Consider the following 56,946-nt stretch of genomic DNA (forward strand, 5'->3'; position numbering starts at 1 on the left):
GTAGGACATCGCCAGGCAGACTTCATTCCGCAGTAGCTCAGTGGTAGAGCTATCGGCTGTTAACCGATCGGTCGTAGGTTCGAATCCTACCTGCGGAGCCATTATTGGAGAGCTGTCCGAGTGGTCGAAGGAGCACGATTGGAAATCGTGTAGGCGGTCAACTCCGTCTCAAGGGTTCGAATCCCTTGCTCTCCGCCACTGATATTTATACATAATCACAATTGAAAGTCTGGGCCCGTTGGTCAAGCGGTTAAGACACCGCCCTTTCACGGCGGTAACACGGGTTCGAATCCCGTACGGGTCATTATATGATGGAGGATTAGCTCAGCTGGGAGAGCATCTGCCTTACAAGCAGAGGGTCGGCGGTTCGAGCCCGTCATCCTCCACCATTATCATCGCGGGGTGGAGCAGTTCGGTAGCTCGTCGGGCTCATAACCCGAAGGTCGCAGGTTCAAATCCTGCCCCCGCAACCAAAAAATATATCCTTTTAAATAAGGAGCGCCCAAAGGGTGCAACCAATTAAAATCAAAATGGTCCGGTAGTTCAGTTGGTTAGAATGCCTGCCTGTCACGCAGGAGGTCGCGGGTTCGAGTCCCGTCCGGACCGCCATTTAAATAATAAGGCTCGGTAGCTCAGTTGGTAGAGCAACGGACTGAAAATCCGTGTGTCGGCGGTTCGATTCCGTCCCGAGCCACCACCTATGCCGGTGTAGCTCAATTGGTAGAGCAACTGACTTGTAATCAGTAGGTTGGGGGTTCAAGTCCTCTTGCCGGCACTGTTTTTTCAAAACTTAATGTGGAGGGGTAGCGAAGTGGCTAAACGCGGCGGACTGTAAATCCGCTCCCTCAGGGTTCGGCAGTTCGAATCTGCCCCCCTCCACCATTTATAGGGGCATAGTTTAACGGTAGAACAGAGGTCTCCAAAACCTCCGGTGTGGGTTCGATTCCTACTGCCCCTGCCAAATTTATGACATCTTGAGATTATGGCGGTTGTGGCGAAGTGGTTAACGCACCAGATTGTGGCTCTGGCACTCGTGGGTTCGATTCCCATCAATCGCCCCATATTATCATTGGGCTATAGCCAAGCGGTAAGGCAACGGACTTTGACTCCGTCATGCGTTGGTTCGAATCCAGCTAGCCCAGTCTCACTTTTATATCAATTGCATATAATGTATTAAGTCCCTTAAGATGCGGAAGTAGTTCAGTGGTAGAACACCACCTTGCCAAGGTGGGGGTCGCGGGTTCGAATCCCGTCTTCCGCTCCAATTACGGCGGCATAGCCAAGTGGTAAGGCAGAGGTCTGCAAAACCTTTATCCCCGGTTCGAATCCGGGTGTCGCCTTTCTTTTGCCGGGGTGGTGGAATTGGCAGACACACAGGACTTAAAATCCTGCGGTAGGTGACTACCGTGCCGGTTCAAGTCCGGCCCTCGGCACCAATTTTACTTACTTGATAAGTTAAATTGGTGTTTGTGCTTGAAAATATAATGAAGCTAATCATATCAATGATCTACTTATGTAGATCATTTTTTTATTGTATGAATAGTCGATGTAAGCATTGGGCTGCATTTCATAGAAAATTGCTTTAGCTACTTATTATTATATTTCCAAAAAAACTTTTTTAAAATCCATTGACACTTTATCATATCCATGATATATTTATATTCGTCGGTTAGATACGACGTAAAACTTGCCGGTGTGGCGGAATTGGCAGACGCGCACGACTCAAAATCGTGTTCCTTCTGGAGTGTCGGTTCGACCCCGACCACCGGTATCTTTTTTTTCAGCAATACCAAGAGACTTCTACAATTGTAGAGGTCTTTTTTTGTTTTACTTCACACGATTTTTCCTCTAATAATCGTATTCCTCAAGTCGTACGCTCCACAGGTAAGAAGGGGTGATTAAATGGGGAGGCGAAACAACTTCCTTTCTACAAATGAGCTGACAAAGATACGCAAGAACTCCAAAACGTATGACTTTGAAGCTTCTCTTGAACTATTTATCGAGGATTGCAAATTAAGAAATTTGCGACCTCACTCCATTAGTTACTATCTCAATGAATTGAAGGTTTTTGAAAGGTATTTACTTGAGCAAGAAATTTCAACCGCTCCAGACAGCATTACTCAAGAGGTCATTCAGAGGAATGTTGTCCTCTATATGAAGGAACAAGGCTTGAAAACGTCTCTATTAATACCCAACTCAGAGCTATTCGTTCGTACTTTAATTTCCTGTATAAACAAAAGCATATTCGTAAAAACCCAGTTAAAGACATTAAGCTCCTTAAAGACAGGAAGGAAATTGTCCAGACGTTCTCAAATGAACAGCTCGAAAGGTTACTTAAACAGCCAGACTTGATGACGTTTACTGGGTTAAGGGATTACATTTTAATGTTGCTCTTGCTTGAAACTGGAATAAGAGTAAATGAATTAATTGGTATTGAGCTTGGAGATATTCGACTAAAAGAGGGAGCTATCCATATAAGGAACTCTAAGACGTACCGAGAAAGGATTGTTCTAATTCAAAAGACCATGAGGGAGCAAATTGAGAAGTATATTGCTATTCGGGCGATTGTTGAAAGTACAAGCTTGTTTGTAACGATAGACGGAACAACTTTAACAAAAAGACAGGTACAGAACAGAATTTCTTTTTATGGGAAGAAGGCAAAGCTTGAGGGAGTACGTTGTTCCCCTCATACGTTTAGACATACTTTTGCTAATCTTTCAGTCAAAGGAGGAGCTGGTATTTTTGAGCTTCAACAAATTCTCGGGCATACGTCAATGGAGATGGTTAAAACGTATGTAAATTTGTTTAGTGAGGACGTAAAAGACAAGCATAAAAGCTTAAGCCCTTTCAAGGGTATTAAAACAAGACTTTAAAAAGGAAAAGGAGCTTCCCTCTCCAGTTTGGCGACCCGAGGGGAAACTCCTTCATACTACTGGAGGACTCTGCACGAGACCTCTCTTTTGTCATTTTATCAAAGAGCAGGACTCAAGAGCAACCCTCCATTACTTGGAGGAAGAGCATGAATTGTATAAGAGAAGAAGAAACGTTTGACAGCGTCTTTGAAATGGACAGCTTTATTAGTGAAGCCCTGTCTTATTTTGAGTTGACTGAAATAGAAAGAAGGCTTTTAAGGTTGCTTGCTGGTCATTCAGTTAAGTTTATTGGAGTGAGCTTCCTCAACTTCCTCAAGGTTGCTTCCATGGCTGACGCTCTGGAGGTCAGCTCTAAGACAATTCAAAGAGCCTTAAAGCGGCTGAAAGAGTTTGGAATAATAAAGCGAGTAAGGACTCTCAGACCGAAAAGAGGGGGCTTTGGGGCTTCCTCGAATATCATTTTTCCTGTCGAGCTGACCTATCGTTCGACCTCTGATGAGGGGACTCCGTAGCAAGAGCCGCAAGCGGTTAAACAAGCAAGTGAACCGAAAGAAACATTCTTTCTCAAAGCATTTCCAAAAGATTCAAAAGAATTACGACTCCTGACCAAAGCTGAGCTGGATTATACATATTTAAGCGAATTTGTTCCAGAAGCGTTCTCTCAAGCGGTTAAGCCATTCATAAGAGCTGAGGAAGCCTTCTCTCTTTGGGCAGAGCCAGCAATAAGAGCGTTCAAAGCTTCTGTCTTTGCTCAACAAGCGAGGAGGATAAAGGGAGGAAACATTGGAGCTTACTTCTGGGGAGCTTTGACAGGAATTTTCTCAAGAGAGCAGAGGAAGCTGGCGGCAACAAGAAACCCTCCCTTATATAACTGGCTCGAAGAATAACAAATTTACTGTTTTTTTTGCGTTCTCTTATGTTGGTTTTATAAAGAAAATTCAAAAATGTACTGGAGAACTAAAATGGCGAATGAATTATTTATTATGACTGGAGTATGGATTACTGAAATGACAGAAGAAATGTCTCGACCTTATCATGGAATAGACAGCCATTATGAGGTGCTGATTAAGGACAAGTCTTTCGAGCTGATAAATTTTTTATTAGTCGGTAACTATGGCTCGTTAATCATAAAAGCCAAAAACCTAAAGACAGCTATGAAAGTATTCGATTCAGTTAAATTACTTTTTGCTTTTTGCGACCATATTTATGACGAGGATATGGCTCTGTTTAGAATGGAAAATAACTTGGAAAGCGGTAAAGACCTAAAAATTTATGACCTTAATCATAATAGAAATTCTCATGTACGAGATTACCTTGAGGACGGAGCGATTATTGGTACTTTACGTTTTAAGAAACTGGAGGAACTCCTCAAGCTTATCGTTCGAGACAGCCGACTCAGAACAGCTCTGGCTTGCTTTTACCAAGCTCAAGAAACCTATTACACTCATTTAGTCGGCTCGTATATTACTATGCACTCTCGTTTGGACTTGCATTATTACGAAACAGACGAGTACAGCTTTTAAATGCTATTAATTACGAAAAGTTTTGTTCCTCGCTTACGACTGCTTACAGGGGAATTGAAGCTATTATGGACTACAATTTCCGAGAGAGAATATTTGAGAACGACCATTATAAGAAGATCATTGACAATAGAATTGATGGAGTCAAATGGAATACGAAATATTTAAACGCCTTTGATAAAGTCAGATATGGAGACGTAAGTAAGAAGAGTTATGCAAAAGTATCAACAATGATAAAGAAATTCCTTTTTGCCAGAAACCGAGCTGGGCATGGAAAGGTTTATGCTGACCAAAAGAAAAACAATCCAATAACTATGGAGCTGACTCATGAGAGCAAGAGGTTTCTTGAGTTTTTAATTATTGAGTATATTGTCAGCAAGATTGAAATTAAAGAGATTTAATAAAAACAAAAGCGCCACACACGGTAATTCTTTAGAATTAGTTGCTTCAATTGAGAAGGCAAACTGGCAATTTGGACTCTTTGCGGCTCTTGGGAAGTACGAGCGAGGGAGCTGTTCCCGAATAAGCTGGAAGGGTAGCAATCGAACATGAAGCCTTTGGGAAGCATTACTGGAAGGTGAGCTGGAACGCTGTCCTCTTGAGGTTCGTTCTGGAGCTGGCATTTAATCGGGAAACTAATTTGGCTTGAACAAAAGGCCAGAAACCAAGAGAAAAGAGGAGCTGTCAAAAGGAGCTTGTTTAATCAGATAATTAATAAAAATATGAGAAGGGCTGTCTATTTTTTTAAAGCTCTGGAGCTTTGCTCTTTAGTATCTTATGAGCTGGAGCTTTTAAGTCATTCCTTTGAGCTGGAACTCTTTAATGGGTAGAAGTTGAGTTGTTCCTCTTGGTTCTTCCTCTTGGGTTTGCTGAGGGTTTAGCTCTTGGGTTTACCTTCTGAGGAAGCAAAACAGTCTCTTACATTCCGCTCCATGAGGTCACTTCTCCAGCTAGATACGAACAGAACTATTTCTCTATTGTCCGAATGTTCGTTTTTTAGGTTCGCTCCAAAAAACAGCCCTTGAGCCAGCTTCCTTTGTTCACTTTATCGAACAGCCAAAGACAGCCGCTAGGGAAAGCCATGTTTAGAATGTTGGAGAGATATTCTTGTTGAACGTACCAAGGCTGGGCTTGAGAGTGCAAGAGCAAGAGGGCGCAAGGGAGGAAGACCCAAGAAGAACTCCAGCAAGGTAACGCAAGCCCTCAAGCTGTATGACTCTAAGGCTTACTCAATTGCTGAGATAACTGAAATGACTGGAGTTAGTAAGCCAACGCTTTATAGGAAACTCAGAGAGCGAGACAGTAATCCAAAGCTTTATGAGGAAGCCAGCTCAAAGGAAAACAATAATAAAAAAGGCGAACAATGAAAGAAAAAAATAAATATTTATTCGAGTCAGAGTCCTTAAGGTTCTGGCTCTTGTTATTATTCACGAACATTCCTCGAAAGTAAGCTCGAAAAATTTTAAGGGGTAGGGAATAACTTAGAAGTGGTATGAGCCATTTTTACAAACTATAAAAATAGAATAAATTTTTTCCAGAAGTTACCTTACTCAGCAACCTCAAAAAATTCTTGAGCGAGTCTCCAAGCTATAACGATTTTGAGGTTAAAATGATTCGATTTGCTGAAAGCCTTGGACTTAACCGCAAATTCCAATTGTCAAAGGAGAACCGAGACAACAAAGAAGTTATTGGAATTGCTGGTTTGTTCATTGACGACAACGAATAAACGCAAGACAACGAAAGCCAGCTTGAGAAGGCTGGGGCAATAAACGCTGTAAGAGCCGTCCTCTGAGGTTGCTCTGGAGTTTACCGCGCTCATTCTTCTTACTCTGGCTTTCTTTTATCGGTTTAACTAAAAAAAACCAAGGGAGCTGATTAAATGATAAAGAGCCATTATTCAATAGGTCATAAATTAGTGATTTTCGTGAAGGGAAACGAGCTGGAGTCTCCTCAAGTAAAAAACTCTGTTGAAGACCTCGCTCTCGGGCAATACAAAGGAGCTTACCCAGAAATTATAGTTATTGGAGAGACAACAGCTCAATGGCTTTTGTTGGACGATAAAACAATACAGAAAAACCAGGTTTATATTTTGACAATGAGCTGACTCTTTAATGAGTGGGCTTTTTTGTTATTCGAGATGGAACGTAATGGATATTTTATCTATAATAAGGAGGGAAATGTATTTTAATATAATAGAAAATTAAAAGAGGGAGAATTCATGCTAACATATTCGATTGAACAAAATGCAGAGAGAATTTATCACCCAAAAACGAAAGAGTATTTTCAAGAGGTATTGCAATCATACATAAATGGAAGTTACCGCTCGGCTGTCGTAATGCTTTACTCAGTTGTTGTTTGCGATTTGATTTACAAATTAAAGGACTTGAAGGAATTATATGATGATGAAACAGCAAAATCCATATTGGCTAAAATAGAAGAGGAACAAGAGAAAGCACCCAATAGCGGCGGCTGGGAAGGAGTTCTAATTGAAGAGATTAAGACAAGAACCTTCTTATTAGAGCCAGCGGATAAAATAAGCATAGACGCTTTAAGACTTCACCGTCATTTATCCGCTCACCCTGTTTTGACTCAGCAAGACTTGCTTTCATCCCCTAATAAAGAAACCGTAAGAGCATTGATTAGAAATATGTTGGAAGGGTTGCTCGTGAAAAATCCTGTTATGTCCAAAAAGGTATTCACTACAATTCTAGAAGATTTAGACCGTCATAAAAGCTTCTTTACAGAGGACTCAGCTCTTGAAAATTATATTGAGTCGAGGTATCTGAAAAATACAAATGAATTAATGATAAATACCATATTTAAAGACCTATGGGTAATTACATTCAGTTGTACAAGTGAACCTTGTAAGGTAAACCGAGATATAAATTTCCGTACTCTTTCAATACTTTACAGTCGTTACAGAGCAAACTTACAGAAATATGTTCAAGAAAACCCAGTACAATTCAACAGGTTTTCTGAGGATGATGAGATAATTTTGCTTATATTAATAGAGTTTTTTGGTGAAAATCCTGAATTTTATGGCTTTATGGAAAGTCATAGCCGAGCCAGACTTGAAGCGAAAATCAAAGAGGACTGGAAATATGTTGTACGTTCTCCATTCTTGAGAGAGAGTATGGAAAAACATTTTGATTATTTAATTGAAGAATTACATTGGACAGACTACACTTTCGAGGAACTATTTAAAAAAAGATATTTACTAACTAAGTCAGATAGAACATTGTTGTTAAACGGGGCAGTTGATAATGAGTGTGAAGAAAAATATTATGACCTCCTTGTAAAACAATTTGTTCATAGCGGTAATTTCGACGCAGCAGACCGTAACTTTGACAATCTCATTAAACCGAATTTATCTCACTTTAACCGAGAACAAATTCTTGAAATATTACAGGGAATTAATGATAATCGTCAATGTCACGCTCATAGATATGCTGATTATAATAACTCAATTCTTAAGGAATATTCCGATAAAATTCTTGGTGCCGACTTTGATTACGAAGGAAAATTTCCAAAAGTAGGATTCAAAGGAAAAGAAGCTTAAGGAAAGAGGGAGAACAATGGCACAACCGAGACCATGGCTAGATGAAATTATAGATGCACTCAAGGAGCTTGGTGGGCATGGAACGCTTCTTGATATAACTGAAAAGATTATCGAACGAAATGTAATGGACTTTAATGCTAATCCTCTTTTCAGAGAGCGGATAAGGGGAACGATATACAACCATACCAGCGACGGAACTTACTACAAAGGGGAAGTCGGAGGAGAAAAGGATATTTTTTATTCCTTTGCTGGACTTGGGAAAGGTCATTGGGGATTAAGAGACTACGAACCTACTGAGGAAACAGTTGATATTACTGAGGACGATATGGGTTTTGAGGAAGGCAAAAAGAAGCTAAAACAGCATATTGTCCGAGAGAGAAACCCTCAAGTAATTAAACTCGCAAAGGAACGTTTCAAACAAGCTCATGGAAGGCTGTTCTGTGAGGTCTGCAACTTTGACTTTTATGAAACGTATGACGAGCTGGGAGAAGACTTTATAGAAGGTCACCATACGATTCCTGTTTCAGAACTTGAGGAAGGTCAGAAAACAAGAGTCGAGGATATAGCCTTGGTCTGTTCTAACTGTCATAAAATGCTTCATAGAAGGAGACCTTGGTTGAAAAAAGAAGAACTAATGAAATTAATAAATGTTTATAGAGAGAAAGAAACAATATTTCCATAAAGGAGCAAGAAATGATTTGTTATGTTTGCCAGAAAGAACTTTCTAAAGAAAATGAGACTGAGGAACATATAATTCTAAATGCTCTCGGAGGTAAACTTAAATCCAAAAAGCTGATTTGCATAAGCTGTAATTCCAAATTTGGAAGCGGAATTGATAACAAATTATCAAGCCAATTACAATCAATAGCAACCTTGATAAATGTTAAACGAGATAGAGGGAAGCCGCAAAATGTTAAGGCTAAGCATGGCTCTAAAGAGATACTAATTGAGCCAGGAGGAAAAATGAAACTCAGCCGAGCTTATCATAAAATAGACGGTAATGTTTATCATATAGAAGCTCCTTCTATTGGTGAAGCAAGGAAAGTTCTTCTCGGTTTAAAGCGAAAACATCCTCAATTAGATATAGACAAAGCTTTAGAAAACGTTGAGCCAATAAAAGATAAAAATGTTAATGCAAAAATCGAGCTGAATTTTGGAGGGTATGAGATTTCAAGAGCCTTTTGTAAAATGGCTGTTAATTTTTTTATTTTTCATGGAGGTAATCCAAAAGATATTCAGCATTTGCTCCCTTTTATCGAAGGTAAAGTAAAAGAAGCTGACGTTCATTATTTTTATCCAAGGAGCGAGGTTATTACCAAGGGAAAAGAAGAAATTCTTCATTCCATAATACTCAAAGGAGACAAACTGAGAAAACAATTATATGTGTACATTGAGCTTTTTAATGAGTTTAAAATGATTGTCTTCTTGAGTAGGGATTATCAAGGTGAAGACTTGTATGAAAGTTATCATTACAACTTAGTCACCAATGAAATTTTAGAGTATGAGACTGACTTTATGATTACTGCCAAGGAGTTTAAGAAGTCGATTTCAAAGGAAATTGATGAAGCAAAGTTTCTGGAAAGATTGAACTATTTGTTCCAGCAAATCCGTGACGTTAATGTAAATAGAAAAATCCATGAAATTACAACCTCTTCAATGGAAGAGCTAATTCAAAAGTTTCCTCAAGAAGAAAATCCTGAATTTACGGAAGAAATGATAAACATATTTACTAAAACCGTAATCGGAAAGTATTTATCCGTTTTTCAAAAATAAATAAATGAGCTGGGTTTCTTCCTATTATAATACTTCACAGGTTCTCTCTGGGGAATTTAAACTGGGGCTTGGCAACTCAAAAAAATTCGTGTAATGTTATCTTATAAATAAGTCGTACGATACGAGCCGAAGAGGGGTCCTCTTGGTTGTTGAAATATAAAGGCTGGTGAGGATAAGAACGGCAAGCACGACTCAAAATCGTGTTCCTTCTGGAGTGTCGGTTCGACCCCGACCACCGGTATCCAATAGAACCCTGTTTCTTACATAAGTAAGAAACAGGGTTTTGTTTTTATTAAAAAAAGGAGCCTATGTTTATTATAGGCTCCTTTTTGTTATTTACTCAGCATATTGGTCGATGATCTCTTCTAATACCTCTTCAAGTTGTTCGATATCATCAAGCTCTGATTGTCTGAAACGGACACGTACGAGCTGCTCTCCGTCATTATACATCTCTTCCAGCCATCCTCGCAGGCCTCTTGCCCGGCGATCGACTTCGAAAATAATTTCTAAACCGTCTTCCTCTAAAAGAAAAATAAGCTCTAATTCATCAAGCATCTGACGGTAATAGCCTGATGTTGGAACAAACTCAAATTCTTGAACGAAAGGTAGGCGGCGCTGGAAATAAGATGCCTGTTCACAGTCTGCTTCGTTAAGACGGAAGCCAAGGTTTTCAATTGCTTCTAACACATTTTCAACCCAGGGATGTGCTTCTACGAAGATACGATCGTGATCTGATTTATCAATACCGCCTTGAATGTCAAGGTCTGTCACTACTGCGACTTCTACCTTTCCTACAGTAATCGGTGTATCAAGAGGCAGGATGAAGGAGAACGGAAATTGATGTTCTTCTCCAGGCTGAATGGTGAATGAACCAGTTACCCGAACAGAATGAATAGTTGCGTATTTCCGGTGCTCTTCATCGTCTTTTACAATGACATATTTTGTATTGAGCTGTAAGTCAATGTAGCGGATATCCTGGGCGATTTTTCCGCCTTTTACATGTACAGTTCCGCGGACTTCTTCTCCTGGACAATACGCATCTTTCTCCAGAATGGTATCGACTTTTGCTGCGCCGATGCCGGCACTTGCTGCAAGTTTCTTGAAAAATGACATGTTGATCTTCCCCTTTTTCTTTTTCTCAACAGTTATACGTGGGAAGAAGGAAAAAAGGTTCATTTTTTTTGAAATAAATGAACCTTTTTTCCTATAATCGTTCATCTGAGGGACAGACTAAAATTGATGCTTGAGTAAAGGAGGAGACATGAATGAATAAAGAAACGATGGTCGCTGATGAATTACATAGAATGTTTTTAGCTGGTGAACTGCAAATTACAGTCGAGGAGGATATTAACAATCTTTCAGAAAGACTGAGAAGCGGCGAACTCAGATTAGACAGTTTGACGGGGGAAGATGCGTTTATAAAAGAAACAGTAAACGAAGCATTAAGAAGAGTGGAGCAATAAAATAAAAAGGCGGTTTCTCAAAATGAGAGACCGCCTTTTTTTATGGTTTCAGAAGCACTTTGATAGCTCCGTCTGTTTTCGTATCAAACACCTCATATCCGTGCTTTGCTTGATCTAACGGCAGAATATGTGTGATGATGTCGCCCGGATCTACTTTACCTGTAGCAATCAAATCATACAGGTACGGCATATAATGAATGACAGGGGCTTGCCCGGTTCTGATATTTACATTCCTTTGGAAGATGTCTCCGAATGGAAATGCGTTGTATCTCATTCCATACACACCTGTCACTTGAATTGTGCCGCATTTTCTGACAGCCTGTGCCGCCGTTACTAATGCACCCATGGCTCCGCCGTGCATTTTAACACCGGTGGCGAGAAATTCAAGCGGGGACATTTTGCCGTCCATTCCCACGCAGTCGATGACGACATCTGCACCGCCCTGTGTGATTTCTTTCAAATATAATCCGGCGTTTTCTAAGTGTTCGAAATTAACGGTCTCTACATTGTTTGTTTTTTTGGCGTGCTGAAGGCGGTAGTCTACATAATCCACTGCAATGACTCTTTTGGCGCCTTTCATCCATGCGAATTTTTGCGCGAGCAGCCCGACTGGACCGCAGCCGAGAATAATGACGGTATCTCCCTCTTTTACTCCTGCGTTGTCAACGCTCCAATAGGCAGTCGACATAGCGTCTGAAAGCAATACTAATTTCTCATCTTCTATTTCACAGTCATCAGGCAGTTTAAAGGGAGTGAAGTTAGCATAGGGGACACGCATGTATTCAGCCTGGCCTCCGGGATAGCCGCCTGCTGATTCTGAATAGCCAAAATAAGCGCCGATTTCGCCGTTTGCGTTTGAATTGTCACATTGGCTTTCAAGCTGGTTTTTGCAAAAGAAACATTCGCCGCAGCTGACGTTAAACGGTATGATGACACGATCTCCTTTTTTGACCTTGTGAACGTCGGGGCCTGTTTCTTCCACAATGCCCATTGGTTCATGGCCGATGATATAATCTTCAGGGAAATTGGGAACCATGCCATGAATTAGGTGTAAGTCAGAGCCGCAGATTGCTGTGGTTGTCAGTTTGACGATGATATCATCAGGTTTTTTGATTTCTGGCGCTTTTACCTCTTTGACGCGGACGTCTTTAATGCCTTGATACGTAACAGCTTTCATGCATGATGTCTCCTTATTATTTAGTGATCGGGTGTTGCGAATGTTCCGAGACGATTCGTGTTATCAGGGAAAAGTTTTAGCCCGGCGATATCAATGGCTGTTTGTGCTGATTTCATATCGATTTGAAATTGTTTGTCCAAGTCAGAAGGGAAAAGCCAGCCTTTTTCCATCATGAGCTGTGATAGTTCGCCGTGCAGGTAAATGGCGGCGTCCAATTGATTGCGCAATGCTGTTCTGAGTTCTGGGCTTGCGGTTTCCGTGATGGCGACAGCATAATTTTTGATACCGGTTTTTACGGAAATTAAGAAATCAAGGGCGAGTGCCGAATCAGCAAGGTCAGGCATGCCTTTTGCGTTTTTCGGGTCTAAGAAATCGTTCAATGATCGTCACCTCCTGTTATTGTCGGAGCCTTTTGATAGTTGCTCTGAAGTTCAGTTACGTCCCGTACAGACTGCTGTACATCCTTCTCCATAAGGGCTCTCAGTTCCTGATCGAACACCAGCCCCTGCATCATTTTTGATTTAAGTAAACATACGGTTTTGAAGTTGAGGATTTCGTGTAAATCAACTGTTTCGTGGTTTGCCAAACGGTCTTGTTCCATTTTTTCGGTCACCTCCTGGTTCAAAGGTATTTTTGCCTTGTCTCATGCTTTTATGCGAAAGTGCTATAATGGATAAAATATTTTCTTGGGAGAGTCGGATGATGAAACAAATTATTGCGATGGGCGGCGGTGGTTTTTCAATGGAACCAGATCATCTGGTTCTTGATCAATTTATCATTAATCAGTCAAAGCAGCCCTCACCTCGCATTTGTTTTCTGCCAACGGCAAGCGGGGATGCAGAGAATTATGTCCAGCGGTTTTATCATGCTTTTCAACAGCTTGATTGTGACCCGTCTCATTTGTCTTTGTTTAAGCCGCCGACAACAGATTTAGCCTCCTTTATCTTGGAGAAAGATGTGATTTATGTCGGCGGAGGTAATACAAGAAATTTACTGGTGCTGTGGAAGGAGTGGGGACTGGATCATATATTAAGAGAAGCTTGGGAGAACGGCACTATTTTGGCGGGACTAAGTGCCGGTGCGATCTGCTGGTTTGAAGAAGGAGTGACGGATTCTGCCGGACAGCTGACCGGCTTGAAAAGCTTAGGTTTTTTGCAAGGCAGTTTTTGTCCTCATTATGATGGGGAGAAGGATCGGAGACCTTCATATCATCGCCTGATATTAGAGAAAGCGTTGAGCAACGGTTATGCGGCGGATGATGGAGCAGCTCTTCACTTTATTGATGATCAGTTTTTTCAGGCTGTAAGTTCAAGATTTCATGCAAATGCGTATGAGGTGTTGCTTCATGAAAATGGTGTCTCTGAAACAGCATTGCCAATTACATATTTGTCTTGAATATGCTGAATATTTTATACATTCCTCTTTTTTTCAGTTTGTTTTTATGATAAGATGAGTGGGAAATTAATAGTTACTAGGGGTGCCCGCTGGCGGGCTGAGAGAGAAGATATGCTTCTTAACCCTTTGGACCTGATCTGGTTCGTACCAGCGTGGGGAAGTAGAGGAATTGTTTTTATTGTTGCCGTATACTGCAATAATATGTTTCTTTCTGACTGTAACCGGGTTCATTCAACTGAATCCGGTTTTTTGTGCTGGTTATGGGCTTGATTTTGTCCTTTCAAACAAAGAGAGGGGAAGGATAAGTAATGCAAAATCATTCAGTGCAGCAAGCCAACATTTCCATTATGTCGAGTTTTTCGGGGAGTAAAAAAGTATATGTAGAGGGTGCATCGCCGGATATTCAAGTGCCGATGAGAGAAATTGAACTTAGTCCGACGACAGGATCATTTGGCGAAGAGGAAAACGCACCGGTTCGTGTCTATGATACAAGCGGACCGTATACGGACCCCGATGTGAAGATTAATATTCAAGAAGGTTTAAAACCGCTCCGCCACAGGTGGATCACTGGGCGCGGCGATGTTGAGGAATACGATGGACGTGCTGTGAAGCCAGAAGACAACGGCTATAAAAAGGCTAACCCTAATGTAAGCTATCCCGGGTTAAAGCGGAAACCGCTGCGGGCGAAAGCGGGCCAAAATGTCACTCAAATGCATTATGCCAAAAAAGGAATCATTACACCTGAGATGGAGTTTATCGCAATTCGTGAGCATGTGTCTCCCGAATTTGTGAGAGATGAGGTAGCCAGCGGCAGGGCGATTATTCCAGCAAATATTAATCATCCAGAAAGTGAACCAATGATTATCGGCCGGAATTTTCATGTGAAAATTAACGCGAATATCGGAAATTCAGCGGTTACGTCTTCGATTGAAGAAGAAGTGGAAAAAATGACGTGGGCGATTCGCTGGGGAGCAGATACGATGATGGATCTTTCCACGGGGAAAGACATTCATACGACGCGTGAATGGATTATCAGAAATTGCCCGGTTCCGGTTGGCACCGTGCCGATCTATCAGGCGCTTGAAAAAGTAAACGGTGTAGCGGAGGATTTAACGTGGGAAATCTACCGTGACACGCTGATTGAGCAGGCTGAACAGGGTGTGGATTATTTCACGATTCATGCGGGTGTTTTGCTGCGATATGTACCGCTAACCGCCAAACGGACAACGGGAATTGTGTCACGCGGAGGAGCGATTATGGCACAGTGGTGTCTGGCTCATCATCAGGAAAGCTTTCTATATACTCATTTTGAAGAAATCTGTGAAATTATGAAAACGTATGATATTGCCTTTTCTCTTGGAGACGGGCTTCGCCCAGGGTCAATTGCCGATGCAAATGACGAAGCGCAGTTTGCTGAATTAGAGACGCTCGGAGAACTCACGCAAATTGCCTGGAAGCATGATGTTCAGGTGATGATTGAGGGGCCTGGTCATGTGCCGATGCATAAAATTAAGGAGAACGTCGATAAACAAATGGAAATCTGTAAAGAAGCGCCTTTTTACACGCTAGGGCCGCTGACGACGGATATTGCACCGGGCTATGACCACATTACATCAGCGATCGGAGCGGCGATGATCGGCTGGTATGGAACGGCCATGCTTTGTTATGTGACGCCGAAGGAGCATCTAGGGCTGCCAAACCGTGAAGATGTGCGGGAAGGGGTTATTACATACAAAATTGCGGCGCATGCGGCTGATCTTGCAAAAGGGCATCCGGGAGCGCAAATACGAGATGACGCTTTATCAAAAGCCCGCTTTGAATTCCGCTGGCGCGACCAATTTAACCTGTCGCTTGATCCGGAAAGAGCACTTGAATATCATGATGAGACACTGCCTGCCGAAGGGGCGAAAACGGCTCATTTCTGTTCGATGTGCGGGCCGAAATTTTGCAGCATGAGAATTTCTCAGGATATCCGTGATTATGCCAAAGACAAAGAGCTCAATGAGTGGGATGCCATTCAAGAGGGTATGAAAGAAAAAGCTGAGGAATTTGTAAAACAAGGCAGCAAACTTTATAAGTAACAGTATACAAAAGCGATTGACAGGCCAAATTGAATACGTTTTAATATAGCTAATATACATTTCCACCATTTGCTGATCGGATCACCGAAGGCTCTTATCTTTTGAGATAAGGGCCTTTTTATTTTTAAAGGAGGGAGAAATGATGGGAACCAAAAAAGAGAAAGGGAGAAGACACTTCAGAAAACGAAAAACATATGGCAATCAGATGCTGCCGCTGGCGCTTCTTATTGAACAGAACAAGCGGGAGATAATGAATAATGAAGAGTTAATGGAGAAAATTTATATGAAGATTGACGAGAAGCATACGGCAGTCCGTGAATCTATGTAAAAAACCCGCTGAATAAACAGCGGGTTTTTTCTATGCGATTAAACTTCTTTTTTAATCGGCAAACCTAAGCCTTCTGCCACACGTTTTCCGTATTCAGGATCAGCTTTATAAAAGTGCTCGATTTGGCGGAGTTTAATTTCTTCTTTTTCTACCGGTTTCATTGCATTTACGATATTTTCTACAAGGCGGGTGCGTTCCTCTTCGCTCATTAAACGGTAGAGATCACCGGCTTGTGTGTAGTGATCATTGTGATCGTAGCTTACGCTGTCAGCCATTCCTTGTACTGGATAAGCCGCTTGTTTATCCTCAGGTGACTCAGTCGGTCCGCCGAAGCTGTTTGGCTCGTAGTAGACTGAGCCGCCACCGTTATTGTCAAAGCGCATTTGTCCGTCACGCTGATAGTTTCTTACTTCGTTGCGTGCGCGATTGATCGGCAGGGCTTGGTGGTTTGCTCCGACACGGTAGCGATGCGCATCATGATACGCAAACAGACGCCCTTGAAGCATTTTATCCGGTGATACATCAATACCGGGGACCAGTGTTCCAGGTGAGAATGTTGCTTGTTCTACTTCAGCAAAGTAGTTTTCCGGATTTCTGTCAAGAACCATGCGGCCGACTTCAATGAGCGGATAGTCTTTTTGGGACCATACTTTTGTGACATCAAACGGATCGAAGCGATACGTATTTGCATCTTCTAAAGGCATGATTTGCACATATAATTTCCATGCAGGGAAATCGCCGTTTTCGATTGCATTGAACAGATCTTCTGTATGATAATCCGGGTTTTCACCGGCAATTTTTGCTGCTGTCTTCACATCAAGGTTCTTCACGCCTTGTTCTGTTTTAAAGTGGTACTTGATCCATACGCCTTCGCCTTCGGCATTTGTCCATTTGAATGTATGGCTTCCAAAACCGTGCATGTGGCGAAGTGTAGCAGGAATTCCGCGGTCAGACATCAGGATCGTCACTTGGTGTAAAGATTCCGGTGAAAGTGACCAGAAATCCCATACAGCTGTAGGATTTTTCAAGTGTGTTTTTGGATCTCTTTTTTGTGTATGGATAAAATCAGGGAACTTAATCGCATCGCGGATGAAGAATACCGGCGTATTGTTACCGACGATGTCATAGTTTCCTTCTTCCGTATAAAACTTAACAGCAAATCCGCGCGGGTCGCGAACGGTGTCAGCAGAGCCAAGTTCACCGGCAACTGTTGAGAAACGGATGAACAAAGGTGTGCGTTTGCCGACTTCTGATAAGAAAGCAGCTTTTGTATATTTTGTTACATCGTTTGTCACTTCAAAATAACCGTGTGCACCTGCACCTTTAGCGTGAACGACACGCTCAGGAACACGCTCTCTGTTGAAATGGGCCAATTTTTCGAGTAAGTGTACATCTTGGATTAAAGTTGGTCCGCGAGAACCGGCAGTCATTGAATTTTGATTATCTCCAACTGGAGCGCCCCAGCTAGTTGTCAGTTTATTTGAACTCATGTCATCACCTCTTGGAATTTATAAGAACATAATATCATCTCTAAGTAAAAAGTCAATATTATTTTATAATCATTATAAAATAATCATTTGTATAATGCGATAAAAACTATTAAATAAAGCAGAAAACCCTTGGCAGAACAGCTAAATAGAGATGATATAGGCTTCAAAGAAAAAAGCGCTATTTGCGAATATGAAAAGTAAGTGATAAACATTAATACAAAAAATATTGGATAAAAAAGAGTTGACATATCGGAATAATTTGAATTAACATGATATTCAAACAAAAAACAATTGGGCAGCTGATCGGACCGCCGAAGGCTCTCATCTCTACAAAAAACAGAGATGGGGGCCTTTTTGTTTTTTTAGAAGGCGGGGTTGGCAGAAGGAGAGGGATAAAAGTGGCTGTGACCATCAGTATCAAGGAAAAAGCATTTGCTCAAGAAGGCCGCAAAACTGCGGTCTTGGAGAATATTCAATTATCAATTGCACCGGGTGAGTTTTTAACGCTCATCGGACCGAGCGGATGCGGAAAAAGCACACTTTTAAAGATAATTGCAGGACTTGATTCTGATTTTAGCGGGCGTATCGAAATTAACGGACGGCATGTGACTGCACCAGGTATTCAGCAAGGATTTATTTTTCAGGAACACCGTCTCTTTCCTTGGCTGACGGTTGAGCAGAATATTGCCGCCGATTTGAATTTGAAAGATCCAAAAGTCAAACAAAAGGTAGATGAACTGATCGAGATTGTCAGATTAAAAGGATCAGAGAAAGCATATCCGCGTGAGCTGTCGGGCGGTATGTCTCAAAGAGTGGCCATCGCACGAGCTCTTCTGCGGGAGCCGGAGGTGCTGCTTTTGGATGAACCGTTCGGTGCGTTAGACGCGTTTACTCGAAAACACCTTCAAGACGTGCTGCTGGATATATGGCGGAGGAAAAAAACAACGATGATACTCGTCACTCATGATATAGATGAAGCTGTTTATTTAGGGAATGAGATTGCGATCCTAAAAGCCAAACCGGGAAAAATTCACAAGCTGATGCCAATTCATCTGGCTTATCCCCGAAACAGGACGACGACTGATTTCCAAGCGATCAGACAGAAGGTGCTGTCGGAATTCGAAAAAACAGAAGACGTTGAGTATGCAGAAGGATCAGGGATATAGAAAGGGCTGAAGCAGATATGAAAAAAGGAATCATTGTATTGGCATCTATTTTTTTTCTGCTGGCAGGGTGCGGAGCAAATGGAGCCAGCGGTGACAAAAAACCATTGAAAGAAATTCGGATCGGAATACAGCAAAGCTTAAGCCCGCTTTTAATTGCCAAGGAAAAAGGCTGGTTTGAAGAGGCTTTTGAAAAAGAAGGCATCAAGGTGAAATGGGTGGAGTTTCAAAGCGGGCCGCCACAATTTGAAGGGCTTGCAGCAGATAAACTTGACTTTTCTCAAGTCGGCAATTCACCAGTGATCGCTGGGCAAGCGGCAGGCATTGATTTTAAAGAAATCGGCTTGTCTCAGGATGGATTAAAGGCGAACGGCATACTTGTGAATCCAGACAGCGGGATTAAGGAGGTCAAAGATTTAAAAGGAAAGAAAATTGCTGTAGCGAAAGGCAGCAGCGGCTTTGACTTTTTGTATAAAGCGCTTGATCAATCAGGTTTGTCAGCTGATGACGTGACGATTATTCAGCTGCAACCTGATGAAGCGGCTTCTGCGTTTGAAAACGGTTCGGTTGACGCTTGGTCCATCTGGGAGCCGTACCTATCCTTAGAAACAATCAAACACGGAGCAAAACTTCTTGTGAATGGTGAAAGCACCGATTTATATTCACCAGGGTTTACATTAGTGAGAACAACATTCTCTAAGGAACATCCAGACGAAGTGGTCCGTTTTCTGAAGGTTTTTAACCAGGCGGTTGTATGGCAAAAGGAACATCCGGATGAAGCGGCTGACTTGTATGCAAAAATAAAAGATCTCGATAAAAAGGTCGTAGAAAATGTGCTGAAAAATACGGAGCCTCTGAATGAGGTTATTCGTGAAGACATTATAAAAGCGCAGCAGGAGACAGCGGATTTTCAATTTAAAACAAAAGCGATAGATAAGAAAATTGATGTGAGAGAAGTTGTTGATAATTCATTTATCAAAAAAGCGTTAAAGGAAAACGTCTCTGGAGGTGATCCATCATGAAAGCAGAGGCTGCAGGTTCACTGCCGAAAGCAAATGCTGAAGCGATACAAAGAAAGCCCCATAGAATCAAATACGGGTGGGCAAAGGGGCTTCTGCTGCCTGCTGTGCTCATAGCCATCTGGCAGGTGATCGGCAGTCTTGGCATCGTGTCGGCGACAGTGCTCCCTACTCCTGTTGCGATCTTGCTGACGTTTAAAGAACTCATTTTGACAGGCGAGCTCTTTGGTCATCTGCAAATCAGTATATACCGCGCAGCGCTTGGTTTTGTACTTGGTGCGGGGCTTGGACTTTTGATTGGTATTTTGGCCGGATTCTCTAAACGGACGGAATTGTATCTTGACCCATCATTGCAAATGCTCAGAACCGTTCCGCATTTGGCTGTCACGCCGCTGTTTATTTTATGGTTCGGTTTTGATGAAATATCTAAAATTTTGCTGATTGCGCTCGGCGCTTTCTTCCCTGTGTATATCAATACATTTAACGGCATTCGCGGAGTTGACGCTAAGCTGTTCGAAGTTGCCCGGGTGCTTGAATTTAAATGGCACAAGCAGATGACAAAAGTGATTGTGCCGGCATCCCTGCCCAATATATTGCTCGGCATTCGTTTATCGCTAGGTATTGCATGGCTTGGGCTTGTTGTAGCGGAGCTGATGGGTTCAAGCTCAGGGGTCGGTTACATGATCATGGATGCCAGACAATTTTCACAAACGAATAAAGTGTTTGCCGGGATTATCATTTTTGCGGTGGTTGGTAAGCTGACGGATTCTTTTGTCAGGCTGCTTGAACGAAAGCTGTTAAAGTGGAGAAACAGTTACGAGGGAAAATAGACGAAAAGGAGAGATTGATATGGACATTCTTTGGTTTATTCCGACGCATGGAGACGCAAGGTATTTAGGGTCGGAAAGCGATGGACGGACGGCGGATCATGAATACTTTAAACAAGTGGCGCAGGCCGCTGACAGGCTAGGGTATACAGGAGTCCTACTGCCGACGGGAAGATCGTGCGAGGACCCTTGGCTCACCGCCTCGGCGTTAGCGGGAGAAACAAAAGACTTAAAGTTTTTAGTCGCGGTACGGCCCGGGTTAATGCAGCCTTCTCTTGCAGCCAGAATGACCTCTACCTTAGATCACATTTCAGATGGACGGCTCTTGATTAATGTTGTGGCAGGGGGCGATCCGTACGAGCTAGCCGGGGACGGACTGTTTATCAGTCATGATGAGCGCTATGAAGCAACGGACGAATTTTTAACTGTTTGGCGGGGGCTTTTGCGCGGAGAAACGGTTACCTTTGAAGGAAAACATATAAAAGTGGAAAACAGCAATTTGCTATTCCCACCGCGGCAAACACCGCACCCGCCTATCTATTTCGGCGGATCCTCACAGGCTGGAATTGAAGTCGCGGCAAAGCATACAGATGTGTATTTAACGTGGGGTGAGCCTCCTGAGCAGGTAAAAGAAAAGATTGAGAGAGTCAAAAAGCAAGCGGAAAAAGAGGGAAGAACTGTGCGGTTCGGCATCAGGCTGCATGTGATCGCACGTGAAACAGAACATGAGGCGTGGGAAGCGGCTGAGCGTTTAATCAGCCATTTGGATGATGACACGATTGCCAAAGCACAGGACGCTTTGCGCCGTGCTGATTCTTCGGGTCAAAGGCGGATGGCGGAGCTTCATCGAGGCGATCGGACAAAGCTTGAAATCAGCCCGAATCTGTGGGCGGGTATCGGCCTGGTCAGAGGAGGGGCAGGCACTGCTCTTGTCGGAGATCCGCAGACCATTGCCGACCGTATAGCGGAGTACCAGGCCCTTGGCATTGAATCATTTATTTTTTCTGGCTACCCTCATTTAGAGGAAGCGTACTATTTTGCAGAGCTCGTCTTTCCGCTTTTGCCGTTCGAAAATGAGCGGACAAGGAAGCTTCAGAAAAAAAGAGGAGAAGCCGTCGGAAACACTTATTTTGTCAAAGAGAATCAAGCATCAGTTTAAGTGAAAACACAGCCTCCGAGCATGGTATGATAATCAAAAAAGGAGGCTGTTTTTATGAGAATACTTATTAGTGCCTTTTCTCTGATGATTATGCTGTCTGCATGCGGAAATACGAAGCACATGGAAATCAAAGAGGCAGATGTTTCAGATATAGAAAAAAACAGAATGAAGATTGCGGCTCCACATTCCTTCGCTGCGGAAGTGACTAATATCAACGAAAGCATTTCTGAGGCTGACATGTACATTGAACATTATCAAAACGGAAAGCTTGTTGAAACGATAGGTCCGATAACTGCTGATTACACAGAAGAAAATCCCGATACATTACAATTTGTTTATTTTGAGAATGAGGAAGAGAAGAAAAAAATGAGTACCGTTGACTTTGGCATTGTTGATGAACAAGGGAGCAGCACGGCTGCTTCATCGTTTCAGCGTGACGTCAGCAGTACACAGGAAATGACTCAGAATATATCATCAGCGGAGCCGATTTCTTTCGGAAAACCTGTATTGATCGGCAGCAGTATAAAAGATTCTAACGGTACAATGAAAACCTCTGAAAACAAAAATGAACTGATCAAACATAAAGATGCTCTGCTTTATTATGTTGAATTGCATAAATAGAATGGACGGCTTAGACCGTCTGTTTTACCGAGCGATGTGCTTGCATTTTAGAATACAACATGATACATTTTAAATCGTAATTATTACGATTTAAAGGAGGTTTTTTCTTGGCTAAGAAATCAAAAGTGGCAAAAGAATTGAAACGCCAGAAGCTTGTTGAACAATATGCAGCTATTAGACAGGAGTTAAAGGCAAAAGGAGATTACGAAGCTCTCAGTCAGCTGCCGAGAGATTCAGCACCTGGAAGACTCCATAACCGCTGTATGGTAACGGGCCGCCCGAGAGGATATATGAGAAAATTTAAAATGTCCAGAATTGCTTTTAGGGAGCTGGCGCATAAAGGCCACATTCCCGGTGTGAAAAAAGCAAGCTGGTAAGAAAAAACTCCGGACGATTACATCGCGCCGGAGTTTTTTTCATTTTTCTTGAAGGAAATGACGTAGGATAGGTGCTGGATGATCATGACGATAAACACGACAATAATAGGGAAAAAGGGAATGTGTGATTGAAACAGCGGATAAAAAATGAGCAGGACAGCGGCAGCAGGCAGTGAAAAGTAGACGGCGATATATGACGCACGGCAGGCTTTTGCCGTCATCATCTGCTCTCTTTCATCCTGTTCCTCAAATTCATCTGGCAGCAGGAGATTTTTTGACGCAGGACCGCTTTTCTTTTGTAAATACATATAAACCGCAGCTGCCGCAATAAAAAGAATAAACGGGGTGATGTTTATTTCAAACATCATCTGGCCGTTCCTTGTGCTGAAAAAGGCTCCAATGCCTTCTGAAGCTTTAAAGTATGCAACCAGTGTCCAGCATGCAAGGCCGAACAAAACGAGGTGAAATGCTGCTTTTGTTTTCATGCCCATATTAGTCTTCCTCCTCTAGCCAAAAGACATCCTCCATTTGCATGGAGAAGGCTTTGCAGATTTTTAATGCTAATAACAGTGAGGGAACATAGTCTCCTTTTTCAATTGCTGCTACCGTTTGTCTCGTAACGCCGACCGTTTCTCCGAGTTTTTCCTGAGAATAGCTGAAGCGCGCTCTGAGCTCTTTCACTTTATTTTTCATCATGACGTATGCCACCTTCACATTCTCACTTTCTTCCATTGTATAGTTTATTTAACATTATGTAAATGTAACTTAACAACATTGCAAAAATAAAAATTTTTTTCGACAAATTTTTTATATTCCCTTGACGAAAATTTAATAAACGTGTAACATAATAAAAGTCAAAGCGGTGCTGACACCGACAATCACAAATGCGGGTGTAGTTTAGTGGTAAAACCTCAGCCTTCCAAGCTGATGTCGTGAGTTCGATTCTCATCACCCGCTCCATACATACGTTATTAACGCAGTGTTTCGTTTCTCAGATAAACGAAGTATTGCGTTTTTTTATGTAAAAAAGAACACGAATCTCGTGTTCTTTTACGTAAGCCAATGTACTGTATGGCCGCCGCCGTGAATTTGTTCAAACATTTTCGTTAATGATGTTAAAAGGTTAACGGCGTTTTCTTTTTCAATCGATGGCGGGAAAAAGATGATTTGCAGCATGCTTTTTGTATCTGCTGTCACGGGTTTTTGATTGACGTTGGTTTTGAAGTCGCCAAATACACCGTTTTCATCAGAATAAATCAGTATGTTATTTTTTTCTCCTATTGAAATCCGGACTGGCTCCTGAAGCTTGCCGGCATCATAGATCATAATGGGGAGAGAATATTTTAACGCGAAAAAATGTATGGTATCATGGGCTGAATCCTCGCTTTCCATGAATTGTTCTTTGGATATCGGGATCAGCATTTGCTCCATCGGCGTTTTTTCTCCCTCGAATGAAGGGTCCAGCTGCTTAAAGATTGTCTGCCATTCTTTGACGAAAGGCTGGTCCGATATTCCGCCGTCCGCATAGTCAAAAAACAGAGACTCTTGAAATAAACGAAGTCTGCCTTTCAGCATTTGCGGAGAGGAGCCGACTTCAATATTTTCATATATCACAGCGGCTGCATTTATTCCTGCCGCACGTTCAGTAATAACAGGATCAAGTTTGATATTCACATGTATTCACTCCAATTACGGGATATCACCCTATTATACAACGGCTTATTGTTTTATCACAAAGAAAGGAGGCTGTGCAAAACATGAACGTTTATCAGCTGAAAGAAGAATTAATTGAATACGCAAAAAGCATTGGCGTGGACAAGATCGGTTTTACGACCGCTGATACATTTGACAGTTTAAAAGACCGTTTGATTCTTCAGGAGTCACTCGGATATCTTTCCGGTTTTGAAGAGCCTGATATTGAAAAAAGAGTGACGCCAACGCTGCTTTTGCCGAAAGCGAAATCAATCGTGGCCATTGCGCTTGCTTATCCTTCGAGAATGAAGGATGCGCCAAGAAGCACGCGAACTGAGCGCAGAGGCATTTTTTGCAGAGCCTCCTGGGGAAAGGATTATCATGACGTCCTGCGGGAAAAGCTTGATCTTCTGGAGGATTTTCTGAGAAGCAAGCATGAGGATATCAGGACAAAATCAATGGTCGATACGGGTGAATTGTCTGATCGGGCAGTAGCGGAACGGGCCGGAATTGGGTTCAGCGCCAAAAACTGTATGATTACAACGCCGGAGTACGGGTCTTATGTGTATTTGGCGGAAATGATTACAAATATACCTTTCGAGCCGGATGTGCCAATTGAGGATATGTGCGGATCATGCACCAAATGTTTAGATGCATGCCCGACGGGAGCGCTTGTGAACCCTGGGCAGCTTAACGCTCAGCGCTGTATATCTTTTCTGACCCAGACAAAAGGATTTTTGCCGGATGAATTCCGCACGAAAATTGGAAACCGCCTGTATGGATGCGATACGTGCCAAACGGTATGTCCAATCAATAAAGGGAAGGATTTTCATCTTCATCCTGAAATGGAACCGGATCCCGAGATTGCAAAACCATTATTGAAGCCGCTTTTAACCATCAGCAACCGTGAATTTAAAGAGAAATTCGGACATGTTTCAGGCTCGTGGCGCGGAAAAAAACCGATTCAACGGAATGCGATTCTGGCGCTTGCCCACTTTAAAGACACCTCCGCACTGTCTGAACTGACGGAGCTTATGCATAAAGATCCGCGCCCGGTCATCAGGGGGACGGCTGCCTGGGCGATCGGGAAAATCGGAGACAACACATACGCGGAGGAGCTTGAAAAAGCACTGGAAAAAGAAAATGATGAAGAGGCAAAGCAGGAAATTGAAAAAGGAATTGAATTGCTAAAAGCCGGCATGACTAAATAAGTCTTGTCCTGACATACGTATAGAGCAGAAGGAAAAAACACTTGAGATGCAGCCAAGTGTTTTTTCTCTATAAAAAAGTATGTCGGGTGGGGTGAACTTGAAGCACATATTAGAACAACTAGCGGAGGAGCGTCTTAGCTATCTGGTGAACGGGCATGATCTGAGACAGGAGCCTCAAGTCGGAGACCTGGAAGTCATGGAACGTAAGAAGAAGCTTCTGGAAAAACGTAAGATTGAGATGATAAAAGCGAAAGCGAAAGCTGTCATTGACAATGTGCAGGTTGAGGATGACGGAACCACCTGCATCAGGTATATCATACACTTCGAATATTTATACAAGGAGCAGGATGAAACTCTGTATATGGAAGAGCATATAGAAGAAAGAGTCGCTTTTCTTTATGATCAAATTCTGATTAAGGATCAGGAAGTGAAAAAAAAACCGGCGGGATTTAGTGAAGGCCAAAGCATTATTGACTATTCCCAGGAAGAAAGGGAGGCGTTTGGCCGAGCTTTTCAATATGACCGGCTCGGAGCGGTACAATATGCCGAAAAATATTGGAACAAGCGTAATCCGGCTTATAAAAATTTCAGCGATAATTGCACGAATTTTATTTCTCAGTGTCTTCATGCAGGGGGAGCACCAATGCGAGGCCACCCGAACAGAGGATCTGGCTGGTGGATGAAACAAAGTTCTTGGAGCTATAGCTGGACGGTGGCTCACTCGATGAAAATGTATTTGACGAATTCAAAGGCTGGCCTTCGGGCGGTGCGTGTAAAATCAGCGGAAGAGCTGGTGCCGGGTGATGTGATTTGCTATGATTTTGAAGGAGATGGCCGGTTTAATCACACAACGATTGTGGTGGCGAAGGATAAAGGCAATATGCCGCTTGTCAACGCCCAGTCCTATGACAGCCGGATGAGGTATTGGTCTTACGAAGATTCAACAGCATACACACCGTCTATCCGATATGCCTTTTTTCATATCGTTGATGATACGACAAAAGAGTAATTAATGATATAATGATGAGCGGATAAGAAAAATTAGAGGTGAACACAGTGGCATTACATGTCGTTTTATATCAACCAGAAATTCCTGCTAATACAGGGAATATCGCACGTACTTGCGCAGCAACAGATACAACGCTCCATCTGATTCGTCCGCTCGGCTTTTCAACTGATGATAAAATGCTGAAGCGCGCCGGACTTGATTATTGGGAGTTTGTAAACGTAGTGTATCATGACTCGTTAGAAGAATTATTTGAGGCATATAAAAAAGGGCAGTTTTTCTTCATCACGAAATTCGGCCAAAAGCCGCATACATCTTTTGACTACACGGATATTAACGAGGATTATTTCTTTGTGTTTGGAAGAGAAACAAGCGGTTTGCCAAAGGAATTAATTCAAAATAATATGGACCGATGCCTGCGTCTTCCGATGACAGAGCATGTAAGATCGCTAAATCTGTCCAATACCGCAGCAATTCTAGTGTATGAGGCGCTGCGTCAGCAAAATTACCGAGATTTAAAATAGTGAAAAACCCGCCCATGTGTATGGGCGGGTTTTTTTATAGAACTGTGTTTTGTTATTTCAGGCTTAACAACGTAACAGTGTTATGTTACAATGTATCCATCAAAGGAGCTGGACTTATGGAAGATCAATTAATCTCTAAAAAAGAATTGCTTGAAGAAACATCCATCTCATACGGTCAGCTGTATCGATGGAAACGGAAAAATTTAATCCCTGAGGAGTGGTTTATACGTAAATCCACATTTACAGGGCAAGAGACGTTTTTTCCTAGAGAGGATATTTTAAAGCGCATTTCAATCATTCAAAAGATGAAAGAAAATTTGTCTTTGGATGAGATGCGGGAGATGCTGTCACCGAAAATGAAGGATGTGAGCATGACGGCTGATGAATTGCTGACGAAAGGCTTGATATCAAAGCCGGCTCTCCATGTCTATTCAGAAGGCGGAGCAGACACGGTTTTTTCTTCTCGTAATCTGCTGTCGCTGTATGTGCTTGAAGGGCTTTTACAGTCCGGAAATGTCAGCCTGGAAGAAGCGAAATTGGCTGCTGACGTATTGAAGAAGCATGAAACAGCGGAGATCAAGAAACAGACGGAACTGATCATTTTGCGCAAGCTAGGTGTAACGACTTGTTTTATAGCGGCTGCCGCAGACAGCATCCTTTTTGAGTCGTCCGTTAAGATTGTGGAAAGAGTGGATTTAGCCAATGCTTCAGAGGAACTAAAGACAAAATATATGCAGGAGGGCCACCAATGGAAATAATGGATAATCTGGTGATAAACGGTACGGGGAGTTCGAAGGGCGGAAAATTTCAATCAGTTGAGATTAATGGCAGCGGAACTGTGGCCGGAGACGTGGAGTGTGACTCTTTTTCATTCAACGGCACCGGTAAAGCGGACGGGAGCGTCAAGGCAAAAACAGTAACCATCAGCGGCTCAGGCGAAATTCATGGGGATGTTAATGCAGAATCCATCCGCATGAATGGAACAGGTTTTATCCAAGGTGAGACCGCTGCTAAACAATTGAAGGTCGCGGGATCATCAACATTTGGCGGAGCAGTCAAGGCTGATGACATTGTGATCACCGGAAAGGCGGTCATGGAAGCCGATTGCGAAACGGAAACATTTCAGACTGAAGGGAAATGCAAAGTCAGCGGTCTCCTAAATGCTGATCAGGTGAATATCAAGCTTTCTTCCGGAGAGAGTTATGTGCGGGAGATCGGCTGCCGCCATCTTCAAGTGACGGGCAGAAAAGGGATGCTGACATTGCTGAAGCTGATGCCGCAGCCTGTGTTAACAGCTGAACTGATTGAGGGAGACGTGATTGAGCTGACACATACGAACGCCAAGATTGTGCGGGGAAACACAGTGAAAATCGGTCCGAACTGCCAGATTGAGACTGTGGAATACAGCGGCGATTACACTTGTGATCCGAACGCTTCGGTAGGCACATACACAAGAATGTAAGGAGGATCATATGGAAACAGCAAAATTAGGACATTTAAAATTATATGGTGCCGGGCACGCTTCTGGAGGCGCCTATCACCATGTCAGCATCAAAGGTGAAGGTGTGATTGGAGAAGGACTGTCCGCTGCAGGCTGCCGCATATACGGCACAGGCCGTTTTCTCGGGAACGCGGAGACTGAACGGCTGAAAGTACTCGGAGAAAGCGAGTTTGAAGGTGATTTGAGTGCGGGCAAAATCAGCATATACGGGACAATGCAAGTCAGAGGCGCTCTTCATGTTGGCCGATTGGAAGCTGAAAGGTCTGACTGAGATCGGCGGCAATATGGCAGGGGATTCGTGCGAAGCAAAAGGAAAGCTCAGCGTTAAAGGCGATTGTGAAATCGAATCGTTTCATATCACTGGCTGTGTGGACGTAACAGGTTTGCTGAATGCAGGCGAGATTGATATCGGATTGAGTCATGATGCCAGCCGGGTCCGGGAAATAGGCGGAACGTCTATTACAGTAAAAAAACGTGCGCGCTTTTTTACGCGAAAAAAAGCGAGACTAACTGCGGTGCTGATAGAGGGAGATAAAATCTATTTGGAACATACCGAGGCGGCGGTGGTCAGAGGGAAAGAAGTTGTTATCGGGCCAGGCTGTAAAATCGGCACAATTGAGTTTGAAAACAAATGCGAATGCGATCAGCATTCAAAAGTTATGAAAAGAGTTAAGTTGTAAAACATTGTTCTGTTACACAGAGAAAGGGTGCTCTCAAGAGGGAGCACCCTTTTCTTTTTATTCTTTTCCCGGCTTACTATCGTATCCTGCGGTAAAAATTGATACTAAAAAAGTGACAATGACACCCATCATGATGATTGTTTTCACCGTCTCTCCCCCTCTTCAATTTTTCCTGCTGTCCGAGTCTGGATGATTCTGTATTTTCTTTATTATGAACGCACGCAGTCTGCCTTGTCAACGCTGCATAGGGTATCTTTATTTTTAAGAAACCAAAGCATGTATCACGGGCTGACGGCATAGATTGTATCAAAGTACCTTTTTTTGCACAGCGCATCAAACATGATAGAGGAGGTCCTTATGGATATATTAAAGAAAATTGAAAAGTACAGAGAGGAAGAGCAGCGTCTGAAATGGGAAGGAACATTCGCTGATTATTTGGAGATTATTAAAGAAAATCCAATGGTCGCGCAATCTGCTCATTCTCGTGTTTTTAATATGATAAAAGACAGCGGGATAGAGGAGATTGACGGACGGAAGAAGTACAGCTTTTTTGACCGCGAGCTGTTCGGGCTTGAAGAATCCCTCGAGCGCCTTGTGGAGGAATATTTTCATCCGGCCGCGAAAAGGCTTGATGTCAGAAAGCGGATTCTGCTTTTAATGGGCCCTGTGAGCGGCGGTAAATCAACGCTGGTCACAATGCTCAAAAAAGGTCTTGAAGCGTACACGCTGACGGATAATGGTGCTGTATATGCGATTAAAGGCTGCCCGATGCACGAGGACCCCCTTCATTTAATCCCCCATCATTTGCGGGAGGATTTTTACAGAGAATACGGCATTAGAATAGAAGGAAGCCTTTCACCATTAAATGTGATGAGGCTGGAGGAAGAGTATGGAGGGCGAATTGAAGATGTGAGGGTGGAGCGGATCTTCTTTTCTGAGGATAAGCGTACGGGAATCGGCACCTTCAGTCCGTCTGATCCGAAATCTCAGGATATTGCCGATTTGACGGGAAGTATTGATTTCTCAACCATTGCTGAATACGGTTCTGAATCTGATCCGCGCGCCTACCGGTTTGACGGAGAGCTGAACAAGGCGAACCGAGGCATGATGGAGTTTCAGGAGATGCTGAAATGTGATGAGAAGTTCCTCTGGCATTTGCTCTCACTGACACAGGAAGGGAATTTTAAAGCCGGGCGATTTGCGTTAATTTCCGCTGATGAGCTGATCGTGGCTCACACGAATGAAACGGAGTATCGCTCATTTATTTCTAATAAGAAAAACGAAGCCCTGCACTCCAGAATCATTGTGATGCCTGTTCCTTATAACTTAAAAGTGTCTGAGGAAGAAAGAATTTATGAGAAAATGATCGCAGAAAGTGATGTATCGGATGTTCATATTGCTCCGCACACACTTAAGGTCGCCGCGATGTTTTCAATCCTTACGCGATTAAAAGAGCCGAAGCGGTCTGATATTGATCTGGTGAAGAAAATGAGACTATATGACGGTGAAAGTGTGGAAGGCTTTAATTCAGTGGACGTTGAGGACATGAAGAAAGAATATAATGATGAGGGCATGAGCGGAATTGACCCGCGCTACGTGATTAACCGCATTTCTTCTACTATTATCAGAAAAAATATGGAGTCGATCAATTCCCTTGATGTTCTCCGTTCTTTAAAAGAAGGACTTGATCAGCATCCGTCTATTTCAAACGAGGATCGGGAACGGTACTTGAATCTTATTTCTGCAGCCCGTAAGGAATATGATGATATTGCGAAGAAGGAAGTCCAAAAAGCGTTTGTGTATTCTTATGAAGAATCAGCCAAAACGCTGATGGATAATTATCTCGACAACGTAGAGGCTTATTGCAATAAAAATAAGCTGCGTGACCCTTTGACAGGAGAAGAAATGAATCCGGACGAAAAGCTGATGAGATCAATCGAAGAACAGATCGGCATTTCCGAAAACGCTAAAAAAGCGTTCCGCGAAGAAATTTTAATCCGCATCTCCGCGTATGCGAGAAAAGGAAAGCGGTTTGACTACAATTCCCACGAAAGACTGCGTGAAGCCATTCAGAAAAAATTGTTTGCTGACTTGAAGGATGTTGTTAAAATTACGACCTCAACGAAAACCCCTGATGAGCAGCAATTGAAGAAAGTAAATGAAGTCGTAGCCCGTTTAATTGATGAGCACGGCTACAACTCGACGAGTGCCAATGAGCTGCTGAAATACGTCGGCAGCCTGCTGAACCGATAAGCAAGTGACCCGTCCGGACAGGGCGGGTTGTTTTGTACCATTTTCTAAATAGTTTGTCAATTAACTGTACTTATGCGCATATGATGAATATAAATCTTTTCGAAAGACTTGTTTCATAATCTGGCACAAGCCGGAATAGGTATGTATCACGACCACAAATGGTTAAGGAGGGGAATTCATGTCCCAAAATGACAGCGGCCATTTTTTGATTTCTGAGGAAAACTGGTCCCTCCATCGCAAAGGCTTCGATGACCAGCAGCGCCACCAGAAAAAAGTACAGGAAGCCATCAAAAACAATCTGCCGGATCTCGTAACTGAGGAAAGCATTATTATGTCTAACGGCAAAGATGTAGTGAAAATTCCTATCCGCTCACTGGATGAGTATAAAATCCGCTATAACTACGATAAAAATAAACACGTAGGGCAAGGGGACGGCGACAGCCAGGTTGGAGATGTTGTAGCCCGGGACGGATCAGACAAAAAACAGGGGCCGGGTAAAGGACAGGGAGCCGGAGATCAGGCGGGCGAGGACTATTATGAAGCAGAAGTTTCACTAATGGATTTAGAAGAAGCGCTCTTCAAAGAATTAGAGCTTCCGAATCTCCAGCAAAAAGAAAGAGATAATATCATTCACACGGATATCGAGTTTAACGATATCCGGAAAACAGGGTTAACCGGTAATATTGATAAGAAAAGAACAATGATGTCGGCTTTTAAACGCAACGCGATGACAGGGAAGCCGTCTTTCTATCCGATTTATCCGGAGGACTTAAAATATAAAACATGGAACGATGTCACGAAGCCTGAGTCAAAAGCTGTCGTGTTAGCAATGATGGATACGAGCGGCAGTATGGGCGTGTGGGAAAAGTATATGGCGAGAAGCTTCTTTTTCTGGATGACCCGCTTTTTACGGACGAAATATGAAACAGTTGAAATTGAATTTATTGCTCATCATACAGAAGCAAAAGTTGTGTCTGAGGAAGATTTCTTTTCAAAAGGAGAAAGCGGCGGAACAATCTGTTCTTCCGTATATCGAAAGTCACTTGAACTGATTGATGAAAAATACAGCCCCGCTCGTTATAATATTTACCCTTTTCACTTCTCTGACGGCGACAATCTGACATCTGATAATGCGCGTTGCGTGAAATTGGTGAATGATATTATGAAGAAAGCGAATTTGTTCTGCTATGGCGAGGTCAATCAATACAACAGACATTCGACGTTAATGTCGGCTTATAAAAATGTAAAAGACGAGAAATTCAAATACTATATTTTAAAACAAAAGTCAGACGTTTTTCAGGCGCTGAAGAACTTTTTTAGAAATGAAGAAGCTGGCATCAGCCATCAATTATCCTAGTGAATAGCCCATTTCAGGGCTTTTTTTTATTTAAAAAAAGTAAGAAAGCGATTGCGAAAAAAATAAGAGGGAAAAAGAGATTTTTCCTTTGACAAATCTTCTTTCATTTATTAATATTTTATCTTGTGAACTATTATTGAGGAATGAGGTGAAAAGGAGTTGACTGAATCAGAACGTGCTTTGCTCACTTTTGAACAGCTCTTCGATACGTCTCGGGCTATCTATAAAAAACAGAAGAAGATATTGGAGATTGTGCTTGAGCCTTTTGATATTACAGTCCTTCAATATTTACTGATGTTTAAAATTCATCAAAGCGGAAGCACGCCGCTCAGCAAGCTGGCAATGTCTCTTGATCTTAAGCCTGCTTCTGTGACCCGGATGACCGATATCCTATATAACCGGCAATTGATGAATCGGTATGACAGTCCGGATGACCGCCGTATCGTAATGATTCAGTTAACCGAAGAGGGGGAAGAACTTTTACAAAAAGCCGCTGTGCAATACGCAAAAATGGGCGCGAGCCTGTATCAGAAGCTTGACACGTCTCAGCTTCAATATTTGCGTAAGCTTGCCGGAAGTTTATCAAAGCTTGCTGAAGGCTGTGCAGAAAAAAGCGGTAATTAAAAACATCCCACATATTTTCACCAGCTTTCCACAAAATGATAGAGGAAGAAACGAAAGGAGAAAAACAAAATGAACAGAGGACGTTTAATTCTGACCAACATTATCGGTTTGATTGTTGTTCTTGCAATTATAGGCGGAGGTGCTTACTACTATTATCAAAGCACAAACTACGTGAAAACAGATGAAGCAAAAGTAGCCGGCGATATGGCAGCTATTTCAGCTCCGGCAGCAGGTAAAGTATCCGACTGGGATCTTGAAGAAGGAAAAACAGTGAAAAAAGGCGACATAGTTGCAAAAATCAAAGGTGAACAAACTGTTGATGTAAAATCCATCATGGATGGAACAATTGTGAAAAACGAAGTGAAAAACGGACAAACCGTACAAGCTGGCACAACAATTGCGCAAACGATTGACATGGACAACCTTTATATCACAGCAAATATTAAAGAAACAGATATTGCAGATGTTGAAGTAGGAAATAGTGTAGACGTAGTAGTCGACGGAGATCCTGATACAACATTTGACGGTACTGTAGAAGAAATTGGCTATGCGACTAACTCAACTTTTGATATGCTTCCATCTACAAATTCAAGCGGAAACTACACAAAAGTAACTCAAAAAGTTCCAGTTAAAATTTCAATTAAAAACCCATCTGATAAGGTGCTTCCAGGTATGAATGCATCTGTTAAAATCTCTGAGTAAAACAGATCAGTCATCAAACCATGAAAGGAGGTTGTCTTAGATGGCTACAGGCAAAGAAAAAAATACAAAAAGCCCTATGACATTGCTGATTGTGCTAATGTCGGGTTTATTCTTGGCAATACTAAACCAAACATTGCTTAACGTCGCAATGCCGCACTTAATGACTGAATTTGGCGTAAGTGCAACGACGATTCAGTGGCTCACAACAGGTTACATGCTTGTTAACGGCGTATTAATTCCGTTATCTGCCTTCCTGATTACACGTTTTGGCCAACGGAGTCTCTTTCTCGTCGCCATGTTCTGTTTTACGCTCGGTACGTTAGTCTGCGGTATCGCACCTAACTTCTCTACAATGCTGATCGGCCGTTTGATCCAAGCCGTGGGCGGAGGTATCTTGCAGCCGCTTGTTATGACAACCATTCTGTTAATCTTCCCGCCTGAAAGCAGGGGGAAAGGAATGGGGATTTTCGGACTTGCGATGATGTTTGCTCCAGCGGTCGGCCCGACTCTTTCCGGGTGGATTATTGAGCATTACACATGGCGCATCATGTTTTACGGACTTGTGCCAGTCGGCGCAATTGTTATCATCGTGGCTTTCTTCATCTTTAAGAATTTGGTGGAGCCGCAAAAAATCAAACTCGACACTCTTGGAGCGATCCTCTCGATTGTCGGATTCGCATCCTTATTATACGGAGTCAGTGAAGCGGGTTCTGACGGCTGGACCGACCCGGTTGTACTGTCTACAGTTATAATTGGCGTCATTGCAATTATTGCTTTTGTTGTTCAGCAATTGCGTCATGATGATCCGATGCTTGATTTCAGAGTGTTTAAATACGACATTTTCTCACTCTCAAGTGTTATTAATATCATTATTACAGTGGCACTTTACACTGGTATGTTCCTGTTACCGATCTATCTGCAAAACCTGGTCGGATTTACGGCGCTTCAATCCGGTCTGCTTCTGCTTCCGGGTGCGATCGTGATGCTGATCATGTCACCGATCTCAGGTATTTTGTTTGATAAATTCGGCCCGAGACCGCTTGCGATTATCGGACTGGTCGTGACAGTGGTGACAACATTCCAATATACGCAATTGACCATTGATACACCGTATACACACATTATGCTTGTATACTCAATTCGCGCATTCGGTATGTCACTCTTAATGATGCCTGTCATGACGGCTGGGATGAACCAGCTTCCTGCCCGTCTGAACAGTCACGGAACAGCGATGAGCAACACGCTCCGCCAAATCAGCGGATCGATTGGAACAAGCTTAATTACGACGATTTATACAAACCGTACGACATTCCATTATTCACAAATTGCAGATAAAACAAGCACGGCGGACCCGAACTTCCTCCATGCGTTCCAAAATGCAGTTTCGAATATAATGGTGAATATGAATGTACCCTATGAGACAGCGAAAACGTATGTTTACTCACATATTTACAAACACGCGTCACTCGATTCAAACGTCATGGGGATTAATGACGCCTTTATGTGGGCGACATTATTCTGTGTGGCAGGTGTGATTCTCAGTCTTTTCCTGCGTGATGTCAGAAAAGATAAATTGCGTGCGGAGAAAAAGAAAAAAGAGGAGCTTTCATTGCTTCCGGCTCCAAAAGAAGTGAAGGAATCTTAAACTGTACAGGGAGGTTTCCTAAATGAAAATTTATGTAGTGTATGACAGTGAAGGTGAACATACAAAGGTATTGGCAGAAGCGATTGCTGAAGGCGCTCGGGAAAACGACACGGCTGAAGTATTCATCGACCACGTAGATCAGGCGGATATCCGCAAGCTTAAAGACATGGACGCGATTATTTGGGGATGCCCAGGGCATTTCGGAACAATCAGTGCAGGTCTGAAAACTTGGATCGACAGACTCGGCTACTTGTGGGCTGAAGGCGAGCTGATCAACAAAGTCGGCGCAGTATTCTGCACAACGGCAACAACACACGGCGGTTTGGAAATGACAATGCACAACTTAATCACGCCAATGTTCCACCAAGGGATGATTGTTGTCGGTCTGCCTGGCAATGTGCCTGAAAACGCACTGTACGGTTCTTACTACGGAGCGGGCGTCACTTGTCCAGTAGACAGTGATGAGTTAATGTCTGAGGAAGGTATTCAGCTGGGCCGCGCATTAGGAAGACGTGTCAGCCAAGTCACAGGAAACTTAACAGCCGGACAGTAAGGAGAGGTTAAAATGGCCATTATAATAGCAATTATTGCTGCTGTCATTGTGATTGCGGGCCTTATCACGTATAATGTCCGCAACGCCTCTGCTGGACTCGAGAAGCGAGAAACAGCTGAAAAAATCGCCCCTCCAGAAGAGGAAAAAAACGAGGCAAAATACCCTGCTGAAGCACGGGCTGCTGAGCATGTCCCAGCCGTTGTAAAAACTGACTCTGGAAAAGAGAAAAGTGACTCAATTGGGGATGATTTCTACCGGCAGGCGCTTCAAAAGTTTAAGCATTCTGAGGAAGATCAGAAAGAAAAAGAGGTCACTGAAAAAAGTGACAAAATGCAGGACAGCAGTTATCGAGATGCGCTGCTCTCCATGAAAAACAAAAAGAAATAATATCAAAGGCAAATCCGTTTACTCATGGCGGGTTTGCTTTTTTTATGCTGTTTAAATGTATAAAAATTGGTTATTTATTAAATAAATCCATGGAATATGTTGTATTTTGGAAAGTCATAGTGTACTATTTGAGTCATACACTTTATAAGTGTTTTTAGGGGGAAAAACAATGAAGCCGTTTTGGGGTTTAGTAAAAAAGGATCTGAGACTGTCAAAGATGCGGTTTTTTGCATGTCTCTGTGCAGTCATACTATTATCTGCCGGGAGCTTTTTATTCGAACGATTGGCTGAAGAACCTTTAGCTGTTTTTGGATGCTGGGTTGTGCTTGCCATTTTTCAAGTATTTTTAGCTCCTTTGCTGGTCTACAATTGTCTTCGTGTAGAGGGGAAAAACCAGCTATGGTTATATAATCCGAACGGCGCAGCCACGCTTTTACTTTCGAAGCTGACTGCCGGTCTTGTCTATCAATTCATTTTTCAGTTTTTGATTTCAGTTTACGGAATCTCTCTTTATCAATACCTTGACTCAAAAGCGCTCATTGCTGATCAAGTCCCGCTTGCAGGCACGATACTGGTCTTTAATCTTTATGGGCTGGTATTTACTGCTTATCTTTCCTGTGCGGTAATCCTGCTGTGGAATGTGTTTCATTCTTTAAAATCAAGTTCTTCCTTCATCAGACGGTTTCGCTGGTTCATTTGTATGTTACTGGGGGTAGGGTGGTTTTATGTAGAGGACCATTTGATCATACCTTGGCTGACACCGCTGGATAAACTGTATTATTTCACAACGTATGGAGATGTCGGTTTTACATACAAAGGATCCTTAGGGTGGCGTGTGGAATTAAACATCTTCCATCTTCCATATCCGTCCATTATTGTCATGCTGGTGTTGGCAGCTGTGTTTCTTTTTCTGGCTTCCAGGCTTCTGCAGCGAAAAGTTGAGGTGTAGAGAAAATGAAACAAGACTTTCAATCCTCTAAACCGATTTATATGCAGATTGCTGATCAAATTTTTTATAGGCTGGTCAGAAAGGAGCTTGTTCCCGGAGACAAGCTGCCGTCTGTCAGAGAAATGGCAATTCAAACAAAAGTAAATCCGAATACGATTCAAAGAACATACAGTGAAATGGAAAGGCTGGGAATTGTGGAGACAAGAAGAGGGCAAGGGACATTTATCGCTGAAAAAGCTGAAATCGTGGATGAACTGAAAGAGAGGCTTACCCGTGAAGTGTTTGAAAGTTTTATTCATCAAATGGCAGAGCTGGGATTAACAAAAGAAGAAATGCTGGCAGGGATTAAAAAATACACGAAAGGAGGACAGGAATGAATATTGTATTTGACAATGTGTCTAAGAGATACGGCGGCCATACGGGGGTGAATAAAATATCCTTTACTTTATTCCCGGGAAAAATTTACGGGCTTTTAGGCTCAAATGGCAGCGGGAAATCGACGACCTTAAAATTAATCGCCGGACTGATGTTCCCTACTTCAGGTTCAGTGAAAGCAGGTGAACAGCCTGTAACAAGAGACATGATCAAGTACACGGCTTATCTAACAGAGCTAGACATGTTTTATCCCGGATTTACGGTGAAAGATATGCTCGATTTTTACGAATCACAGTTCCCTGACTTTCAAATGGAAAAAGCCTATCAGCTGCTTAAAGAAATGCAGCTGAAGCCTGAAAAAAAGATAAAGCAGCTTTCCAAGGGGAATCGAGGCCGTCTTAAAATCGTGCTGGCACTATCAAGAAGAGCTTCCGTCATTCTATTGGATGAGCCTTTTTCCGGTCTTGATCCGATGGTCAGGGATTCAATTGTCAACAGCCTCGTTTCTTATATTGATTTTGAGCAGCAAATCGTTGTCATAGCCACACACGAAATTGATGAAATTGAAACCCTGCTTGACGAGGTCATCATACTCGCCGACGGAGAAAAAGTGGCACAGCGTAATGTGGAAGAGATTCGCGAGCAGGAAGGTATGTCCGTGCTGCAATGGTTTAAAACGAATATGGAAGTTTACTAGAAAGAGGAGGAATTTGATGAAAACAGTATTGGAATTAAAAAATGTGACAAAAAACATCAGAGGCCGGACGATCATTGATCAACTGAGTTTTACGATTCGCGAAGGCGAAGTATTTGGATTTCTGGGACCGAATGGAGCGGGGAAAACGACGACAATCAGAATGATGGTCGGTTTAATGAAGCTATCACAAGGTGATGTACTTATTTGCGGCCAATCAATCACGAAAGATTATGCCAAGGCAATCAAACATATCGGGGCTATTGTAGAGAATCCAGAGCTGTATAAATTTTTAAGCGGATATAAAAATCTCCAGCAATACGCAAGGATGGTAAAGGGTGTCACGAAGGAAAAAATTGATGAAGTGGTGGAACTAGTCGGCCTCAAAGATAGAATCCATGATAAAGTGAAAACCTACTCACTGGGGATGAGACAACGTCTCGGCTTGGCACAATGCCTTCTGCACGATCCGAAAGTGCTGATTTTGGATGAACCGACAAACGGCCTTGATCCGGCGGGAATCAGAGAAATCAGAGACCATTTAAAGAAGCTGACGCGAGAAAGAGGAATGGCTGTCATCGTATCAAGTCATCTGCTGTCAGAAATGGAACTGATGTGTGACCGAATTGCGATTATCCAAAAAGGAAAGCTTATCGATATTCAGAATGTAAGAGATGAAATAACTGATGAAAAGGATACATATTTCTTCCAAGTGGAGCAGCCGAAGGAAACTGCTGCGATTCTAAGAGAATATGATTCGGTAATCAAGACAAACGGTTTGGAAATCAAACTGGCTAAAGAGGACGTCCCAGCAGTGATTGAATTGCTGGTCATGCAGCAAATCCGCATTTATGAAGTCAAAGTGATTACAAAATCATTAGAGGACCGTTTCTTAGAAATCACAGGCGAAGCAAAAGAGGAGGTTCAACATGCTTAATTTGATTTATAATGAGTGGATCAAAATTTTTAGCCGTGTCGGAACATGGGTGATGATCGGAATTCTTGCTTTGACAATGATCGGGTGGGCATTTTTAACAAACCACTTTTCAACCGATGAAGCAAATCCGAAGTGGAAAGAGACGCTTCAAGCACAAAATAGTGATTTGAAGAAGGCAATGAAAGAAGATCCTTCCCTCAAAGGACAATATGAAGAAACGATCACAATCAATAACTATCGCATTGAACATAATATCCCGAGTGACACTGGATATACCGTTTGGTCTTATGTAACGGATTCTGCCGGTTTTACAATCCTTACTGGACTGTTCACGATTATAATTGCAGCTGGCATCGTCGCAAACGAATTTAACTGGGGTACGGTTAAGCTGTTAATGATCCGGCCGCTCAGCCGTTTTCAAATTCTGCTTTCTAAATATATTACCGTTCTTTTATTTGGTCTCTTATTGCTGTTTATTTTATTTATAGGTTCAACTTTGCTGGGACTGGTCTTTTTCGGAACAGGCGGGGACACTGCCGCGAATGTTCATTTAATCTATAAGGATGGTCATGTATTGGAGCAAAATATGTTGGGATATTTGGCCAAAACGTATCTCTCAGAATCTGTTGCGGCTTTAATGCTGGCTACGATGGCATTTATGCTGTCCGCGGTATTTAGAAACAGCTCTCTTGCTGTAGGGTTTTCCATCTTTTTATTGGTAACGGGCACGACAGCCACTGCGTTTATGGCGGTGAAGTTTGACTGGGCGAAGTATATTTTATTTGCGAATGTTAATCTGATGCAGTATGTAGAGGGAACACCGTTAGTCGAAGGGATGACAATGACATTCTCCATTGTGATGCTGGTGATTTATTTTGTTGTCTTCCTGTTGCTTGCTTTCGGAATCTTTATGAAACGGGATATTGCGAACTAATGAAAAAAAAGCTGTTTTGCATAAGCAAAACAGCTTTTTCTTTAAAATAAGAACTGCAGGCTTGCACCTGCAGTTCTTATTATCAATTTATGCTTACGCTTCTTTAGTAACGTTAGCAGCTTGTGGTCCACGGTTTCCTTCAACGATTTCGAAAGAAACTGATTGGCCTTCTTCTAAAGTTTTGAAGCCTTCGCCTTGAATAGCAGAGAAATGAACGAATACATCGTCTTGACCTTCTACTTCGATGAATCCGAAACCTTTTTCAGAGTTGAACCATTTTACTTTACCTTCTAACATGAAATTTCCTCCTAAAGCGATCATAACGCTTAAATTCACTATTCTTGCTCTAAAACAAACTTCCAAGACGAAAACTCTTACAAAACTTTCTTCTTAAAGATAGTTCGAACAAAAATAATTACCTTTACTCTACCAGTAATTTCGAGAAAAAACAACTGTTAAACGAAACTTTTTTCGGAAAATAACATATTATTTTTCATTTTGATATTTATTTGCCGAAATGTATCTGTTTTTTCGATACGTGATCATATGTTTGCAGGACTTTTTTCTTTTGTATCTCTTTACGGAAAGGTAGGGGTAATAGTAATTGACAACCCTATCTGATATGAGTAAGGTAAAGTTAACCAATGTTACAAATGACAACGTTTATCAACTAAGAGCGTCTGATTTTTATGTCTGATATTGCTTGCATGCTCTAATAAGATAGATAGGAGTATGGTGTCACAATGAAAAAGTGGCTTGTATGCAGTTTTGTTCTTGTTCTTTTCGTTTCATTTACTGCATGCTCACGGTCAGCAGAACATGAAACGATAAAAATAGGAATTGCTGAGTCGGACGAAGCGATATGGAACTATATCGTAAAAAAGGCTGAAGCGGAAGGGCTTGATATTCAGCTGATTCTATTCTCTGATTATGCAGAATCAGATATAGCGCTGGCAAACAAAGAGATTGATGCCAATGCTATTCAATCCATTTCATATTTTCAGTCGTTCTCAAAGAAATACAAACATAAACTGGCACCGCTTGGCACGACATACATAGCGCCTATGGGCATTTATTCAAAACGGTATCGGCAAATCAAAGATATTCCGCGCGGTGCTGTTGTTGCTGTCCCGGATGAAGCGCTCGATTTTGGGCGGGCCCTTACACTCCTGCAGGAAGCGGGACTGCTTACTTTGAAGAACGGTTTTAATGGAACCGGTTCAATTGATGTGATAAAAGATAATCCGAAACACTTGAAATTGAAAACCGTACGCCAACAGGATGTAATGAGCGGAGCTGATGTGTTTGTGATGAAAACAGCCGCCGCAAAAAAAGCGGGGCTGAACCCGCAGAAGCATACACTAAAGGGCGGCAGGCAAACCGTGAAGGAAGATATGAATGTAATTGTTGTCAGGGCTGAGGACAGAGATCGCGAAACATTGCAAACCATCCTTGAACTCTATCAATCAGATGATACAGCGGCATTTATTGAACAAGAGTATCAAGGGATGCTTGTTCCCGCTTTTTTGCCTTTACATCGTCTTTCAGATTGGAAGAATGAATTCAAAAAATGAATTCATTCTTTTTTTATGGTAAACCATACTTTGTTTCGGCCGTTTTCTTTCGCTTTATACAGCATTTGATCAGCAAGAACAGGCAAGGTTTCAGGCTTATCTGTGTTTCGGGGGTAATGGGCTACTCCCAGTGAGGCCGTAACGGCAAGCTTTTCTCCGTTTGTTAATACAATCGGTGTATTACTGATCGAGTGCCTGATCCGTTCGGCGATTTGGACTGCTTTCTCGGGCGTGCAATTTGGCAAGAAGACGGCAAATTCCTCTCCGCCGATCCGTGCGGCAGGATCAGTGTTGCGGATATTTTGTTTTAGTCGGGATCCCAGCTCTTTCAGAACCTGATCCCCCTCATGATGGCCATATTGATCGTTAATGGTTTTAAAGTGATCGATATCCATATAAATAAGCGAAAATTGTAAAGATGGAGTGTGTGCAGCCTGTTGATACAGGTCTTGTGTGATTTCTTCAAACTTTCTGCGGTTATAAATACCTGTCAAAAAGTCATAGTGCGCCTGGAACTTATATTGTTTAAATAAAAGATGTGCATTGGTTTCATGCTCGATAATATATAGGCTGAGCATGCCGCCGATAATTGAAATCAGCCAAAAGTAAAAGTGCAGCTTAAGTGAATGGATATCAACAAATACATAGAAGAAAAAGGAGATGAACCCATTTGAAATGATTAAAAGTAATAGGACGTGTTTCAGCTGAACTTCTTCTCTCCTTGATGCAATAAGTGACAGCACAGCAGCGATACAAATTGTAATCATGGAATACAGCGCTGATTCATTCAAGCTGATCAGCATGCGGCCTGTTGCGATTATCATCAGGGCTGTCACCGTAGACACCCAGCCTCCATAAAGAGCGGCGATCATAATAGGGATATTTCTAAAATCAATGATTGAATGGTGATACGTCAAACCAAAATTCATAAGAATAACCCCGAGGAGACCGCAAGCAGCTCCTTTTACTAGCTGAAAGGAAAGGCGGTCTTTTTTATGTATTAACCTTTCTTTAAACAGGTGGGTGAACAGATAATTAAATGTGATTAAAATAGTCAAGTTTACGAACAGTTCTTTCAGCAATATTATCACCCTTTTATAAGTTACTAAAGAAAGGGGGGAATGAAAAGAACAAAAACGGTATTCATTGGTTTTTTTTATCCAAATATTGATGCTGGAATAATTCTTACTTGAACTATCGGAATTTGTGTAATATAGTATATAAGAAAAATTTTGAAGGGAGAGTTTGCCTCAATTGGAGACTTTGCTAGTCATTTTGCATGTATTTATTTTACTTTTACTCATTATTGGGCTCTTTGCCATGCAGAAGAAACATGTTTCTTTTTCAAAACGTGTGTTTACTGCGCTGGGGCTGGGAATCGTTTTTGGGTTTGCGCTTCAGCTGATATACGGTCCGACTTCAAACATTGTGGTTCAAACAGCCGACTGGTTTAATATTGCCGGGGGCGGATATGTCAAATTGCTTCAGATGATTGTCATGCCGCTTGTTTTTATTTCCATTCTAGGCGCTTTTACAAAGATGAAGCTGACAAAAAATCTCGGGAAAATCAGCGGTTTGATTATCGGGATTTTGGTTGCGACTACAGCTGTAGCCGCGGCGGTTGGTATTGTGTCCGCCCTTTCCTTTGATCTTCAGGCGATCCAGGTTGACCAAGGAAGTACAGAGCTTTCTCGGGGACAGGAGCTTGAACAGAAATCAGAGGAGATGACAGCGAAAACACTGCCGCAGCAAATGATTGAACTGCTTCCTGGAAATCCGTTTTTGGATTTTACAGGGGCTAGACCGACATCAACGATTGGAGTCGTTATTTTTGCCGCTTTTCTAGGCATTGCATTTCTAGGTGTGAGACGGAAACAGCCTGAACAGGCAGAAACGTTCAAAAAATTGATTGATGCTGTTTACGCTATTGTCATGCGGGTTGTTACTCTCATCTTGAGACTGACGCCTTACGGTGTGCTGGCCATTATGACAAAAACGATTGCGACAAGTGATATTGACAGCATTTTGAAACTTGGTATGTTTGTCATTGCTTCATATGCCGCGTTGATTGTAATGTTTATCATCCACTTGCTTCTGTTGACGATCAGCGGATTAAATCCGGTTGTTTATTTGAAAAAAGCATTGCCTGTACTCGTGTTTGCATTTACGTCACGATCAAGCGCAGGCGCTTTGCCGCTGAACATTAAAACACAAAGGAGCTTGGGTGTGCCGGAAGGAATTGCGAACTTCGCCGGCTCGTTCGGGCTATCTATCGGCCAAAATGGCTGTGCCGGCATTTATCCGGCTATGCTGGCAATGATGATTGCTCCGACAATCGGCCAAAATCCGTTTGATCCGGCGTTTATCATCTCAGTTATCGCGGTTGTTGCCATCAGCTCGTTTGGTGTCGCCGGAGTTGGCGGCGGAGCTACATTTGCAGCGCTGCTCGTTTTATCAGCGTTAAATATGCCTGTCGCGCTCGCCGGTTTATTAATTTCTATCGAACCGTTGATTGACATGGGACGTACTGCGCTGAATGTCAGCGGAAGTATGACATCAGGCCTGATTACCAGCAAAGTCACGAAGGAAATAGATTCTGGTGTATTCCAAGATCGATCCAATGTGATCGAAGCGGAAGAAGCCTAGACATATTAAAACGTGTAATCCGTCAGAGGATTAATTTCAATAAAAGACCCATGAACCTTGTAATATCAGGGTTTCATGGGTTCTTTTTTTATGATTTGCTTTTACTCCTTTTTACTCCACTTACTAAACGTTACTGAAATAGAGACTGAAAGCTGCCTTATTAAAAGGGTATTCGGATTATGGAGTGCAAATCTTGTTTTAGTTGAGTATGCTTTTTTATTAACAGATTCGGGATAATGAAGTTGAAACTGAATCTGTAGTAATTAATTGAGTATTGGGTGGAATGAGTAAACTTGACAACAAACAATCAATAAAATAAACTAAGTAAGCACTTAATAAATAGGTGGAAGTTAGAAATGGGTGATGAAACTGAAACAATCCGAGAGATCAGCACAACGCAAGGAAAAATTAATTGATACAGCTTTGGAGCTATTTTCTTCGAGAGGGTATAATGGAACAACGGTAAAAGAAATTGCCAAGGAAGCTGGTGTAACAGACGGGCTTATATATCACTACTTCTCATCTAAGGAAGAACTATTACATGCGATTTTGGCAAAACATAATTTTTTGGAGGATGTGCAACGTATCCTATATTTCCATGATGAGCTCCCCGTCGACGAGACGCTCCATAGACTGGGGGAAAGATTATTTGAACTGATGGTTAACAAATCATCATTTATTATTATGGTTTTTGGCGAGTCTCAAAGAAATCAAATAATGGCGGAGAAATTGAAGGGACTGATTGACAAAGGAGTTGCTACCCTTGGTAATTTCTTAGAAAAGAGGGCTGACTACGGAGAAATTAAGAGTCTAGATTATACATCGTTAGCCAGGCATTTTATAGGGTCATTATTTATTTACTTTATGACTTATGGAAAATCGTGTACAGAGAAAGATCATAAGATATATTTAAAAACTCTAATTCAAGCATTATGTGAAGGTATCATAAAAAAATGATACTTTTTCTTTCACCAATAAATTTAGTAAGCGCTTAGTAAGTTTTGGGGCCAATGTGAAAAGCTCGAATTTTAACCGTATAAACAATCAAAAAGGGTAAAGTATTAAGGCTAGATTAAATACGATAAAGTTGAATTTAAAGGAGTAGCAAATGAATTCTTTTTATAAAGGTGTTCTTATCGTAGGTGGAGGACCTGTAGGCTTGGCTCTTTCTCTTGTATTGTCAAAGTATAAAGTTTCCTCGCTTATTCTTGAGGCAAGAGAAGATTCAACGTCAAAGGATGAATCAAGAGCTATTACTTGGATGCCGCGTGGAATTGAATTTCTAAAATCACTGGGGGTATTTAACCAATTTTACGAAAAAGGAGTACTCCGGGTTTTACATCAATTTGAAAATCAACATGGCAAACTTCTTAGATGGTCCTTTAATACATTAGAGTCGCCCTATCGATACTCTCTTCAATTACCCCAGCGCGATACGGAGGAAATACTTGAAGACACTGCTAGAAAAACAGGAATGGTAGAAATCCGCAGGGGCCATAAGGTAGTGGAAGTTACTCAAACAAAAGACAAAGTTATTGTTATAGTGCATAGTAAAGATGGGCAGTATGAATTGTCCGCCCCTTGGGGTGTTGGATGTGATGGAGCTAACAGTATCACTAGGACTAGGTTGAGGATAGATAAAACTTGGAGAGACTATGGAATGGATTCGGCTGTTGCAGATTTTGATATGGAATGTAATCTTCCTAAAGATATTTCAAATATTATCCTGGATTCTTACAGACCTTATGGATTTTTTTATTTTGCACCAGGGAAATGGCGTTTCATTTATCGTATAAACAAAGGAGAAAGTCGGGAAAAAGCTATAAATTCGGAATTTGTAAGTAAGTTACTAAAAGAACGGCTACCGGATGCAGAAGTCCGCCGGATGCTTTGGGCGAGTGCTTTTCGTTTAGGACAAGGGCAAAGCCAAACTTATAGAAAAGGGAGATGGCTTTTGGCTGGAGATGCTGCTCATATGATGGGACCTTCGGCTGGTGCTGGGATGATGGTAGGAGTACTGGGTGCCTGGCGTCTGGGATGGAGACTTGCGCTTTCAATGAAACAGCATAAAAATTTTAGTGCTTTTTTGGATGACTATTCTGAAGAACAAAGAGTGGGAGCGGACGAGATACAAAAAAACAACGCATTGATATTCCGGAATATGGCGATTACGAATCCACTTCTTGCTGGAGGACGTTCGCTTTTGCTAAAAACAATTTCTAATATATCCTTCATTGGGGAGAAAGCAATGGAAAAGGAGGCCTTGCTAGGTCAAATACTGCCTGTTGATTATTCAATTGATCGGGTTAGACCGCAAGGAAGCATTCTCTTAAAAACATGTGGAAAATGGGTAACAGGCAAAAGGGTTCCCTATATCTATGAAGAAAAGAGTTTTCATCCTATAGAACAATTAGGTCTGAAACATACCTTAATTTCTATTGGTCAATATCAACCTGAAGAGGAGTGGAGATTGTTTGCTGATATTTCTAAAGGTATTGATTTCCCGGTTCATAAAGATTTGCTAATTCCAAGTGAAAACTCTAAATATCGAAAGGGTTCTAAAGATTTTATATTTGCACTCGTAAGACCGGACCAACATATAGTTTCTATCTATAAAATAAAATCATGAGTGCTTGAAGTCGGAACAATTAGGTTCTAGCTAAAGATCGCTTCGGATAGAGTTGCAGCATAAAAAAAATCCTTCAAACGTTCATCATTGAACGCAAGAAGGATTTTTTATGCTCACCAATTGTACTTCTAAAGATACGAAAAAATATAAAATACAAGAAAATCAAAAGCAAAAAACACCTTAAAAGCCAAGAAAATTAACTATTTGAACCATTATGTAATCCGTCAGAGGATTACACGTTTTTTTAACGGCCGGGTTCTAAGTCTTCCAGCATTTCCATTACAGTGTTGTCATCCATTACATTCATTGCGCTTTGATCGAAATGGATTGGCTCTGCATATTGCTGCTGTCTATTTCTGGTTGTTGTGTCCGTTTGACGATTTTGCTTAGACTGAGACTGATGCTGTTGAGGCTGGCTTTGCTGCTGGCCTGCATGCTGATGCTGACGGCCAGTTTGCTGACGATTTTGAGATTGATCTTGATTATTTCCGCCAAACGCCTGTTTCATCATATCTCCAATATTAGGAAGATCAACCGACTTATTTTGAGCATTTCGGTTGTTCATTTGGCCTGTAATAAACCCGCTGATTTTTTGCCGGATCTGTGGTGATAAAGCAGCAACAAGCATAGTTGAACCGATAACTAAGGCTGTCGGACTGATTCCTTTTCGCTGTTTGAACAACGTGATCCCTCCTTTATAAGTGTATTGATATTTTCCCCGCTCATTAGACAAATTAACCGTTTTATTTCCCGGGAAAGCATTTCCGATATTTTTTCATGCATATTTAGAGCCAATTAGAAAAACCTATAAGTAAAGTGATAAAGGAGGAATTCACATGCTTGGAAAAAAACAAGTCCTTGCGTCCATGCTTCTTATCCCTTTGCTTATGACTGGCTGTGGTATGGCCAATCAGGGTGAGGGCAGACGTGATAATGCAGAGCCTGAAAATGTTAACTACCGCAATCCGGGAAATGATAACGGTACAAGAAATATCAACAATGCAAATGATACCCGTGACAACGTCGACAATAATATGACGAATAATGGTGATAACAATAACGGTAATGATAACCGTCAGTTGGAAGTTGCTGATGATGCTGCCGATAAAATTACCGAAATGAAAGAAGTGAAACACGCAAATGTAATTGTTGCCGGAAATCAAGCGTATGTTGCGGTTGTATTAACAAATGGAAAAGAAGAAGTTGGAAAAGATCTGAAAAAGAAGATCTCCGATAAAGTAAAAGATACTGATAAGAACATGGACAACGTGTATGTTTCTGCAAATCCAGACTTTGTTGATCGGATGCAGGGGTATGGCAAACGAATCCAAAATGGTGATCCGATTGCAGGATTCTTTGATGAATTTAGTCAAACAGTGCAACGTGTATTTCCGCAAGCTGAATAAAAGATAAAAAGCCGCATAACTTGTGCGGCTTTTTTCTTTGCAGAAATGACACGCTGTGAACTAAGGCTGCATAGAGTAAAAATAAAAAGGTACAAGACGGACCGGCTCAGGGAGGGAGACGTTTGCAGGGTGGCATAGGAAAGCGTGCGGCATCCGCTCTATTCCTGTGCGGAGTCCTTGTGATGCTGGCCATAAGCTCGGCCATCGTATCAAGCACGATGTATATTCTGTCTTTGCCAGGGCAGGCATCTGGGATAACGAAAGAACAAGTGACGAAGCACATGAAGAAAGAGTCATTTACACAGGCCGATGTTTATTACACTTCTAAGGAAAAATCCTTACTGCCATTAACGAAAGAAACGCTTGAATATGCGGTGAGTATTAATCAGGTCATGCTTGAATATTCGAATCACAAGCCTATTGATATCATTTTTTTTCCTAATGAAAAACAGATGGAGGCTTATTCCGGTTTAATGGATGTTGTCGGCTTTTATTCTGAGCGGGAGCAGCTGATCGGATTATTGCCTGAAGAGAAAAAGCAGCTTTTAGAAGGTGATGAGGTAGCGGTTTATCTGTATCAGAGATTATTGATTCATGAGTACACACACCATGCGTTTCATCAGAAATTACGGGAGCTCGAAGCAGATCCTGATGAGTTCCCTTTATGGTTCCATGAAGGATTAAGCGAGTGGATCGCGAACTATGAATTGCTCATAGATCCGATCACGTTTTCTGCAGTGCCGTTTGACCGTTTGCAGACAGATCAGGACTGGCAGGAAGCTCGATCGGAATATGAAACCGATGTTTATTTGCAAAGTTTTTATATGGTCAATGAGCTGACGGAAACATACGGGAAAGACATTATTTTGGAGATTATAAAGGAAACAGCGAAAAAAGGGGATTTTAAAAAAGGGTTTAAAGCAGCGACACAGGATAGTCTTGATCAATTTGAAGAAGATTTCACCAAATCGTTTGAAGAAAATGCGGCATTGGATAGAACCTATCCAATGCCTTTTTTAATTAATGAAGTCCTTGCTGGCCCATACCGCCTTGAGTTGCTTGAGTCGGAGGCATTTGTCCTTGTGCAGGGGCAAAGGAATTTCTCAGTTGTTCCATATCCTGCGCGTCAAGCTGCGGAACTTGGTAGTAACCATGTTTGTTTTGGTAAAGGAAAATCTCAAAAGCCATTTCGACATACTCCTGAATTTGCGCAGACAGTACACGTCTGACGGCCGGATTTGTCATTTCTAGAGAAGCCATCGTCAGCATAGATGCCTGTGCCTTAACAGCGCAAAGCATTTGGCGGCTGATGATGCTGTCATCAATATCATTCATAGATTGAACAGGTTTCTTAGGCTGTGCCGGCTGCATGCCGTAAACAGTCTGGTTGTCTTCCTTCATCATATAAGTTGCCGTTTTTTGTGAAGGCTCGCTTCCTGTTTTGAAGCACTCTGCTGTTAAGTTATATTGAGATGTAATGAATTGATATTGGCGGTCAAGGATGTTTAATAATTCCTGATCCTTACAGAATTGTCTCAGCATCATAAACTGATCAAGCACAGTAAGCGTTCCGGAAAGCACCTCGTGCATATCAAACATTTCATGTCCGCCGTGATTCTGATGCGGTTTACCTGGTATCCCTTTGTTCTGTGATTGCTGCTGAAATTGCTGATCCAAACCGAATTCCTCCTTTTTTTTCAGATCAGCTGTATTTTGTGCCTGTCCGCTGTGTTTTATGCAGTGACTGACAGGAATTATATGCTGATTGTCGAAGTGATTAACAAATAAACGAATCATGCAAGATGTAAGGGAGGAAAACTGATGAGGCGTTTTTTGCATGTTGTTTTGATCATGCTTTTCATTTTCTTGAATGTCATGTCCGCTTATGAAGCTGTAAGGGCTGCTGAGCCGGCAGAAGCAATATCGGTTGAAAAAGCAATACAGCAAAAAGAGGGACAAGCTCTTGTCGAAGGATATACAATCGGCCAAGCCGTTTCATCTCAGCATTATAATCTGACGAGTCCTTTTTCAAATGATTATAACGTTGCTATAGCAGACAGCAAAAACGAGACATCACCCAATCACATTCTTCCCGTGCAAATACCCTCCGCGTTCAGAAGCCAATTCGGAATGCAAACGAACCCGCTGCTTCTTGGGAAAAAGATAGCTGTTCAAGGAGAGCTTGAACATTATTTTAATACGACAGGTCTTAAGAAGGTTCAGTCGATGGTCTTAAAGGATGACGCTGAATCTCCGCCGGCAGCACAGCCTATTACAATACAGGAAGCGCGCGGCAGAATGAATCAGCATGTCACGATTAAAGGTGTTGTTACTGCCGATCAAAACGCAATCGGAGGCGGAAAGCTGTCGACCTTTATGCAGGATGACACAGGCGGCATCAACATTTATTCGGCAGGGCCAGAGAATTTCCCTGAGTTAAAAGAAGGTATGGGTATTACGGTAACGGGGAAAATAACGACTTACCAAGGGCTTACTGAAATTGTTCCGGATACATCCGGCATCCGTATTACCCAATCCAATCAGCCTCTCCCTGTCCCTGAACCTTCAACTATTAATGAACTGGTCAATGGCAGCTTGGGTGATCAATATGAAGGGCGTCTTGTGACGGTCAAAGCTTATATTTCTTCCATTCCAAATTCTCAAGCGGGCGGCGGTTACAATGTAACAATGATTGATAACGATCACCACGCAATGACATTACGTGTTATGAATGAGACAGGTATCATTGATGGACTGACTGAGAATAAATGGTATGAAATCACAGGCGTGTTGAGCAGATATCAATCCCTTCAGCTTCTTCCGCGAAAATCAGCAGACATCAAGTCGCTTCAAGAGCAGCCTGCCCCGCCTTCTTCAGAAGGCAAATATGAAACTGTGGTTGATCGCGTTGTAGACGGTGACACCATTCATGTCAAAAAACCGATACTTGGTGCGACAAAAATTCGTTTTGTAAATGTAGACACGCCAGAAACGTACCACACACCAAAAAATGAAGCAGATGAAAATCAATTAAGATTTGGAAAGAAAGCATCTGACTATTTAAAAACTGTTTTGTCTCCAGGAGATCACATTACTGTAAAAGTCGGCAGTGAAGCCAAGGACAGCTATGGCAGACTTCTTGGGCAGGTTGTGACTGAAATAGGGTCAAATGTGAATTTAGAACTCGTGAAAAATGGCTATGCTCCAACATATTTTATTTGGCCTGTTGAAAATGAAGAGGATTATCAGGAATTTCAGGCTGCAGTCGCCAATGCAAAAAAAGAGCAAAAAGGCATTTGGAATGAAGCGGATCCTCTTATGGAAATGCCGTTTGAATTTAGAGCCAGAGAGCAGGGAAAAGGGCTGACAAGGTATGTGGGAGACTCATCAAACAAGGCCTATGTTGCGCCAGCAGACTGGAAGCAGGTGGCTGTGGAAAACAGGATATTCTTTGCTTCAGAAGCTGAAGCAGAGAGTGCCGGTTACAAGAAAAAGCAAACCTCTCCCCAAAAAAATATACCGCTTAGGATTTTAAGCATGAACGATTTGCATGGGAAAATCGATCAGCAATATCAGCTTGACCTTGATGGAGACGGCACTCCAGATGGCACATTCGGACGCATGGACTATGCAGCTGCTTATTTGAAAGAGAAAAAGGCAGAAAAGAAAAATACGCTCACTGTGCACGCCGGTGATATGATCGGAGGCAGTTCGCCTGTATCATCCCTTCTTCAAGACGAACCAACTGTCGAACTGATGGAGGATATCGGATTTGATGTTGGAACTGTGGGCAATCATGAGTTCGATGAAGGGATGGATGAACTCATGAGAATGTTAAAAGGGGGAGATCATCCGAAAGGCACTAGGGGCTATGACGGGCAAAATTTTCCCCTCGTGTGCGCCAATTGTAAAATGAAGTCTACCGGAGAACCCTTTTTGCCGGCTTATGACATCATAAATGTGGAGGGCATACCCGTTGCTTTTATTGGAGTTGTTACACAGTCGGCGGCCGGAATGGTAATACCTGACGGAATAAAGGACATTGAGTTTACCGATGAAGTAAAAGCAGTAAATGCTGCTGCCGAAGAGCTGAAGAAAAAAGGCATCAGGGCAATTGCGGTGCTCGCACATATGTCTGCCGAACAAAACGGCAGCACAATAACAGGTGAGTCCGCTGACCTTGCAAACAAATCTGATTCTGAGATAGACATCATTTTTGCAGCGCATAATCATAAGGTCGTCAATGGTGAAGTGAACGGCAAGCTGATCGTTCAGGCGTTTGAATACGGAAAAGCGATAGGTGTCGTTGATCTGGAAATCAATAAACAGACAAGAGACATCGTCAAAAAGTCGGCTGAAATTGAATACGTCGATCAAAGCAAGAAAAAACCTGATGCCAGCGCCTCAGCTATTTTAAGTAAGTATCAGGCCATTGCTGAACCGATTATCAGCGAAGTAGTCGGTGAAGCGGCTGTTGATATGGAAGGCGGTTATTCTAATGATGGCGACACGCCTCTTGGGAATTTGATTGCCGATGGCATGAGAGCGGCGATGAAAACTGATTTTGCGCTAATGAATGGCGGCGGGATACGGGAAGGGCTGAAGAAAGGACCGATTACATGGGGGGATCTTTATAACATTCAGCCGTTCGGAAATGTGTTGACGAAGCTTGAGATTAAAGGAAAAGATTTACGGGAGATCATCAATGCGCAAATCTCACCGGTTTTCGGCCCTGACTACAGCATAAGCGGGTTTACGTATACGTGGGATAAAGATACAGGCAAAGCAGTTGAGATAAAGATGGCAGATGGAACCGAAATCCAGCCGGATGCCACATACACATTGACCGTTAATCATTTTATGGCGACGGCGACAGGAGCCAAATACCAGCCAATCGGATTGCTTGGGAAACATCCGGTTACAGGGCCTGAGGATTTAGAAGCGACTGTAGAGTATGTAAAAAGCTTTGAAAATCCGATTTCATATACGAAAGAAGGCAGAATTAAACTGGCTGAAGACAGTCATGCTGAAGACCCAGTCACTAAAGACCCGGCAGACAGTCCGGGAACAGACGATCCAGGCAAGGTAAATCCGACACCTGGAGAAGAACAGCCTGATCTAAAAGAGACCCCGGGCATTGCTCCGATCCATCAACTCCCGCCTGCAGTCATTTCGACCTTTGAAGAATTTACAACAAAGACCAATCAGCCTGCTACTGCCGCCGGCCGTTTAAACACACTGCCTTTGCATAAAGAAGGTAAGGAAAGCGGCTCTGATTCTAAGCTCCCGGATACGTCAGCTGGATACTACAACTTTATTGTGATTGGTGCAGCGGTCTCACTGTCCGGAACGTATTTATATATCAGAAGGAAAAGGAGTGCCGCTACAACGTGAAAAAATATATTCCTCTTGTAATCATTGTGATCGGTCTTGCGATCACTGGATACGGGGGCTTTAAATTGATTGATACCAGCATGAAAACTGAGCAAACATTAAAAGAAGCAAAAAAGGCGGCTGAACAGCCGCCGGCCATTGCAGGCACGAAGAAAAACGCTAATCAAGCCGAAAAAAAATCATCGTTTAAGCCGAAAACCGGTCAAGCGAGCGGCATACTGGAAATCCCTAAAATCAATGCGGAGCTTCCAATCGTGGAAGGAACCGATGCTGATGACTTAGAAAAAGGTGTGGGGCACTACAAGGACAGCTATTATCCAGATGAAAACGGACAAATTGTGCTGTCAGGACATCGTGATACTGTGTTTCGCCGGACGGGAGAGCTTGAAAAAGGTGACCGGCTCAACATCATCCTTTCATATGGTGATTTCACATATGAAATTGAAAAAACAAAAATTGTAGACAAGGATGATACGTCCATTATTACGCTGCAGCACGAAAAGGAAGAGCTCATACTGACCACCTGCTATCCTTTTTCATATGTCGGAAATGCCCCGAAACGTTATATTATTTACGGAAAACGTATTTCATAAAAAAGCCGCAGGTCAATCTCTGCGGCTTTTTTTCATGATAAATAAGTATGGCAAAGACTTTCAATATCAGCAGGAAGCGGTGCCTCGGCAACGACCAGTTCTCCGGTAATCGGATGAACAGCCTGTACCTTTTTGGCATGAAGCGCCTGCCTGTTAAGAAATTGGCTCCCGCCTCCGTAAAGTGTATCGCCCGTTAGCGGATGGCCGATGCTTGCCATATGCACACGGATTTGATGCGTTCTGCCCGTTTCCAGCTCTAATTCAGCAAGCGAGAGCTTTTCTCCCGCATTGACAGTAAGGGTACGGTAATGGGTGACGGCGGCTTGTCCGCCTGGTGAAACCCGCCGTCTTGTCGGGTGTGATCTGTCTCTTCCAATCGGCGAATCAATTTTGCCTTTTTTGGGCTTCAGCTTTCCTTCAACAATTGCGAGATATGTACGCTTCAGCGTCTTTTTCTCTAACTGCTGATCTAAGATGGCATGCGCCAAACGGTGCTTGGCGAATACGACAGCGCCCGATGTATCCTGATCAAGACGGTGGACATGGCGCACTTTGATTGTTTCACCATTTACCTGAAAGTGGTATGCGATCAAATTGGCGAGCGTACCGGTCTGACCTTCTTCATTGGGATGAGTGGAAATACCGGCTGGTTTATTGACGATTAACATGTGGCGGTCTTCAAATAAAATATCAAGCTCTCCATACTCAGGTATGACAGAGGATTCTTCGTTTTCCTGAAGATCAATAAACAGGCGGTCATTCTTTTTTACGAGTATGTTGTTTTTGACAGCCTCATGATTGATTTTTATATTGTGATGAGTCATCCATTCTTGGATAACGGGTTTCGAAGCTTTGAGCTCTGTTTTCAGCACGGAAAATAGCCATTGTCCGTCCTGTTTTTCACTGATTATCAGCTCTAGCCCTTTGCCTTTTTCTTTCATGATCAAATGGCTCCTTTTTCGCGTGAAAGGCCGTTGATTCTCATAGGAAACACTTACCTTAACATTCGCGTTTTTTTCTGTGATATTCTTGAGAAAGACTTTGGATATTCGATGGCAAGAAAGGTGATAGACGTGAGAATTATGAACGCAGCAACTGAAGAACAGGAAAGCTTTATCAAGGAACTGTCAATGGAGCTTTTCCATCATGTATTTCCTCTTTATTTCTCCGAACTGGACATTCAGCGCTTTAAAAAGAAAGGCGTTCTGTCTTTAAATAACCAATATTACCAAGGAACATTAAAAGAAGCTTTTCAAATTATGGCTTGTCTGCAAATGATACATATTATCCTGACAAAGCCTTCACCGCACGATGACTTGAGTGATCAAGCCATTTTTAATAAAAACAGCAAGTTGCTGAATGAATGCGGAATATATTTTCCGTTTGCTTTATCTGATTTTCAAATGAAATCAAACAAAGCCTTATCCGGTCACAGAAGACTGATATAATCTCGCAGCAAGAGCTTTTCCGTTTCAAGAAAAGCTCTTTTTTTCATCAGAGAAATCATACCACAAAACCTTTCCTGCAACTCCCTTTTTAATCATCCGGTGTCTGAACATACTAATGATTGAAAGGGGTGCTGACCAATGAGTTCAGTTAAACATTCAATGACAACGCAGGTAGCAACCGTTTCTCCGAATCAAACGATTCAGGAAGCGGCTTCTCTGATGAAACAGCATAACGTTGGGGCGATTCCCGTTGTAGAGCAAGGTGTTTTAAAAGGAATGCTGACTGACCGTGACATTGCATTGAGAACCACAGCTCAGGGCCGAGATGGCCAGACACCCGTTTCAGAAGTGATGTCAACAGACCTCGTATCAGGAAACCCTAATATGAGTCTGGAAGACGCGTCGCA

At 42.3% G+C, this 56,946-nt stretch carries 56 protein-coding genes, 17 tRNA genes, 1 rRNA gene, 4 pseudogenes and 1 riboswitch (2 of these 79 running past the window's edge); of the genes and pseudogenes, 65 read left to right on the top strand and 13 right to left on the bottom strand.

Annotation, left to right across the window (positions count from 1 at the left end):
* The 26 genes and pseudogenes from rrf to HC660_RS04890 form a co-directional block, all read left to right on the top strand.
* Window positions 1-17: ribosomal RNA gene (rrf, locus tag HC660_RS04765) — 5S ribosomal RNA — on the top strand (it extends 99 nt beyond the left edge of the window).
* A gap of 9 nt (window positions 18-26) precedes the next feature.
* A tRNA-Asn gene (locus HC660_RS04770) sits at window positions 27-101 on the top strand.
* A 5-nt stretch (window positions 102-106) separates the two neighbouring features.
* A tRNA-Ser gene (locus HC660_RS04775) sits at window positions 107-198 on the top strand.
* A gap of 34 nt (window positions 199-232) precedes the next feature.
* A tRNA-Glu gene (locus tag HC660_RS04780) sits at window positions 233-304 on the top strand.
* A 9-nt stretch (window positions 305-313) separates the two neighbouring features.
* Window positions 314-389: transfer RNA gene (locus HC660_RS04785), tRNA-Val, on the top strand.
* 7 nt (window positions 390-396) lie between these two features.
* Window positions 397-473 (top strand) — tRNA-Met (locus tag HC660_RS04790).
* A gap of 59 nt (window positions 474-532) precedes the next feature.
* Window positions 533-609 (top strand) — tRNA-Asp (locus tag HC660_RS04795).
* A gap of 12 nt (window positions 610-621) precedes the next feature.
* A tRNA-Phe gene (locus tag HC660_RS04800) sits at window positions 622-697 on the top strand.
* A gap of 5 nt (window positions 698-702) precedes the next feature.
* Window positions 703-775 (top strand) — tRNA-Thr (locus tag HC660_RS04805).
* 22 nt (window positions 776-797) lie between these two features.
* Window positions 798-882: transfer RNA gene (locus HC660_RS04810), tRNA-Tyr, on the top strand.
* A gap of 5 nt (window positions 883-887) precedes the next feature.
* Window positions 888-961: transfer RNA gene (locus HC660_RS04815), tRNA-Trp, on the top strand.
* 24 nt (window positions 962-985) lie between these two features.
* Window positions 986-1,061 (top strand) — tRNA-His (locus HC660_RS04820).
* A 9-nt stretch (window positions 1,062-1,070) separates the two neighbouring features.
* Window positions 1,071-1,142: transfer RNA gene (locus HC660_RS04825), tRNA-Gln, on the top strand.
* Window positions 1,143-1,189: 47 nt separating this feature from the next.
* Window positions 1,190-1,264: transfer RNA gene (locus HC660_RS04830), tRNA-Gly, on the top strand.
* 5 nt (window positions 1,265-1,269) lie between these two features.
* Window positions 1,270-1,340, top strand: a tRNA-Cys gene (locus HC660_RS04835).
* A 7-nt stretch (window positions 1,341-1,347) separates the two neighbouring features.
* A tRNA-Leu gene (locus tag HC660_RS04840) sits at window positions 1,348-1,436 on the top strand.
* A gap of 253 nt (window positions 1,437-1,689) precedes the next feature.
* Window positions 1,690-1,771 (top strand) — tRNA-Leu (locus HC660_RS04845).
* Window positions 1,772-1,902: 131 nt separating this feature from the next.
* Window positions 1,903-2,873: pseudogene (locus tag HC660_RS04850) on the top strand (tyrosine-type recombinase/integrase).
* 146 nt (window positions 2,874-3,019) lie between these two features.
* On the top strand, window positions 3,020-3,385 hold the full coding sequence (locus HC660_RS21000) for a helix-turn-helix domain-containing protein (RefSeq protein WP_244956486.1): 366 nt from the start codon (window positions 3,020-3,022) through the stop codon (window positions 3,383-3,385).
* 450 nt (window positions 3,386-3,835) lie between these two features.
* A complete protein-coding gene (locus HC660_RS04860; protein WP_168747252.1) occupies window positions 3,836-4,396 on the top strand; it encodes a hypothetical protein in 561 nt (186 codons plus the stop codon).
* Window positions 4,397-4,461: 65 nt separating this feature from the next.
* Window positions 4,462-4,794, top strand: a complete 333-nt coding sequence (locus tag HC660_RS04865; RefSeq protein WP_168747253.1) for a hypothetical protein — start codon at window positions 4,462-4,464, stop codon at window positions 4,792-4,794.
* A gap of 807 nt (window positions 4,795-5,601) precedes the next feature.
* On the top strand, window positions 5,602-5,760 hold the full coding sequence (locus HC660_RS21350; RefSeq protein ID WP_413287375.1) for a helix-turn-helix domain-containing protein: 159 nt from the start codon (window positions 5,602-5,604) through the stop codon (window positions 5,758-5,760).
* Window positions 5,761-6,272: 512 nt separating this feature from the next.
* Window positions 6,273-6,497: a hypothetical protein gene (locus HC660_RS04875; protein WP_168747254.1), complete on the top strand. Its 225-nt coding sequence runs from the start codon at window positions 6,273-6,275 to the stop codon at window positions 6,495-6,497.
* 114 nt (window positions 6,498-6,611) lie between these two features.
* A complete protein-coding gene (locus tag HC660_RS04880; RefSeq protein WP_168747255.1) occupies window positions 6,612-7,952 on the top strand; it encodes a hypothetical protein in 1,341 nt (446 codons plus the stop codon).
* Window positions 7,953-7,968: 16 nt separating this feature from the next.
* On the top strand, window positions 7,969-8,634 hold the full coding sequence (locus HC660_RS04885) for an HNH endonuclease (protein ID WP_168747256.1): 666 nt from the start codon (window positions 7,969-7,971) through the stop codon (window positions 8,632-8,634).
* Window positions 8,635-8,645: 11 nt separating this feature from the next.
* Window positions 8,646-9,725 (top strand): HNH endonuclease, encoded by a 1,080-nt coding sequence (locus tag HC660_RS04890; RefSeq protein ID WP_168747257.1) that lies wholly within the window; start codon window positions 8,646-8,648, stop codon window positions 9,723-9,725.
* A 336-nt stretch (window positions 9,726-10,061) separates the two neighbouring features.
* Here HC660_RS04890 and spo0M read toward each other — a convergent pair whose 3' ends face one another.
* Window positions 10,062-10,838, bottom strand: a complete 777-nt coding sequence (spo0M, locus tag HC660_RS04895; protein ID WP_168747258.1) for a sporulation control protein Spo0M — start codon at window positions 10,836-10,838, stop codon at window positions 10,062-10,064.
* A 152-nt stretch (window positions 10,839-10,990) separates the two neighbouring features.
* Here spo0M and HC660_RS04900 point away from each other — a divergent pair, with 152 nt between their 5' ends.
* Entirely contained in the window at window positions 10,991-11,188 is a 198-nt protein-coding gene (locus HC660_RS04900) for a hypothetical protein (RefSeq protein ID WP_010333477.1), read from the top strand.
* Window positions 11,189-11,228: 40 nt separating this feature from the next.
* Here HC660_RS04900 and HC660_RS04905 read toward each other — a convergent pair whose 3' ends face one another.
* The 3 genes from HC660_RS04905 to HC660_RS04915 are packed head-to-tail and all read right to left on the bottom strand — an operon-like array spanning window position 11,229 to window position 12,966.
* Window positions 11,229-12,365 (bottom strand): zinc-dependent alcohol dehydrogenase, encoded by a 1,137-nt coding sequence (locus HC660_RS04905; RefSeq protein ID WP_168747259.1) that lies wholly within the window; start codon window positions 12,363-12,365, stop codon window positions 11,229-11,231.
* Window positions 12,366-12,385: 20 nt separating this feature from the next.
* Window positions 12,386-12,745, bottom strand: a complete 360-nt coding sequence (locus HC660_RS04910) for a spore coat protein (RefSeq protein ID WP_211090770.1) — start codon at window positions 12,743-12,745, stop codon at window positions 12,386-12,388.
* Window positions 12,742-12,966, bottom strand: coding sequence for a spore coat protein (locus tag HC660_RS04915; RefSeq protein ID WP_168747260.1), 225 nt, complete (start codon window positions 12,964-12,966; stop codon window positions 12,742-12,744). The genes HC660_RS04910 and HC660_RS04915 overlap by 4 nt, the downstream gene beginning before the upstream one ends.
* Before the next feature lie 101 nt (window positions 12,967-13,067).
* Here HC660_RS04915 and HC660_RS04920 point away from each other — a divergent pair, with 101 nt between their 5' ends.
* The 3 genes from HC660_RS04920 to HC660_RS04930 all read left to right on the top strand — a co-directional run bounded on the left by HC660_RS04920 (window position 13,068) and on the right by HC660_RS04930 (window position 16,169).
* A complete protein-coding gene (locus tag HC660_RS04920; RefSeq protein ID WP_168747261.1) occupies window positions 13,068-13,760 on the top strand; it encodes a Type 1 glutamine amidotransferase-like domain-containing protein in 693 nt (230 codons plus the stop codon).
* Window positions 13,761-13,828: 68 nt separating this feature from the next.
* A riboswitch (TPP riboswitch) is annotated at window positions 13,829-13,936 on the top strand.
* A 132-nt stretch (window positions 13,937-14,068) separates the two neighbouring features.
* Window positions 14,069-15,841 (top strand): phosphomethylpyrimidine synthase ThiC, encoded by a 1,773-nt coding sequence (gene thiC, locus HC660_RS04925; protein WP_168747262.1) that lies wholly within the window; start codon window positions 14,069-14,071, stop codon window positions 15,839-15,841.
* Between the two features lie 142 nt (window positions 15,842-15,983).
* Window positions 15,984-16,169, top strand: coding sequence for an FbpB family small basic protein (locus HC660_RS04930; protein ID WP_168747263.1), 186 nt, complete (start codon window positions 15,984-15,986; stop codon window positions 16,167-16,169).
* 38 nt (window positions 16,170-16,207) lie between these two features.
* On the opposite strand, the gene katA is transcribed toward HC660_RS04930, so the two are convergent.
* Window positions 16,208-17,659: a catalase KatA gene (gene katA / locus HC660_RS04935; RefSeq protein WP_010333483.1), complete on the bottom strand. Its 1,452-nt coding sequence runs from the start codon at window positions 17,657-17,659 to the stop codon at window positions 16,208-16,210.
* Window positions 17,660-18,057: 398 nt separating this feature from the next.
* Between katA and HC660_RS04940 the strand changes: the two genes are divergently transcribed.
* From HC660_RS04940 to rpsN, 6 genes are all read left to right on the top strand, one after another.
* Window positions 18,058-18,825 carry an ABC transporter ATP-binding protein gene (locus HC660_RS04940; protein ID WP_168747264.1) on the top strand — a complete coding sequence of 256 codons (768 nt, stop codon included), beginning with the start codon at window positions 18,058-18,060 and terminating at the stop codon, window positions 18,823-18,825.
* A 17-nt stretch (window positions 18,826-18,842) separates the two neighbouring features.
* The gene (locus tag HC660_RS04945) at window positions 18,843-19,844 is read left to right on the top strand and encodes an aliphatic sulfonate ABC transporter substrate-binding protein (RefSeq protein ID WP_168747265.1); all 1,002 of its coding nucleotides are present in this window, start codon (window positions 18,843-18,845) and stop codon (window positions 19,842-19,844) included.
* Window positions 19,838-20,671, top strand: a complete 834-nt coding sequence (locus tag HC660_RS04950) for an ABC transporter permease (RefSeq protein WP_168749405.1) — start codon at window positions 19,838-19,840, stop codon at window positions 20,669-20,671. Before HC660_RS04945 ends, HC660_RS04950 begins: the two co-directional genes overlap by 7 nt.
* Before the next feature lie 19 nt (window positions 20,672-20,690).
* Entirely contained in the window at window positions 20,691-21,827 is a 1,137-nt protein-coding gene (ssuD, locus tag HC660_RS04955; RefSeq protein WP_010333487.1) for an FMNH2-dependent alkanesulfonate monooxygenase, read from the top strand.
* Window positions 21,828-21,917: 90 nt separating this feature from the next.
* On the top strand, window positions 21,918-22,448 hold the full coding sequence (locus tag HC660_RS04960; RefSeq protein ID WP_168749407.1) for a YgaN family protein: 531 nt from the start codon (window positions 21,918-21,920) through the stop codon (window positions 22,446-22,448).
* A 107-nt stretch (window positions 22,449-22,555) separates the two neighbouring features.
* Window positions 22,556-22,825: a 30S ribosomal protein S14 gene (rpsN, locus tag HC660_RS04965; protein ID WP_168747266.1), complete on the top strand. Its 270-nt coding sequence runs from the start codon at window positions 22,556-22,558 to the stop codon at window positions 22,823-22,825.
* Between the two features lie 17 nt (window positions 22,826-22,842).
* Here the strand turns inward: rpsN and HC660_RS04970 are convergent, their stop codons facing one another.
* On the bottom strand, window positions 22,843-23,316 hold the full coding sequence (locus HC660_RS04970) for a hypothetical protein (RefSeq protein ID WP_168747267.1): 474 nt from the start codon (window positions 23,314-23,316) through the stop codon (window positions 22,843-22,845).
* A 1-nt stretch (window position 23,317) separates the two neighbouring features.
* Window positions 23,318-23,518, bottom strand: a complete 201-nt coding sequence (locus tag HC660_RS04975) for a helix-turn-helix transcriptional regulator (RefSeq protein ID WP_168749409.1) — start codon at window positions 23,516-23,518, stop codon at window positions 23,318-23,320.
* A 193-nt stretch (window positions 23,519-23,711) separates the two neighbouring features.
* Here HC660_RS04975 and HC660_RS04980 point away from each other — a divergent pair.
* Window positions 23,712-23,785: transfer RNA gene (locus HC660_RS04980), tRNA-Gly, on the top strand.
* Between the two features lie 90 nt (window positions 23,786-23,875).
* Here the strand turns inward: HC660_RS04980 and HC660_RS04985 are convergent.
* Window positions 23,876-24,499: a hypothetical protein gene (locus tag HC660_RS04985; RefSeq protein ID WP_168747268.1), complete on the bottom strand. Its 624-nt coding sequence runs from the start codon at window positions 24,497-24,499 to the stop codon at window positions 23,876-23,878.
* Window positions 24,500-24,582: 83 nt separating this feature from the next.
* Here HC660_RS04985 and queG point away from each other — a divergent pair, with 83 nt between their 5' ends.
* The 18 genes and pseudogenes from queG to HC660_RS05075 all read left to right on the top strand — a co-directional run bounded on the left by queG (window position 24,583) and on the right by HC660_RS05075 (window position 40,849).
* Window positions 24,583-25,728 carry a tRNA epoxyqueuosine(34) reductase QueG gene (gene queG / locus HC660_RS04990; protein ID WP_029441191.1) on the top strand — a complete coding sequence of 382 codons (1,146 nt, stop codon included), beginning with the start codon at window positions 24,583-24,585 and terminating at the stop codon, window positions 25,726-25,728.
* 79 nt (window positions 25,729-25,807) lie between these two features.
* Window positions 25,808-26,737 (top strand): amidase domain-containing protein, encoded by a 930-nt coding sequence (locus HC660_RS04995; RefSeq protein WP_168747269.1) that lies wholly within the window; start codon window positions 25,808-25,810, stop codon window positions 26,735-26,737.
* 38 nt (window positions 26,738-26,775) lie between these two features.
* A complete protein-coding gene (trmL, locus tag HC660_RS05000) occupies window positions 26,776-27,258 on the top strand; it encodes a tRNA (uridine(34)/cytosine(34)/5-carboxymethylaminomethyluridine(34)-2'-O)-methyltransferase TrmL (protein ID WP_168747270.1) in 483 nt (160 codons plus the stop codon).
* A 116-nt stretch (window positions 27,259-27,374) separates the two neighbouring features.
* Window positions 27,375-28,016 (top strand): YhbD family protein, encoded by a 642-nt coding sequence (locus HC660_RS05005; RefSeq protein ID WP_168747271.1) that lies wholly within the window; start codon window positions 27,375-27,377, stop codon window positions 28,014-28,016.
* Window positions 28,007-28,720, top strand: coding sequence for a bactofilin family protein (locus HC660_RS05010; RefSeq protein WP_168747272.1), 714 nt, complete (start codon window positions 28,007-28,009; stop codon window positions 28,718-28,720). Before HC660_RS05005 ends, HC660_RS05010 begins: the two co-directional genes overlap by 10 nt.
* Window positions 28,721-28,730: 10 nt before the next feature.
* Window positions 28,731-29,439, top strand: a pseudogene (locus tag HC660_RS05015) (hypothetical protein).
* A 357-nt stretch (window positions 29,440-29,796) separates the two neighbouring features.
* A complete protein-coding gene (gene prkA / locus HC660_RS05020) occupies window positions 29,797-31,692 on the top strand; it encodes a serine/threonine protein kinase PrkA (protein ID WP_010333499.1) in 1,896 nt (631 codons plus the stop codon).
* Between the two features lie 178 nt (window positions 31,693-31,870).
* Window positions 31,871-33,049, top strand: a complete 1,179-nt coding sequence (gene yhbH / locus HC660_RS05025; RefSeq protein WP_010333500.1) for a sporulation protein YhbH — start codon at window positions 31,871-31,873, stop codon at window positions 33,047-33,049.
* Between the two features lie 159 nt (window positions 33,050-33,208).
* A complete protein-coding gene (locus HC660_RS05030) occupies window positions 33,209-33,673 on the top strand; it encodes a MarR family transcriptional regulator (protein WP_168747273.1) in 465 nt (154 codons plus the stop codon).
* A 35-nt stretch (window positions 33,674-33,708) separates the two neighbouring features.
* Window positions 33,709-34,375, top strand: a pseudogene (locus HC660_RS05035) (biotin/lipoyl-containing protein).
* A 40-nt stretch (window positions 34,376-34,415) separates the two neighbouring features.
* A complete protein-coding gene (locus HC660_RS05040) occupies window positions 34,416-36,020 on the top strand; it encodes an MFS transporter (RefSeq protein ID WP_010333503.1) in 1,605 nt (534 codons plus the stop codon).
* Between the two features lie 22 nt (window positions 36,021-36,042).
* A complete protein-coding gene (locus tag HC660_RS05045; RefSeq protein WP_010333504.1) occupies window positions 36,043-36,573 on the top strand; it encodes an NAD(P)H-dependent oxidoreductase in 531 nt (176 codons plus the stop codon).
* Between the two features lie 12 nt (window positions 36,574-36,585).
* On the top strand, window positions 36,586-36,960 hold the full coding sequence (locus HC660_RS05050; protein WP_010333505.1) for a hypothetical protein: 375 nt from the start codon (window positions 36,586-36,588) through the stop codon (window positions 36,958-36,960).
* Window positions 36,961-37,129: 169 nt separating this feature from the next.
* Window positions 37,130-37,909, top strand: a complete 780-nt coding sequence (locus tag HC660_RS05055) for a hypothetical protein (protein WP_010333506.1) — start codon at window positions 37,130-37,132, stop codon at window positions 37,907-37,909.
* Window positions 37,910-37,914: 5 nt separating this feature from the next.
* Window positions 37,915-38,286 (top strand): GntR family transcriptional regulator, encoded by a 372-nt coding sequence (locus tag HC660_RS05060; protein WP_010333507.1) that lies wholly within the window; start codon window positions 37,915-37,917, stop codon window positions 38,284-38,286.
* Complete coding sequence (locus HC660_RS05065; protein ID WP_168747274.1) at window positions 38,283-38,981, top strand: ABC transporter ATP-binding protein; 699 nt, start codon at window positions 38,283-38,285, stop codon at window positions 38,979-38,981. Before HC660_RS05060 ends, HC660_RS05065 begins: the two co-directional genes overlap by 4 nt.
* A gap of 16 nt (window positions 38,982-38,997) precedes the next feature.
* The gene (locus tag HC660_RS05070) at window positions 38,998-39,915 is read left to right on the top strand and encodes an ABC transporter ATP-binding protein (RefSeq protein WP_010333509.1); all 918 of its coding nucleotides are present in this window, start codon (window positions 38,998-39,000) and stop codon (window positions 39,913-39,915) included.
* On the top strand, window positions 39,908-40,849 hold the full coding sequence (locus HC660_RS05075) for an ABC transporter permease (protein ID WP_168747275.1): 942 nt from the start codon (window positions 39,908-39,910) through the stop codon (window positions 40,847-40,849). Before HC660_RS05070 ends, HC660_RS05075 begins: the two co-directional genes overlap by 8 nt.
* Window positions 40,850-40,942: 93 nt before the next feature.
* Here HC660_RS05075 and cspB read toward each other — a convergent pair whose 3' ends face one another.
* The gene (gene cspB, locus HC660_RS05080; protein WP_010333511.1) at window positions 40,943-41,146 is read right to left on the bottom strand and encodes a cold shock-like protein CspB; all 204 of its coding nucleotides are present in this window, start codon (window positions 41,144-41,146) and stop codon (window positions 40,943-40,945) included.
* Between the two features lie 446 nt (window positions 41,147-41,592).
* On the opposite strand from cspB, the gene HC660_RS05085 reads away from it, so the two are divergent.
* Window positions 41,593-42,423 (top strand): MetQ/NlpA family ABC transporter substrate-binding protein, encoded by an 831-nt coding sequence (locus HC660_RS05085; RefSeq protein WP_168747276.1) that lies wholly within the window; start codon window positions 41,593-41,595, stop codon window positions 42,421-42,423.
* Between the two features lie 2 nt (window positions 42,424-42,425).
* Here HC660_RS05085 and HC660_RS05090 read toward each other — a convergent pair whose 3' ends face one another.
* Window positions 42,426-43,505 (bottom strand): diguanylate cyclase DgcK, encoded by a 1,080-nt coding sequence (locus HC660_RS05090; RefSeq protein ID WP_168747277.1) that lies wholly within the window; start codon window positions 43,503-43,505, stop codon window positions 42,426-42,428.
* Between the two features lie 172 nt (window positions 43,506-43,677).
* Here HC660_RS05090 and HC660_RS05095 point away from each other — a divergent pair, with 172 nt between their 5' ends.
* The 3 genes from HC660_RS05095 to HC660_RS05105 all read left to right on the top strand — a co-directional run bounded on the left by HC660_RS05095 (window position 43,678) and on the right by HC660_RS05105 (window position 47,698).
* Window positions 43,678-45,069, top strand: a complete 1,392-nt coding sequence (locus HC660_RS05095) for an L-cystine transporter (protein WP_168747278.1) — start codon at window positions 43,678-43,680, stop codon at window positions 45,067-45,069.
* Between the two features lie 363 nt (window positions 45,070-45,432).
* The gene (locus tag HC660_RS05100) at window positions 45,433-46,026 is read left to right on the top strand and encodes a TetR/AcrR family transcriptional regulator (RefSeq protein WP_244956497.1); all 594 of its coding nucleotides are present in this window, start codon (window positions 45,433-45,435) and stop codon (window positions 46,024-46,026) included.
* Between the two features lie 151 nt (window positions 46,027-46,177).
* The gene (locus HC660_RS05105) at window positions 46,178-47,698 is read left to right on the top strand and encodes an FAD-dependent oxidoreductase (RefSeq protein ID WP_168747280.1); all 1,521 of its coding nucleotides are present in this window, start codon (window positions 46,178-46,180) and stop codon (window positions 47,696-47,698) included.
* A 244-nt stretch (window positions 47,699-47,942) separates the two neighbouring features.
* Here the strand turns inward: HC660_RS05105 and HC660_RS05110 are convergent, their stop codons facing one another.
* Entirely contained in the window at window positions 47,943-48,380 is a 438-nt protein-coding gene (locus HC660_RS05110) for a hypothetical protein (RefSeq protein ID WP_168747281.1), read from the bottom strand.
* A gap of 154 nt (window positions 48,381-48,534) precedes the next feature.
* Between HC660_RS05110 and HC660_RS05115 the strand changes: the two genes are divergently transcribed.
* Together HC660_RS05115 and HC660_RS05120 are read left to right on the top strand one after the other, a co-directional pair.
* Entirely contained in the window at window positions 48,535-49,104 is a 570-nt protein-coding gene (locus HC660_RS05115) for a YhcN/YlaJ family sporulation lipoprotein (protein ID WP_010333516.1), read from the top strand.
* 122 nt (window positions 49,105-49,226) lie between these two features.
* Window positions 49,227-50,199: pseudogene (locus tag HC660_RS05120) on the top strand (gluzincin family metallopeptidase); the annotation flags it as partial.
* Here HC660_RS05120 and HC660_RS05125 read toward each other — a convergent pair.
* Window positions 50,125-50,781 carry a spore coat protein gene (locus HC660_RS05125; protein WP_168747282.1) on the bottom strand — a complete coding sequence of 219 codons (657 nt, stop codon included), beginning with the start codon at window positions 50,779-50,781 and terminating at the stop codon, window positions 50,125-50,127. The pseudogene HC660_RS05120 and the gene HC660_RS05125 overlap by 75 nt on opposite strands.
* Before the next feature lie 144 nt (window positions 50,782-50,925).
* Between HC660_RS05125 and HC660_RS05130 the strand changes: the two genes are divergently transcribed.
* Both HC660_RS05130 and srtA read left to right on the top strand, forming a co-directional pair.
* Entirely contained in the window at window positions 50,926-54,498 is a 3,573-nt protein-coding gene (locus tag HC660_RS05130) for a DUF6359 domain-containing protein (RefSeq protein ID WP_168747283.1), read from the top strand.
* Entirely contained in the window at window positions 54,495-55,091 is a 597-nt protein-coding gene (gene srtA / locus HC660_RS05135) for a class D sortase, LPxTATN-specific (RefSeq protein WP_010333520.1), read from the top strand. The genes HC660_RS05130 and srtA overlap by 4 nt, the downstream gene beginning before the upstream one ends.
* A gap of 32 nt (window positions 55,092-55,123) precedes the next feature.
* On the opposite strand, the gene HC660_RS05140 is transcribed toward srtA, so the two are convergent.
* On the bottom strand, window positions 55,124-56,032 hold the full coding sequence (locus tag HC660_RS05140) for an RluA family pseudouridine synthase (protein ID WP_010333521.1): 909 nt from the start codon (window positions 56,030-56,032) through the stop codon (window positions 55,124-55,126).
* Between the two features lie 111 nt (window positions 56,033-56,143).
* On the opposite strand from HC660_RS05140, the gene HC660_RS05145 reads away from it, so the two are divergent.
* A complete protein-coding gene (locus HC660_RS05145; protein ID WP_168747284.1) occupies window positions 56,144-56,539 on the top strand; it encodes a YhcU family protein in 396 nt (131 codons plus the stop codon).
* A gap of 138 nt (window positions 56,540-56,677) precedes the next feature.
* Window positions 56,678-56,946, top strand: partial view of a CBS domain-containing protein gene (locus HC660_RS05150; protein ID WP_010333523.1) — the 5' portion only. It continues 154 nt past the right edge of the window; 269 of the gene's 423 nt are visible here — the first part of the coding sequence; it begins with the start codon at window positions 56,678-56,680; its stop codon lies off the right edge, out of view.

The organism is Bacillus mojavensis (assembly GCF_012648005.1).
In the GTDB taxonomy this organism is placed as follows: domain Bacteria; phylum Bacillota; class Bacilli; order Bacillales; family Bacillaceae; genus Bacillus; species Bacillus mojavensis.

Excerpts from the sequence above, each read along its gene's own strand:
- HC660_RS21000 (WP_244956486.1), top strand. The coding sequence starts at position 3,020 with ATGAATTGTATAAGAGAAGAAGAAACGTTTGACAGCGTCTTTGAAATG.
- HC660_RS04860 (WP_168747252.1), top strand. The coding sequence starts at position 3,836 with ATGGCGAATGAATTATTTATTATGACTGGAGTATGGATTACTGAAATG.
- HC660_RS04865 (WP_168747253.1), top strand. The coding sequence starts at position 4,462 with ATGGACTACAATTTCCGAGAGAGAATATTTGAGAACGACCATTATAAG.
- HC660_RS04875 (WP_168747254.1), top strand. The coding sequence starts at position 6,273 with ATGATAAAGAGCCATTATTCAATAGGTCATAAATTAGTGATTTTCGTG.
- HC660_RS04880 (WP_168747255.1), top strand. The coding sequence starts at position 6,612 with ATGCTAACATATTCGATTGAACAAAATGCAGAGAGAATTTATCACCCA.
- HC660_RS04885 (WP_168747256.1), top strand. The coding sequence starts at position 7,969 with ATGGCACAACCGAGACCATGGCTAGATGAAATTATAGATGCACTCAAG.
- HC660_RS04890 (WP_168747257.1), top strand. The coding sequence starts at position 8,646 with ATGATTTGTTATGTTTGCCAGAAAGAACTTTCTAAAGAAAATGAGACT.
- spo0M (WP_168747258.1), bottom strand. The coding sequence starts at position 10,838 with ATGTCATTTTTCAAGAAACTTGCAGCAAGTGCCGGCATCGGCGCAGCA.
- HC660_RS04900 (WP_010333477.1), top strand. The coding sequence starts at position 10,991 with ATGAATAAAGAAACGATGGTCGCTGATGAATTACATAGAATGTTTTTA.
- HC660_RS04905 (WP_168747259.1), bottom strand. The coding sequence starts at position 12,365 with ATGAAAGCTGTTACGTATCAAGGCATTAAAGACGTCCGCGTCAAAGAG.
- HC660_RS04915 (WP_168747260.1), bottom strand. The coding sequence starts at position 12,966 with ATGGAACAAGACCGTTTGGCAAACCACGAAACAGTTGATTTACACGAA.
- HC660_RS04920 (WP_168747261.1), top strand. The coding sequence starts at position 13,068 with ATGAAACAAATTATTGCGATGGGCGGCGGTGGTTTTTCAATGGAACCA.
- thiC (WP_168747262.1), top strand. The coding sequence starts at position 14,069 with ATGCAAAATCATTCAGTGCAGCAAGCCAACATTTCCATTATGTCGAGT.
- HC660_RS04930 (WP_168747263.1), top strand. The coding sequence starts at position 15,984 with ATGGGAACCAAAAAAGAGAAAGGGAGAAGACACTTCAGAAAACGAAAA.
- katA (WP_010333483.1), bottom strand. The coding sequence starts at position 17,659 with ATGAGTTCAAATAAACTGACAACTAGCTGGGGCGCTCCAGTTGGAGAT.
- HC660_RS04945 (WP_168747265.1), top strand. The coding sequence starts at position 18,843 with ATGAAAAAAGGAATCATTGTATTGGCATCTATTTTTTTTCTGCTGGCA.
- ssuD (WP_010333487.1), top strand. The coding sequence starts at position 20,691 with ATGGACATTCTTTGGTTTATTCCGACGCATGGAGACGCAAGGTATTTA.
- HC660_RS04960 (WP_168749407.1), top strand. The coding sequence starts at position 21,918 with ATGCTGTCTGCATGCGGAAATACGAAGCACATGGAAATCAAAGAGGCA.
- HC660_RS04970 (WP_168747267.1), bottom strand. The coding sequence starts at position 23,316 with ATGGGCATGAAAACAAAAGCAGCATTTCACCTCGTTTTGTTCGGCCTT.
- HC660_RS04975 (WP_168749409.1), bottom strand. The coding sequence starts at position 23,518 with ATGAAAAATAAAGTGAAAGAGCTCAGAGCGCGCTTCAGCTATTCTCAG.
- queG (WP_029441191.1), top strand. The coding sequence starts at position 24,583 with ATGAACGTTTATCAGCTGAAAGAAGAATTAATTGAATACGCAAAAAGC.
- HC660_RS04995 (WP_168747269.1), top strand. The coding sequence starts at position 25,808 with ATGTCGGGTGGGGTGAACTTGAAGCACATATTAGAACAACTAGCGGAG.
- HC660_RS05005 (WP_168747271.1), top strand. The coding sequence starts at position 27,375 with ATGGAAGATCAATTAATCTCTAAAAAAGAATTGCTTGAAGAAACATCC.
- HC660_RS05010 (WP_168747272.1), top strand. The coding sequence starts at position 28,007 with ATGGAAATAATGGATAATCTGGTGATAAACGGTACGGGGAGTTCGAAG.
- prkA (WP_010333499.1), top strand. The coding sequence starts at position 29,797 with ATGGATATATTAAAGAAAATTGAAAAGTACAGAGAGGAAGAGCAGCGT.
- yhbH (WP_010333500.1), top strand. The coding sequence starts at position 31,871 with ATGTCCCAAAATGACAGCGGCCATTTTTTGATTTCTGAGGAAAACTGG.
- HC660_RS05040 (WP_010333503.1), top strand. The coding sequence starts at position 34,416 with ATGGCTACAGGCAAAGAAAAAAATACAAAAAGCCCTATGACATTGCTG.
- HC660_RS05045 (WP_010333504.1), top strand. The coding sequence starts at position 36,043 with ATGAAAATTTATGTAGTGTATGACAGTGAAGGTGAACATACAAAGGTA.
- HC660_RS05050 (WP_010333505.1), top strand. The coding sequence starts at position 36,586 with ATGGCCATTATAATAGCAATTATTGCTGCTGTCATTGTGATTGCGGGC.
- HC660_RS05055 (WP_010333506.1), top strand. The coding sequence starts at position 37,130 with ATGAAGCCGTTTTGGGGTTTAGTAAAAAAGGATCTGAGACTGTCAAAG.
- HC660_RS05060 (WP_010333507.1), top strand. The coding sequence starts at position 37,915 with ATGAAACAAGACTTTCAATCCTCTAAACCGATTTATATGCAGATTGCT.
- HC660_RS05065 (WP_168747274.1), top strand. The coding sequence starts at position 38,283 with ATGAATATTGTATTTGACAATGTGTCTAAGAGATACGGCGGCCATACG.
- HC660_RS05070 (WP_010333509.1), top strand. The coding sequence starts at position 38,998 with ATGAAAACAGTATTGGAATTAAAAAATGTGACAAAAAACATCAGAGGC.
- HC660_RS05075 (WP_168747275.1), top strand. The coding sequence starts at position 39,908 with ATGCTTAATTTGATTTATAATGAGTGGATCAAAATTTTTAGCCGTGTC.
- cspB (WP_010333511.1), bottom strand. The coding sequence starts at position 41,146 with ATGTTAGAAGGTAAAGTAAAATGGTTCAACTCTGAAAAAGGTTTCGGA.
- HC660_RS05085 (WP_168747276.1), top strand. The coding sequence starts at position 41,593 with ATGAAAAAGTGGCTTGTATGCAGTTTTGTTCTTGTTCTTTTCGTTTCA.
- HC660_RS05100 (WP_244956497.1), top strand. The coding sequence starts at position 45,433 with ATGAAACTGAAACAATCCGAGAGATCAGCACAACGCAAGGAAAAATTA.
- HC660_RS05105 (WP_168747280.1), top strand. The coding sequence starts at position 46,178 with ATGAATTCTTTTTATAAAGGTGTTCTTATCGTAGGTGGAGGACCTGTA.
- HC660_RS05115 (WP_010333516.1), top strand. The coding sequence starts at position 48,535 with ATGCTTGGAAAAAAACAAGTCCTTGCGTCCATGCTTCTTATCCCTTTG.
- HC660_RS05130 (WP_168747283.1), top strand. The coding sequence starts at position 50,926 with ATGAGGCGTTTTTTGCATGTTGTTTTGATCATGCTTTTCATTTTCTTG.
- HC660_RS05140 (WP_010333521.1), bottom strand. The coding sequence starts at position 56,032 with ATGAAAGAAAAAGGCAAAGGGCTAGAGCTGATAATCAGTGAAAAACAG.
- HC660_RS05145 (WP_168747284.1), top strand. The coding sequence starts at position 56,144 with ATGGCAAGAAAGGTGATAGACGTGAGAATTATGAACGCAGCAACTGAA.